The 57,450-nt window shown below is 57.2% G+C and carries 55 protein-coding genes (1 of these 55 only partly in view); 40 read left to right on the forward strand and 15 right to left on the reverse strand.

Annotation, left to right across the window (positions count from 1 at the left end):
• Positions 1–119 precede the first annotated feature (119 nt).
• The 3 genes from AAC076_RS03330 to AAC076_RS03340 are packed head-to-tail and all read left to right on the forward strand — an operon-like array spanning position 120 to position 4,053.
• Positions 120–659, forward strand: coding sequence for a YaeQ family protein (locus tag AAC076_RS03330; protein WP_339842965.1), 540 nt, complete (start codon positions 120–122; stop codon positions 657–659).
• Positions 660–666: 7 nt separating this feature from the next.
• Positions 667–2,385 (forward strand): single-stranded-DNA-specific exonuclease RecJ, encoded by a 1,719-nt coding sequence (gene recJ, locus AAC076_RS03335; RefSeq protein ID WP_339842966.1) that lies wholly within the window; start codon positions 667–669, stop codon positions 2,383–2,385.
• A gap of 60 nt (positions 2,386–2,445) precedes the next feature.
• Positions 2,446–4,053 carry a GMC family oxidoreductase N-terminal domain-containing protein gene (locus AAC076_RS03340; protein WP_339842968.1) on the forward strand — a complete coding sequence of 536 codons (1,608 nt, stop codon included), beginning with the start codon at positions 2,446–2,448 and terminating at the stop codon, positions 4,051–4,053.
• 31 nt (positions 4,054–4,084) lie between these two features.
• Here the strand turns inward: AAC076_RS03340 and AAC076_RS03345 are convergent, their stop codons facing one another.
• Positions 4,085–6,496, reverse strand: a complete 2,412-nt coding sequence (locus AAC076_RS03345) for a xylulose 5-phosphate 3-epimerase (protein WP_339842969.1) — start codon at positions 6,494–6,496, stop codon at positions 4,085–4,087.
• Between the two features lie 179 nt (positions 6,497–6,675).
• Here AAC076_RS03345 and AAC076_RS03350 point away from each other — a divergent pair, with 179 nt between their 5' ends.
• From AAC076_RS03350 to AAC076_RS03380, 7 genes are all read left to right on the forward strand, one after another.
• Positions 6,676–7,086: a hypothetical protein gene (locus AAC076_RS03350; protein ID WP_339842970.1), complete on the forward strand. Its 411-nt coding sequence runs from the start codon at positions 6,676–6,678 to the stop codon at positions 7,084–7,086.
• 124 nt (positions 7,087–7,210) lie between these two features.
• Positions 7,211–8,306, forward strand: a protein-coding gene (gene prfB, locus AAC076_RS03355; RefSeq protein ID WP_339842972.1) for a peptide chain release factor 2 whose coding sequence is annotated in 2 segments (ribosomal slippage) — positions 7,211–7,282 and positions 7,284–8,306 — 1,095 coding nt in all. Because the reading frame shifts where the segments join, the coding sequence is not laid out codon by codon here.
• Positions 8,307–8,381: 75 nt separating this feature from the next.
• Complete coding sequence (gene lysS, locus AAC076_RS03360) at positions 8,382–9,884, forward strand: lysine--tRNA ligase (protein ID WP_339842973.1); 1,503 nt, start codon at positions 8,382–8,384, stop codon at positions 9,882–9,884.
• 471 nt (positions 9,885–10,355) lie between these two features.
• Positions 10,356–11,642 carry a flavohemoglobin expression-modulating QEGLA motif protein gene (locus tag AAC076_RS03365; RefSeq protein ID WP_339842974.1) on the forward strand — a complete coding sequence of 429 codons (1,287 nt, stop codon included), beginning with the start codon at positions 10,356–10,358 and terminating at the stop codon, positions 11,640–11,642.
• A 20-nt stretch (positions 11,643–11,662) separates the two neighbouring features.
• Positions 11,663–11,992: a hypothetical protein gene (locus tag AAC076_RS03370; RefSeq protein WP_339842975.1), complete on the forward strand. Its 330-nt coding sequence runs from the start codon at positions 11,663–11,665 to the stop codon at positions 11,990–11,992.
• Between the two features lie 3 nt (positions 11,993–11,995).
• On the forward strand, positions 11,996–12,691 hold the full coding sequence (gene ung / locus AAC076_RS03375) for a uracil-DNA glycosylase (protein WP_339842977.1): 696 nt from the start codon (positions 11,996–11,998) through the stop codon (positions 12,689–12,691).
• A 31-nt stretch (positions 12,692–12,722) separates the two neighbouring features.
• Entirely contained in the window at positions 12,723–13,538 is an 816-nt protein-coding gene (locus AAC076_RS03380) for an enoyl-CoA hydratase (protein ID WP_339842978.1), read from the forward strand.
• Positions 13,539–13,576: 38 nt separating this feature from the next.
• Here AAC076_RS03380 and AAC076_RS03385 read toward each other — a convergent pair whose 3' ends face one another.
• Complete coding sequence (locus AAC076_RS03385; RefSeq protein WP_339842979.1) at positions 13,577–14,404, reverse strand: HDOD domain-containing protein; 828 nt, start codon at positions 14,402–14,404, stop codon at positions 13,577–13,579.
• 12 nt (positions 14,405–14,416) lie between these two features.
• Positions 14,417–15,439, reverse strand: coding sequence for a folate-binding protein (locus tag AAC076_RS03390; RefSeq protein ID WP_339842981.1), 1,023 nt, complete (start codon positions 15,437–15,439; stop codon positions 14,417–14,419).
• Between the two features lie 129 nt (positions 15,440–15,568).
• Between AAC076_RS03390 and AAC076_RS03395 the strand changes: the two genes are divergently transcribed.
• Both AAC076_RS03395 and AAC076_RS03400 read left to right on the forward strand, forming a co-directional pair.
• Positions 15,569–15,823: a succinate dehydrogenase assembly factor 2 gene (locus AAC076_RS03395; RefSeq protein ID WP_150277788.1), complete on the forward strand. Its 255-nt coding sequence runs from the start codon at positions 15,569–15,571 to the stop codon at positions 15,821–15,823.
• Between the two features lie 7 nt (positions 15,824–15,830).
• The gene (locus AAC076_RS03400; RefSeq protein WP_339842983.1) at positions 15,831–16,259 is read left to right on the forward strand and encodes a hypothetical protein; all 429 of its coding nucleotides are present in this window, start codon (positions 15,831–15,833) and stop codon (positions 16,257–16,259) included.
• Here the strand turns inward: AAC076_RS03400 and nadB are convergent.
• Complete coding sequence (gene nadB / locus AAC076_RS03405) at positions 16,228–17,841, reverse strand: L-aspartate oxidase (RefSeq protein WP_339842984.1); 1,614 nt, start codon at positions 17,839–17,841, stop codon at positions 16,228–16,230. The two genes, AAC076_RS03400 and nadB, sit on opposite strands and share 32 nt — an antisense overlap.
• Positions 17,842–17,917: 76 nt before the next feature.
• On the opposite strand from nadB, the gene AAC076_RS03410 reads away from it, so the two are divergent.
• The 14 genes from AAC076_RS03410 (at position 17,918) to acpS (ending at position 29,127) form a co-directional block, all read left to right on the forward strand.
• Entirely contained in the window at positions 17,918–18,082 is a 165-nt protein-coding gene (locus tag AAC076_RS03410; RefSeq protein WP_339842985.1) for a hypothetical protein, read from the forward strand.
• A gap of 38 nt (positions 18,083–18,120) precedes the next feature.
• Positions 18,121–18,696: an RNA polymerase sigma factor RpoE gene (rpoE, locus tag AAC076_RS03415; protein ID WP_150277785.1), complete on the forward strand. Its 576-nt coding sequence runs from the start codon at positions 18,121–18,123 to the stop codon at positions 18,694–18,696.
• Positions 18,697–18,753: 57 nt separating this feature from the next.
• Positions 18,754–19,356, forward strand: coding sequence for a sigma-E factor negative regulatory protein (locus tag AAC076_RS03420; protein ID WP_339842986.1), 603 nt, complete (start codon positions 18,754–18,756; stop codon positions 19,354–19,356).
• Positions 19,357–20,352, forward strand: a complete 996-nt coding sequence (locus AAC076_RS03425; RefSeq protein WP_339842987.1) for a MucB/RseB C-terminal domain-containing protein — start codon at positions 19,357–19,359, stop codon at positions 20,350–20,352.
• Between the two features lie 62 nt (positions 20,353–20,414).
• Complete coding sequence (locus AAC076_RS03430; protein ID WP_339842988.1) at positions 20,415–20,888, forward strand: SoxR reducing system RseC family protein; 474 nt, start codon at positions 20,415–20,417, stop codon at positions 20,886–20,888.
• 37 nt (positions 20,889–20,925) lie between these two features.
• Positions 20,926–22,338, forward strand: coding sequence for a DegQ family serine endoprotease (locus AAC076_RS03435; protein WP_339843120.1), 1,413 nt, complete (start codon positions 20,926–20,928; stop codon positions 22,336–22,338).
• Between the two features lie 187 nt (positions 22,339–22,525).
• The gene (gene lepA, locus AAC076_RS03440; RefSeq protein ID WP_339842989.1) at positions 22,526–24,328 is read left to right on the forward strand and encodes a translation elongation factor 4; all 1,803 of its coding nucleotides are present in this window, start codon (positions 22,526–22,528) and stop codon (positions 24,326–24,328) included.
• Between the two features lie 22 nt (positions 24,329–24,350).
• Positions 24,351–25,229, forward strand: coding sequence for a signal peptidase I (gene lepB / locus AAC076_RS03445; protein WP_339842990.1), 879 nt, complete (start codon positions 24,351–24,353; stop codon positions 25,227–25,229).
• 45 nt (positions 25,230–25,274) lie between these two features.
• A complete protein-coding gene (locus AAC076_RS03450; RefSeq protein WP_339842991.1) occupies positions 25,275–25,652 on the forward strand; it encodes a DUF4845 domain-containing protein in 378 nt (125 codons plus the stop codon).
• Positions 25,649–26,338 (forward strand): ribonuclease III, encoded by a 690-nt coding sequence (gene rnc, locus AAC076_RS03455; RefSeq protein WP_339842992.1) that lies wholly within the window; start codon positions 25,649–25,651, stop codon positions 26,336–26,338. Before AAC076_RS03450 ends, rnc begins: the two co-directional genes overlap by 4 nt.
• Complete coding sequence (gene era, locus AAC076_RS03460) at positions 26,331–27,233, forward strand: GTPase Era (protein WP_339842993.1); 903 nt, start codon at positions 26,331–26,333, stop codon at positions 27,231–27,233. Before rnc ends, era begins: the two co-directional genes overlap by 8 nt.
• A 24-nt stretch (positions 27,234–27,257) precedes the next feature.
• The gene (gene recO / locus AAC076_RS03465) at positions 27,258–27,983 is read left to right on the forward strand and encodes a DNA repair protein RecO (protein ID WP_339842994.1); all 726 of its coding nucleotides are present in this window, start codon (positions 27,258–27,260) and stop codon (positions 27,981–27,983) included.
• Positions 27,980–28,723, forward strand: a complete 744-nt coding sequence (pdxJ, locus tag AAC076_RS03470) for a pyridoxine 5'-phosphate synthase (RefSeq protein ID WP_339842995.1) — start codon at positions 27,980–27,982, stop codon at positions 28,721–28,723. The genes recO and pdxJ overlap by 4 nt, the downstream gene beginning before the upstream one ends.
• Positions 28,720–29,127, forward strand: a complete 408-nt coding sequence (gene acpS / locus AAC076_RS03475; RefSeq protein ID WP_339842996.1) for a holo-ACP synthase — start codon at positions 28,720–28,722, stop codon at positions 29,125–29,127. The genes pdxJ and acpS overlap by 4 nt, the downstream gene beginning before the upstream one ends.
• Here the strand turns inward: acpS and AAC076_RS03480 are convergent.
• Positions 29,106–31,895, reverse strand: a complete 2,790-nt coding sequence (locus tag AAC076_RS03480; protein WP_339842997.1) for a response regulator — start codon at positions 31,893–31,895, stop codon at positions 29,106–29,108. The genes acpS and AAC076_RS03480 overlap by 22 nt on opposite strands.
• Before the next feature lie 96 nt (positions 31,896–31,991).
• Here AAC076_RS03480 and cysM point away from each other — a divergent pair, with 96 nt between their 5' ends.
• The 4 genes from cysM to mazG are packed head-to-tail and all read left to right on the forward strand — an operon-like array spanning position 31,992 to position 37,378.
• A complete protein-coding gene (cysM, locus tag AAC076_RS03485) occupies positions 31,992–32,894 on the forward strand; it encodes a cysteine synthase CysM (protein WP_339842998.1) in 903 nt (300 codons plus the stop codon).
• Positions 32,891–34,264, forward strand: coding sequence for a 23S rRNA (uracil(1939)-C(5))-methyltransferase RlmD (gene rlmD / locus AAC076_RS03490; RefSeq protein ID WP_339842999.1), 1,374 nt, complete (start codon positions 32,891–32,893; stop codon positions 34,262–34,264). The genes cysM and rlmD overlap by 4 nt, the downstream gene beginning before the upstream one ends.
• 49 nt (positions 34,265–34,313) lie before the next feature.
• On the forward strand, positions 34,314–36,563 hold the full coding sequence (gene relA / locus AAC076_RS03495) for a GTP diphosphokinase (protein WP_339843001.1): 2,250 nt from the start codon (positions 34,314–34,316) through the stop codon (positions 36,561–36,563).
• Positions 36,560–37,378, forward strand: coding sequence for a nucleoside triphosphate pyrophosphohydrolase (gene mazG, locus AAC076_RS03500; RefSeq protein WP_339843002.1), 819 nt, complete (start codon positions 36,560–36,562; stop codon positions 37,376–37,378). The genes relA and mazG overlap by 4 nt, the downstream gene beginning before the upstream one ends.
• A gap of 6 nt (positions 37,379–37,384) precedes the next feature.
• Here the strand turns inward: mazG and AAC076_RS03505 are convergent, their stop codons facing one another.
• On the reverse strand, positions 37,385–37,726 hold the full coding sequence (locus tag AAC076_RS03505) for a pilin assembly protein (protein ID WP_339843121.1): 342 nt from the start codon (positions 37,724–37,726) through the stop codon (positions 37,385–37,387).
• Positions 37,727–37,927: 201 nt separating this feature from the next.
• Here AAC076_RS03505 and ppc point away from each other — a divergent pair, with 201 nt between their 5' ends.
• The 5 genes from ppc to AAC076_RS03530 all read left to right on the forward strand — a co-directional run bounded on the left by ppc (position 37,928) and on the right by AAC076_RS03530 (position 43,388).
• A complete protein-coding gene (ppc, locus tag AAC076_RS03510) occupies positions 37,928–40,567 on the forward strand; it encodes a phosphoenolpyruvate carboxylase (protein WP_339843003.1) in 2,640 nt (879 codons plus the stop codon).
• 197 nt (positions 40,568–40,764) lie between these two features.
• Positions 40,765–41,412: an adenylate kinase gene (gene adk / locus AAC076_RS03515; RefSeq protein ID WP_339843004.1), complete on the forward strand. Its 648-nt coding sequence runs from the start codon at positions 40,765–40,767 to the stop codon at positions 41,410–41,412.
• Positions 41,413–41,515: 103 nt separating this feature from the next.
• The gene (gene tsaB / locus AAC076_RS03520) at positions 41,516–42,190 is read left to right on the forward strand and encodes a tRNA (adenosine(37)-N6)-threonylcarbamoyltransferase complex dimerization subunit type 1 TsaB (RefSeq protein ID WP_339843005.1); all 675 of its coding nucleotides are present in this window, start codon (positions 41,516–41,518) and stop codon (positions 42,188–42,190) included.
• 58 nt (positions 42,191–42,248) lie between these two features.
• Positions 42,249–42,563, forward strand: coding sequence for a hypothetical protein (locus AAC076_RS03525; protein ID WP_339843007.1), 315 nt, complete (start codon positions 42,249–42,251; stop codon positions 42,561–42,563).
• A 30-nt stretch (positions 42,564–42,593) separates the two neighbouring features.
• Positions 42,594–43,388, forward strand: a complete 795-nt coding sequence (locus AAC076_RS03530) for a class I SAM-dependent methyltransferase (RefSeq protein WP_339843008.1) — start codon at positions 42,594–42,596, stop codon at positions 43,386–43,388.
• On the opposite strand, the gene plsB is transcribed toward AAC076_RS03530, so the two are convergent.
• Positions 43,385–45,886: a glycerol-3-phosphate 1-O-acyltransferase PlsB gene (plsB, locus tag AAC076_RS03535; protein WP_339843009.1), complete on the reverse strand. Its 2,502-nt coding sequence runs from the start codon at positions 45,884–45,886 to the stop codon at positions 43,385–43,387. The two genes, AAC076_RS03530 and plsB, sit on opposite strands and share 4 nt — an antisense overlap.
• Before the next feature lie 357 nt (positions 45,887–46,243).
• Here plsB and AAC076_RS03540 point away from each other — a divergent pair, with 357 nt between their 5' ends.
• From AAC076_RS03540 to AAC076_RS03555, 4 genes are read left to right on the forward strand one after another with little or no spacing between them, the layout of a single operon-like run.
• Complete coding sequence (locus AAC076_RS03540) at positions 46,244–47,173, forward strand: ABC transporter ATP-binding protein (protein WP_339843010.1); 930 nt, start codon at positions 46,244–46,246, stop codon at positions 47,171–47,173.
• On the forward strand, positions 47,170–47,904 hold the full coding sequence (locus tag AAC076_RS03545; RefSeq protein ID WP_150277762.1) for an ABC transporter permease: 735 nt from the start codon (positions 47,170–47,172) through the stop codon (positions 47,902–47,904). Before AAC076_RS03540 ends, AAC076_RS03545 begins: the two co-directional genes overlap by 4 nt.
• Before the next feature lie 18 nt (positions 47,905–47,922).
• Positions 47,923–49,767, forward strand: a complete 1,845-nt coding sequence (locus AAC076_RS03550; protein ID WP_339843011.1) for a Gldg family protein — start codon at positions 47,923–47,925, stop codon at positions 49,765–49,767.
• Positions 49,768–49,779: 12 nt separating this feature from the next.
• Complete coding sequence (locus AAC076_RS03555; RefSeq protein WP_339843012.1) at positions 49,780–50,763, forward strand: DUF4340 domain-containing protein; 984 nt, start codon at positions 49,780–49,782, stop codon at positions 50,761–50,763.
• Between the two features lie 90 nt (positions 50,764–50,853).
• On the opposite strand, the gene trxC is transcribed toward AAC076_RS03555, so the two are convergent.
• From trxC to AAC076_RS03590, 7 genes are all read right to left on the reverse strand, one after another.
• Positions 50,854–51,288 carry a thioredoxin TrxC gene (gene trxC, locus AAC076_RS03560; RefSeq protein ID WP_339843013.1) on the reverse strand — a complete coding sequence of 145 codons (435 nt, stop codon included), beginning with the start codon at positions 51,286–51,288 and terminating at the stop codon, positions 50,854–50,856.
• Between the two features lie 54 nt (positions 51,289–51,342).
• Positions 51,343–51,804, reverse strand: coding sequence for an ion channel (locus AAC076_RS03565; RefSeq protein WP_339843015.1), 462 nt, complete (start codon positions 51,802–51,804; stop codon positions 51,343–51,345).
• 4 nt (positions 51,805–51,808) lie between these two features.
• Complete coding sequence (locus AAC076_RS03570; protein WP_339843016.1) at positions 51,809–52,195, reverse strand: hypothetical protein; 387 nt, start codon at positions 52,193–52,195, stop codon at positions 51,809–51,811.
• Positions 52,196–52,206: 11 nt separating this feature from the next.
• Positions 52,207–53,010 carry a putative RNA methyltransferase gene (locus AAC076_RS03575; RefSeq protein WP_339843017.1) on the reverse strand — a complete coding sequence of 268 codons (804 nt, stop codon included), beginning with the start codon at positions 53,008–53,010 and terminating at the stop codon, positions 52,207–52,209.
• Positions 53,010–54,146, reverse strand: a complete 1,137-nt coding sequence (dapE, locus tag AAC076_RS03580) for a succinyl-diaminopimelate desuccinylase (RefSeq protein ID WP_339843018.1) — start codon at positions 54,144–54,146, stop codon at positions 53,010–53,012. Before dapE ends, AAC076_RS03575 begins: the two co-directional genes overlap by 1 nt.
• A 97-nt stretch (positions 54,147–54,243) precedes the next feature.
• On the reverse strand, positions 54,244–55,194 hold the full coding sequence (gene rlmF, locus AAC076_RS03585) for a 23S rRNA (adenine(1618)-N(6))-methyltransferase RlmF (protein WP_339843019.1): 951 nt from the start codon (positions 55,192–55,194) through the stop codon (positions 54,244–54,246).
• Positions 55,194–55,916, reverse strand: a complete 723-nt coding sequence (locus tag AAC076_RS03590) for a spermidine synthase (RefSeq protein ID WP_339843020.1) — start codon at positions 55,914–55,916, stop codon at positions 55,194–55,196. The genes rlmF and AAC076_RS03590 overlap by 1 nt, the downstream gene beginning before the upstream one ends.
• 114 nt (positions 55,917–56,030) lie before the next feature.
• Between AAC076_RS03590 and tcdA the strand changes: the two genes are divergently transcribed.
• Positions 56,031–56,843 carry a tRNA cyclic N6-threonylcarbamoyladenosine(37) synthase TcdA gene (gene tcdA / locus AAC076_RS03595; protein ID WP_339843022.1) on the forward strand — a complete coding sequence of 271 codons (813 nt, stop codon included), beginning with the start codon at positions 56,031–56,033 and terminating at the stop codon, positions 56,841–56,843.
• Between the two features lie 116 nt (positions 56,844–56,959).
• On the opposite strand, the gene dapD is transcribed toward tcdA, so the two are convergent.
• On the reverse strand, positions 56,960–57,450 hold the 3' portion of the coding sequence (gene dapD, locus AAC076_RS03600) for a 2,3,4,5-tetrahydropyridine-2,6-dicarboxylate N-succinyltransferase (RefSeq protein WP_339843023.1). Its footprint extends 544 nt past the window's final position; the window shows 491 of its 1,035 coding nt (coding positions 545–1,035); the start codon falls outside the window, past its right edge — the gene reads right to left on this strand; the stop codon is at positions 56,960–56,962.

Here is a 57,450-nt window from a genome sequence, read left to right on the forward strand (position 1 = left end):
AAAAGCGTCACTACCAGAGTCTGGCAAGTGTCTAGAATACTGGGGGCGATTCATACTGCAATTTTTCGGGAAGCTTTTTAAGGTACACTGCGCGCTTCTTTTAGCCGATCTGGACGCCCATGGCTCAGCAAGCAACGCCCTATAAAGTCCACCTCAACCTGACCGACACCGACCGAGGCATCTACGAGTCGATGCGCATGAAGGTCGCCCGTCATCCCTCCGAGACAGCTCAAAGGATGATTGCCCGCGTGCTCGCATATGGGATCTGGTATCAGGAACGTCTGGCATTTGGCAGGGGGCTGTCCGAGGTAGACGAGCCAGCACTCTGGCATAAAAGTCTGGATGATCGCATTGAGCACTGGATAGAAGTCGGCCAGCCTGATGCCGAGCGCCTGATCTGGTGTTCACGCCGTGCGGAGAAGGTGTCCCTTCTGGTGTATGGCAACGCTCGTGCCTGGTCGGCCAAGGTCCTGCCCGCAGTTGCCGGCTTGAAAAACCTGCATATCGTTGCGCTGCCACAGGAGCCGCTGGATCAGTTGGCAGACAGTCTGGCGCGTACTGTCGATTGGGGTTTGATGATTACAGACGGTGTGCTGTATGTCAGTGATGCCACTGTCCAGGTTGAATTGCCGCTCGAATGGCTGATGGCGGAGCAGTGAGTCTCTGATGCGAATCGAATCCCGTCCCGTTCCTGCAGAACTGCCCGCGCTTGGCGATCTTCCCACGCTTCTGACTCGTCTTTATGCGGCCCGTGGGGTTAATAGTCTTGCCGATCTGGATAAACGTCTAAAGGCGCTGCTGCCATACACCCTCTTCAAGGGCATGCCGGAGGCTGTTGCGGTGCTGGTTGAGGCTTTGCACGACCAGAAACCGATTCTGGTGGTGGGTGACTTTGATGCCGATGGTGCAACCGCAAGCAGCGTCGCCGTGCTCGGGTTACGGGCCCTTGGTGCAGGTGCGGTGGACTATCTGGTACCCAATCGGTTCGAGTTCGGTTATGGCCTGACCCCTGAGATAGTTGAGGTCGCGCTGACGCGCAAACCAGCAGTGTTGGTGACTGTTGATAACGGTATATCCAGTATCGAGGGCGTGGCTGCAGCAAAGGCTGCCGGATTGAAGGTCGTGGTGACCGACCACCATCTGCCCGCCGAGCAGCTGCCTGCGGCGGATGCGATAGTCAACCCGAGCCAGCCAGGCTGCACCTTTCCCAGCAAGGCCATTGCCGGTGTGGGAGTTATCTTTTATGTGATGCTGGCGCTTCGTGCGGCGCTTCGCGAACAGGGCTGGTTCAATGCAACTCGTCCTGAGCCCAATCTGGGCGAACTGCTGGATCTGGTTGCCCTTGGCACCGTTGCTGATGTGGTACCACTGGATGCGAATAACCGCATTCTGGTTCATCAGGGGCTGGCGCGCATTCGGGCCGGACGGTGCAGGCCTGGTATTAGAGCCTTGCTGGAAGTCGCTGGGCGGCCGGCTCAGCGTCTGGTCTCCACTGATCTGGGTTTTATTGTTGGGCCTCGTCTGAATGCAGCTGGACGCCTGGACGATATGAGCCTGGGGATTGAGTGTTTGCTCACTGACAGCGAGCAGCTAGCCCAGGATATCGCACGGGAACTCGACGCTCTGAATCGAGACCGTAAATCCATTGAGCGTGACATGCAGCAGCAGGCGTTGACCACTCTGGCTGCCATGGACCTGCAGGACAGCGCGCTGCCCTATGGACTCTGTCTGTTCGATCCTGATTGGCATCAGGGGGTTATTGGTATTCTGGCCTCGCGTCTGAAGGATAAATATCATCGTCCGGTCATAGCTTTTGCCGATGCCGGAAAGGGCGATCTGAAGGGATCTGCCCGGTCAGTCCCCGGATTGCATATACGCGATGCTCTGGACGCGGTTGCAGCACACCATCCAGGTCTGATCAGCAAATTTGGCGGTCATGCGATGGCGGCAGGGTTGTCCCTGTCCCAGGATAATCTCCAGGCTTTCCAGGCAGCCTTTGATGCTGAGGTCAGGCGGCAACTGACAGCAGATGACCTGACGGGCAGGTTGCTGTCCGATGGTGAGCTGGACCAAGGCGAGTTCAATCTTGATATGGCGTCACAGCTGCGTGAGGCGGGCCCCTGGGGTCAACATTTTCCCGAGCCGGGTTTTCATGGTGAATTCCTGCTGATTCAGCAGCGGCTGGTAGGCGAGCGACATCTGAAGATGGTGGTGCAGCTTCCTGGAGCCAGCGATGTACTGGATGCCATTGCCTTCAATATCGACCCCAAGGCCTGGCCCAATCCGGGAGTTCAGCGGGTGCTGCTGGCTTACACCCTGGACATCAACGAATTCCGCGGGCGTCAGAGTCTGCAGCTTATGGTCAGGCATTTGCAGGCTGTGTGAAGCCTTTGCGGGTTGTCTCCGGTGTGCCACCATCGGTGCAAACAACAATATGGGTGACCAATGCGCGCTCCTGACTCCCACTACGATTACATTATTGTCGGCGCCGGCCCTGCCGGATGCCTGCTGGCCAATCGACTATCGGCAGATCCTGCTACCCGTGTTTTGCTGGTTGAGGCTGGCGGGAAGGACAATCTTCCCTGGATTCACATTCCGGTCGGCTATCTGTTCTGTATAGGCAACCCGCGCACTGACTGGTGTTACAAGACGCAACCTGAAGAAGGTCTGGGTGGACGCAGCCTGGGCTATCCCAGGGGCAGGGTGCTGGGTGGTTGTTCATCAATCAATGGCATGATCTACATGCGCGGTCAGGCTGCAGATTACGATGGTTGGGCTGCCGCGGGTAATCCTGGCTGGAGCTGGAAGGACGTTCTGCCGTTGTTTATCAAGTCTGAAAACCATTATGCAGGTGGCAGTGAGCATCATGGCGGTACAGGCGAGTGGCGGGTCGAGACCCAGCGATTGCACTGGACCCTGCTGGATCATTTCCGCAAGGCCGCGGAGGAAAATGGTATTGCGCCTATTGATGACTTCAACACCGGTGATAACGAGGGCAGCAGTTATTTCCAGGTAAATCAGCGTCGTGGTGTCCGCTGGAATTCGGCCAGTGCTTATCTCAAACCGGTGCGCGAACGTCAAAACCTGACTGTGCTTACCAAAGCCGAGGCGAGAACGCTGATGTTTGAAGGCAAGCGTGCCTGCGGTGTCCGTATTGGCTGGCAGGGGCGTGAGCTTGAGATCCGCGCCGAACGTGAAGTCATACTCTGCGCTGGAGCCATCGGCTCGCCGACGCTTTTGCAGCGTTCCGGAATTGGTCCGCGCCCGCTGCTTGAGTCACACGGGATCGAGGTGAGACATGAGCTGCCGGGTGTGGGGGAAAATCTGCAGGATCATCTGCAGCTACGCCTGATCTTCAAGGTCGAAGGGGTGCCCACCCTGAACCGGATGGCGGCTAGCTGGTGGGGCAAGGCGGGCATGGGGTTGCGTTATGCATGGAACCGCAGCGGTCCCTTGGCCATGGCGCCTAGTCAGTTGGGCGCCTTCGCCCGCTCGGATCCAGAGCAGGCCCGAGCCAACCTGCAATACCACGTGCAGCCCTTGTCCCTTGAGCGCTTTGGCGAGCCCCTGCATCCGTTTGCGGCTTTCACTGCGTCAGTTTGCAATCTGCGGCCAAAAAGTCGAGGGAGGGTGCAGATTGCCAGTGCTGACCCCGCAACTCATCCGCTAATCCAACCCCATTATCTGACTCACCCTGATGACCTGAAAGTTGCGGCGGATGCCATACGGCTTACCCGGCGCATTGCAGCAGCACCCGCACTGGCACGTTATCAGCCGGAGGAGTATTTGCCGGGGGTCGCGCTGCAGAGCGATGAGGAGCTGGCTCAGGCAGCTGCGGCCATAGGTACCACGATCTTTCATCCGGCAGGCACCTGTGCGATGGGTCAGGGGCCGGAAGCGGTGGTGGATCACCAGTTGCGCGTCCATGGCATCCAGGGGCTGCGTGTTGCAGATACGTCGATTATGCCGACCATCACCTCCGGCAACACCTGCTCGCCTACCCTGATGATTGCGGAAAAGCTCGCCAGGATGCTGGCGTCTGAAAAACGCTAGCATTCGGTATTCGGGTACCGCTCAACGCTGCTCAGCGTAGTATTGCGGGATTGCCGCGACCACCTATGGCGGCCCACTCCTGCTCGTCCATCCAGTGTTGCGAGTTGGTTTCGGGCGCCGTGAGTGCGGCGGCCGTCAGTACGTGGGCCCAGGTACAACGGTTGGCGAACAGCATTCCCGCCTGGTCGAATGTACCGCCCTGGTTGATATAGCCTAGTACCTGACTACGGGCCGGCATTGGGAAAAGGTTGTGCAGATGGCCCCGCATGACCTCGGGACGCATATGCGTGAGCATCACACGCCGGGTCATGCTGGCGGGAAACAATGCTTCCATCTCATGGTTACTGGCACTGCAAGCCGCCTCATGGGGGTCGCGGGGGGAGGTGAATCGTCCTGGCTCCTGCAGATATACCAGTCGCCATGACTGGTCATGCTCGGTCAGACGATGAGCGGCGCGGAGCATTTCACCCAGCTGGTAAGCGCCATTGGCGATCAAGAGTACCGGCTCACCTTTGCCGTGGTGCTCATTGAGCACGATGGCGCCCTGATCTGCCAGTTGGTGGGCTTGCTGCGGGCTCATCCAGACCGGACACTCGCCCTTGGCTATGACCATGCAGCTGAGTTGCCCGCGTGCTTGCCAGACGCCAGGCAGCAGTGCCAGCGTGCTGTTGTAGTCCGCGGGAAATAGAACGCGGATCACGTCATGCATCTCGGCAAGGAGGCTTTCACAAAAGGTGGTGTCCTGGTGCGATTGCTCGTTCTTGCCGTTCTCCCAGGTGTGTGAGGTGGCAATCAGCGGAAATCCCAGCCATTGGGCGGGCCGGCCGACCTCTTTCTGATGGCGGGCGAAGATCAGCTCCTGGCGCACGGCTCCGAGCATTTTCACGCAGAAGGCTTCGTAACTGGCGACCAGATTCAATCCTCCTTTGTTGGCCAGACAGGCGGATACCACAGCCTCTTCATTCAACGCGGTAATGACTCTGCCATCAATTGCTTCCAGTTCGCTTTCCGGCTCCAGCACGCGGTGTTTGAGCGCTTTGAGAACGCCACTCAGGCGGTTGCTGGCCAGCTCGTCGGGGTTGCCTACGCGGGCGCGCAGCTCTGGATTGGCTTCGACCAGTGAAGTGAAAAAGCGATCGACCGCGCGCATCGGTGAAACGTCATCCTGGCTCCATTCCAGGGGCGGAATGATCGGCTCGGCCGGGTTGCGCTTCGCCAGGGCGTGATCTCGCTCGCGCGGACGATTATCAGCAGCATGCTGATTGAGTTGCTCGCTTGCCTGCTGCAAATCCTGGGGGCTGACCCAGAGCAATCCGGCATGCTGATTGAACAGGTCCCGCGAGGCTTGATCATGGCGTGGATTGCCCGGTAGCGGCAGGTTATGTGCAGCGTTCTTGCCAGCGCCATAAAAGCCGAACCCCTTGATCGTCTCGGCTATGGCGTAGGGAATAGGCAGCGGGTACTGCAGCAGACCGCCCCGATACTCCTCCACACGCCGCTCCATGCGCTGCTCCATCTCGTAGAGGGCGCAGACAAAGGCCGCGGGGTCGCGACCATCGATGCGCATCGGATCGAAACCGCAGGCGCGAAGATGCTTGGCAAAGGCATCCAGGCCTTTTTCGGTACCCAGCTCGGTGCGCTGCTCGATGCGTCGACCATTGGCAATCATTACCGGTAGGGCCAGGCCGCAGTCCTCCGCTCGCCACCAGCGTGGGATCCAGTCGCTGCCGCGTTGCTCTTCTGCCGCGCCGTCAGATAAAAAGGCCACCAGCGACTCGCCCGGAAGTGGCATATGCGCGTATTGCAGTTCAGCGAAGCCCAGATAGCCGCCCTCAATTGCTCCGCCTGCGGTAAAGGCGTTTACGTGACTGCCCAGTGGCGCAGCAGGACGCCCACTGGGCATTTGTGCATAGCCGTAAAAATCGCGCAGGAGCTGGTTCAGTCCGGCGTCGCCGGCATAGCGCGCGGATTGCTCAGGATGCAGGTTGCCGACCAGTACGTTGATAGCGTCAATCGCCGCCACGCAATGTCCCTGGCCCATGATCCAGCTGCGCGTACGTCCAGTCAGACTATCCAGTGCCAGGTAGGCTGCGTAGGCGGGCACCATGTTCAGAGCGCCACCGGTATGACCCTCTGGCCTGGACTTGAAATCCTCTGGTGCCAGCGGTGCACCATCGGTTTGGCAACGTTTGGCATAGGTCATGTGAACCACCAGCCACATGCCGGCACTGGTCAGGTGGTCGAGGGCGATAAGCTGGTTGTATACACTCTCGGGGTCAGGATGTTGGTTTTTTTGCTGTAACAGGTGAGCCAGGCGATACACCGCGGCCTGGGTTTGCGCCGTATGCATGATGACGCCATGACCGGCACGCCAGCGTGCGAAGGCAGGATACTGTTGAGCATGATCGTCGAGGGTTTGCTGGTCGGGTAATAGCTGGCTCACGGTATGAACTCCGGTGCAGATGGATGACCTGTTGTGTACAGTCTAGGCAGTCGTCCGCGTTAGCCAACTGATCTGAGTCAACCCTTCAGGCATCCCTTTGGTTTCACCGGATTACCGACAGCTGGCGCAAGGCCCGGGCCCTGCTATAGTCGTGTTTCAAACAATAATGGGGTTACGTCATGCAACGTTGGATATTCGTTTTTATTGCTGGATTCCTGGCGGTTCTGTGCTTTCATCAGGCTGCATTGGGACTTCTACACTCTGCCGGTGTTGTGCCGTTCGCACCTTATTCGCTACAGCCCACGGTTCCGCTGGGTATTCCCTCGGTCATCTCTGCCAGTTTCTGGGGCGGACTCTGGGCGCTGGTCATGATTGCGGTGCTGGACAAGATCGGTCATGGCTTGATCTGGCTGAAAGCGGCACTTTTCGGCGGCATAGCGTTGACTCTGGTCGCCCTGATCGTCGTCTTTCCGCTAAAGGGATATGGCTTTGACATGGCTCAGTTGCCCGGACGTTTCATTATCGGTTTCATCCTCAATGCGTTCTGGGGTATCGGGACCATCGTATTCGTTCGCGTATTGCCCCGCTGAAAGATGGCAGGGTCGGTGGCTCCCCCGCGGCGCCACCGCAGGCTGCTCTGCAAACCCTTGACTACTGCACGTGGAGCCCGAAATCCGCTATAGTGGCGGCTTTTGCCTGACGGGATTTGTCACCATGGAAATCAATCCAATTCTTAATACCATCAAAGATCTGCGTAGTCGCTCCGAGACTATCAGGGGGTATCTTTGACTACGATCAAAAGCATGACCGTCTAACCGAAGTCGAACGTGAGATGGAAGACCCCAGCGTCTGGAACGACCCCGAGCGGGCCCAGAGTCTGGGACGCGAGCGCGCTCAGCTGGCGCAGATCGTAGAAACGCTGGACGAAATGCACGGCGGCCTGGCCGATGCGTCCGAGCTGTTGGAAATGGCAGCGGAGGAAGAGGATGAAGGTGCGGTTGCCGACGTAGTCACCGAGCTGGAGCGCCTGCAGAAGAGTCTGGAAAAGCTCGAGTTTCGTCGTATGTTCAGTGGCGAGATGGATCCGACCAACTGCTATCTGGATATCCAGGCCGGCTCCGGCGGCACCGAGGCCCAGGATTGGGCCAACATGCTGCTGCGCATGTACCTGCGCTGGGCTGATCAACGCGGATTCGAAACCGAGATTGTCGAAGTCTCCGGTGGCGAAGTTGCCGGTATCAAGAGCGCCACTGTCTACATCAAAGGTGAATACGCCTTTGGCTGGTTGCGAACCGAAATTGGCGTCCATCGCCTGGTGCGCAAAAGTCCCTATGATTCAGGTAATCGCCGGCATACTTCCTTCTCCGCAGTGTTCGTTTCCCCTGAGATTGATGACGATATTGAAATCGATATCAATCCGGCCGATCTGCGAGTGGATACCTATCGGTCCCAGGGTGCTGGTGGTCAGCACGTCAACACCACCGACTCTGCAGTGCGTATTACGCACGTACCGACCAATACCGTGGTCAGCTGCCAGAGCCAGCGCTCCCAGCATGGTAACCGTGATACGGCGATGAAAATGCTGCGCGCGAAGCTCTACGAGCAGGAAATGATGAAACGCAACGCTGCGGCGCAAGCGCTGGAAGACAGCAAGTCCGATATTGGTTGGGGGCATCAGATCCGTTCTTATGTTCTCGATCAGTCGCGCATCAAGGACTTGCGCACAAATATCGAAAACAGCAACTGCAATGCGGTACTTGATGGGGATCTCGACGAGTTCATCGAGGCCAGCCTGAAGCAGGGGCTTTAACGCTCTGCATCGGGCCCGATGCCCAATACCGCCTGACTTACGCAATACAACTGTTACGCCCAGGAATACGCAAACATGACCGACCAGCCGCAAGACCCGCAAGCCCATCACGAGGAAGAAAACAGCCTGATCGCGATGCGCAAGGAGAAGCTCGCGCACGAGCGATCCAAGGGCCGAGTTTTCCCCAACGACTTTCGCCGTGACAGTTACTGTGCCGATCTGCAGAAAACCTATGCAGACAAGACCAAGCCAGAACTCGAGGAGGCTGCGATCCCGGTCAAGGTAGCCGGGCGCGTCATGCTTAATCGTGGCGCATTCCTGGTACTGCAGGACGTCAGCGGCCGTATTCAGTTGTATGTCGATCGCAAGGGCCTGCCAGCCGAAACCCTGGATGCAATCAAGCACTGGGATCTGGGCGACATCGTCTGCGCTGAAGGCATCTTGCAGCGCTCGGGCAAGGGCGATCTTTATGTGCAGATGCAAAAGGCGACCTTGCTGACAAAGTCACTGCGGCCGCTACCGGACAAGCACCATGGGTTGACCGACACAGAACAGCGTTATCGCCAGCGTTATGTTGATCTGATCGTCAATGAAGAGACGCGCAAGACGTTCCTTATTCGCTCGCGCGTGGTCGCACACATACGCAAGTTTCTGGCTGACCGTAACTTCCTCGAAGTCGAAACGCCGATGCTGCAGACCATCCCCGGCGGCGCGGCGGCCAAGCCCTTCGAGACTCACCACAACGCGCTGGACCTGCCGATGTTCCTGCGGATTGCCCCGGAGCTGTATCTGAAGCGACTGGTAGTGGGTGGTTTCGAGAAGGTGTTCGAGATCAACCGCAACTTCCGCAACGAAGGTGTTTCGACCCGGCACAACCCGGAATTCACCATGCTCGAGTTTTACCAGGCCTATGCGGACTATGAAGACAACATGGACCTGACCGAAGAGCTCTTCAGTGAACTGGCCATGGAAGTGCTGGGCACCACGGATGTGACCTACCAGGGCAAGGTCTTTCACTTCGGTGAGCCCTTTGCACGCCTGTCAGTTTTCGACTCGATTCTGAAATTCAATCCCGATATCAATGCCGACGACCTGCGTGACCTGGAAAAGGCGCGTGCGATTGCGAAGAAGGCAGGTGCGGATGTGAAAGGTTTCGAGGGCCTGGGCAAATTGCAGACCATGATTTTCGAAGAACTGGTCGAGCACCGCCTGGAGCAGCCAACCTTCATTACCCGCTATCCGTTCGAAGTGTCGCCTTTGGCGCGGCGCAGCGATGACGATCCGAGCGTGACTGATCGTTTCGAGCTATTCATCGGTGGACGCGAGATTGCCAATGCCTATTCGGAGCTTAACGATGCCGAGGACCAGGCCGAGCGTTTCCTGGCCCAGGTGGCAGACATGGATGCTGGCGATGACGAGGCCATGCACTACGACGCTGATTTTGTGCGTGCGCTGGAATACGGCATGCCGCCGACGGCGGGTGAGGGCATTGGTATTGATCGTCTGGTTATGCTGCTCACAGATGCGCCGTCCATTCGTGATGTGATCCTGTTTCCGCATATGCGGCCTGAGGTTTGAAGTTCTGGCATTTTTTGCTCGGTATGTGCAGGGAAACCTGATCATGCGGTGAATGAGCGTGGCGTGTCTGGATGCGGCCTTTGGCGGACACGCTACGAGCACACCCATGTGGGCTCGTCGCTGGCCGTCCCTGACCAGCGACGGTCCGCCAAAGGCCGCACCCAGACACTCGTGTAGGATTGGAAGTTTGATCAGGTTTCCGTCGTGCTTGAAGTCAGGTGCAAAATAAGACTGGCTTTGGATTTTGTTTTAGGTGCTCTGGGTAACGCGCGCCTTTCAGTCGCGATGCCAACAAACCCTCATGCTGGACCGTCGATGGCCAGGGACGGCCATCGACGAGCCTACAGGGATGTACTTGCGGCGTGTCCAGCATGAGGGTTTGTTGGCGTCGCGTGACACCGCGTCCAAAATCACCATGGGGTTCATGCTGATGATGCACGGATTAAACGACACCACTAAAGCAGGAACACCATGACGGTAAAACAGAGCGAGCAGTACCAGTTGGTGATCCGCAGCCTGTCCGACCGTATTGTCGAAGCGCAGGCGCCGATCCGGATTCTCGATGCAATCAAGTGGGATGACAGCCTGCGTGAAGAATTTTTCCGCAAGCGCTGCAAAAGCATTCCCGATGTGGGTCCTGATTACTACACCAAGCGTCCGCTAGGCTTCGATCCGGCGGAGCGCCGTCAGGTGCTCCAGGACATCGAGCGGGATATTACCCGTCAGCTCGGCACTTTCAATCCGGTCGGCCAGATCATGCGGCGCATGTGCAAGGAATACCGGATGGTCATCCGCATGCTCGAAGCACGAGGCACGCCTGACATGGGGCTGATCTCCCAGGAGCTTTACGGCTCGGCCTCTGATGCCTTTCATGCCGGAGACCCGACCCTCACTGACCTGGGCATCATGCTAAGTGAGTCCCTGGCCAATATCGGCAAGGCCGAGCTACTCAGCGAGCCCAAGACCATCGCCGCGCCTGAAGCCGTGGAAATCCTGCAGGCCCGGATGAATGTGGCTTTTCCGGATGATCAGGCAGTGCGGGTATTTGAATCTGACGGTATTGTCGCCGATGCTGCTGCTGGCGCGGACTACATCAAGATCCGTAGTGACGCCAAGTTCAATCAGCGGGATCTGAAGATTCTCGCCGTGCACGAAGGCATGGTGCATGTAGCCACAAGCCTGAATGGTCAGCACCAGCCGATCTGCACCTTTCTGGCCAAGGGACCACCGTCCTCAACGGTAACCCAGGAGGGATTGGCGATTCTGATGGAGGTGATCACGTTTGCTTCCTATCCAGCACGCCTGCGCAAACTGACTGACCGTACCCGGGCGATCCAGTTGGCGGAAAGTGGTGGCGATTTCATGGACGTATTCCAGTTCTATCGTGAACATGAATACAGCCGTGAGGACAGTTATACCAATGCCAGCCGGGTGTTTCGCGGATCAAGCAGCAATGGTTTGCCGTTTACCAAGGACCTGGCCTACCTGAAGGGCTTTATCCTGACTTACAACTATATCCAGCTAGCGGTACGCAAGGGCAAGCTGCAGCAAATACCGTTGCTGTTTTGCGGCAAGACCACTCTGGAGGACATGCGCACTCTTGGGCAATTGGTAGACGAGGGGCTGGTAGTGCCGCCGCGTTACCTGCCTGAGCCCTTTGCCGATCTGAACGCGTTGAGCGCATGGATGTGTTTTTCAGGCTTTCTGAATAACCTCAGTCTCGACAGGATCGAGGCCGATTACGCCAATATTCTTTAACAAAGGTTCGATGAATCTGTATGACTGATAGCAAGGAAATGAGCAAGTTACCGATGATCCTGACTGCCTTCGTGACGGTCTTTGCCACGGTGATGGTGTTGTACTTTTACGGCTATCTGAACTTCTCCCGTGAGGAGCAGGGCATGGTTGTGGCCGAGTTCAGTCTGATCAAGGTGGGGTCTGCAGAGGCGGGCCAGATGCGCAGTCGCGCTGCAGACCAGGTTGCCGAGTGTGTTGACGGCGTCCTGATTCTCCACGATAGCCGGCATAACGGTTTGTCTGGATTGCTGGTTGATGACCGTCAGCGTGTGGTGCGCTGTAACGACCAGTCGGTACCAGCAGCGGAGTAGCTAATGGCGCAGGGGGAAATCAGGCTGGAGGCGGGCTGGAAAGCTGCTCTTGAGGATGAGTTCGACAAGGAATACATGCGCACGTTGCGTGAATTCTTGCGTACGCAGAAGGTGAGCGGCAAGGTCATTTATCCTCCGGGGGCGCAAATCTTCAATGCTCTGGATAGCACCCCACTGGACCGGGTCAAGGTGGTCATTATCGGCCAGGATCCTTACCACGGTCCGGGGCAGGCCCACGGGCTGGCTTTTTCAGTTCCACCGGGGGTAAAACCGCCGCCCTCCTTGCAGAACATCTTCAAGGAGCTGGAGAGAGATCTCGACATCCCCAGGCCGCATCATGGATGCCTCACCCATTGGGCCGAGCAGGGCGTACTGCTCCTGAATGCGGTTCTGACGGTGGAGGCAAGCGACGCAGGCTCCCATGCCAAGCGGGGCTGGGAAACATTCACCACCCGCATTATCGAGGTCGCTGCGCAGCAGCATGAGCATCTGGTCTTCATGCTGTGGGGCAGTTATGCGCGGAAGAAGGCCGAGCAGCTTGATCTGTCGAGTCATTGCGTTCTTACCTCGGCACACCCGTCCCCTCTCTCGGCGCACCGGGGGTTTATCGGTAACGGCCATTTTTCAGACGCAAACAACTATCTTCAACTACACGGGTGCAAGCCGATTGACTGGGCCCTCCCTGGTAGCGCAGTCTGAAATTTACATATTCACTGCTTCAGGAGGCCCTATGGATCACGCACTGCAACCCTACACAGCTTTGGTACCGCGCACCGATAAGCTGGTTGTGCAGAAAGTCGGCCATACTGCACTGGTTACCATCGACAATCCGCCAGCCAATACGTGGGATAGCGACACATTGCACGGACTGATCGAGCTGGTGGGACACCTTGGCGCTGACCCCGAGATTTTTGCCCTGGTCATAACCGGGCGAGGTGATCGCTTCTTTTCAGCGGGTGCTGACCTGAAATTATTTGCAGATGGTGACAAGGCCAGGGCACGGCAGATGGCTAGTCTTTTCGGCAAGGCTTTCGAGACGTTGCGGGATTTTTCCGGGGTAACCATTGCTGCGCTTAATGGCTATGCAATGGGTGGAGGGCTGGAATGTGCTCTTGCTTGCGATATCCGGATTGCCGAGCGGCAGGTGCAACTGGCGTTGCCGGAGGCCGGGGTGGGATTGTTGCCCTGCGCTGGAGGCACACAGGCACTGGCCTGGCTGGTTGGCGAGGGTTGGGCCAAGCGGATGATTCTCTGTGGAGAGCGGATCGATGGGGTCAAAGCCGAGCGTATCGGGCTGGTAGAGGAGGTAGTTGAGCAGGATCAGGCTCTGACGACCGCGTTACGCCTGGCTGCTCAGGTGGGAAGGCAGAGCCCTATGGCGGTCAAGGCCTGTAAGGACCTTATTCAAGGTGCTCGGCGCCAACCGCTCAACAGCTTGCTGTCTGAAGAGCGTGAGCGTTTCGTTGATCTGTTCGATCATGAGGACACTCTGGAGGGAGTTAACGCCTTCTTCGAGAAACGTCCGCCACAATGGCGTAACCGCTAACAAGGCAGCCGTTTTACATCCACGGCTGCCGCGGACTATCAGCCCAACATCTGCATGGCAGCTTCCATCTCGGCTGACAGATCCTCGTCGCCGTCCTCCCCCTGGGCCAGCCCGAGTTTGTTGAAGGACGCGATCGTGCTCCAGTCCATCTGTGCGAGGGGATGCTCGCTGCCAAGACTCTGGAGCATTGCCACCTGGACAATATCTGAGTAGTCGACGTTAGGGGTATTGCGATTGAAGTCCAGATGCTCGGTCGGTACGTGACGTAGGGGTACCGGAAAGTCCCACGCTGCCAGGATACGGTCACCGAGAATCGGGTGAATACTTTCAATGACCAGATTAAGGCTGATCGAGTCGGTCAGTAACTGACTGTTTTCCTCTGCGTAGCTCAGAATGGGCAGCACACCAATCTGATGCACCAGGCCTGCAAGAGTGGCCTGGTCCGGTTTGAGGCGGGTGTAGTGCCGGCAGAGCACATGACTGATGCCAGCCACTTCGGTACTGCGAGCCCATACTTCGCGCATCTTGCGATCAATTACATCGGACGTCGCCTGGAACATCTGTGACATTGCCAGGCCTGTTGCGAGGTTGGCGGTGTAATTGATACCCATACGGTTCACAGCCATGCCCAGATCAGTGATCTCCTGACGCGTGCGCAGTAGCGGGCTGTTCACCACTTTGATCAGGCGTGCGCTCAATGCCGCATCATTGCTGATTTCGCGTACCAGATCCGGGATGCTGACGTCAGGGTTTTCTGCAGCTTCGCGTATACGCAATGCGACTTCTGGAAGCGTAGGCAGCACGAGCTGATCCTTGTCGATTGCCTGGATCAATTCTTCCTGTACGCGCTGGGCCAGATCGGTCATGGGTATTCCTTGTCAATTAGCCTGGCCGGCTTCGTCGGCCAATTCGGACTGGTAGGGTAGGGCAGCAAGGGTCAGTGCTGGCCCTTGGCCATCAAGTGCGTTTAATGGTACCAATTGTGCCGCATCTTTTTGTAGTACCGCCAGCATTTCCATTCCTTGCGGCCCCATCGCTGTCATTACGACTTCACCCAGGGCTTGTCCGGTGTTCCGATTAATGACCGCTGCACCTGGCGGCAGATACCGTGTGTCGTCACTGACCAGCCGGAACATGCGTTTTTTCAGTTTTCCCAGATACTTCATGCGGGCGACAATTTCCTGGCCCGTATAGCAACCTTTCTTGAAGCTCACCGCATCGAATATCTGCAAGTTGAGCATCTGGGGAATAAAGGCCTCACGTGTCTCGGCAAACACCTGACCAATGCCCGCACGAATCTGCGAGAGCTGCCAGTCGTTCAATGGGACCGCTGTGGCATCTGCTAACAGGCGCTTGATGGTTGGGATGGCCGTTTCGGCGGGAAGCCAGAGCTCAAAGGTATTGTTTCCGGGTAGACGCACTATCTTTGCGGTCTCTAGCTGCTGCGCTGCATCTGGTGATTCAGGAACGGGCAGGCCAAGATCAGCGAGCAGCGAAGCAGCTTTTTCGCCGTAGAGCCCAAGTCTCACCCAGCTATCGCTGACATCGGTTATCTGTGCCTTGAAGAATGCGGCGTACTTGGCAAGGTCTGTAATCTGCGGCGCAATCAACGCTTCGGCCATTGCCAGAAAGTAGGTGAATTCGTCATGGCGCAGTAGTCTGAAGCTGGATTGCATGCGGCCTTTTGGGTTACACCGGGCGCCGAGGGTACTGCCTGGCTGGGGCAGCCGGATGACGTCACAGGTCAGTTGTCCCTGCAGAAACTTTGCCGAGTCAGGGCCGCTGACCTCCATGATGCGTTCATGGCCAAGCAAGGCCAGGGCTGCTTGGGGAGTGTTTTTTGGGGATTCGACTGAAAAGTGTTCAGCGAGTTGGGTATGTAATGGAGTACTTTGGGTCATAAGCTCAGATTGCCTAGTGAATTCAGCTGTTACATCATAGGTTGGCACTGGCAGCTTGTCAGTGTCGCCTTGCGCTTATAATGTTACCTATGCATTGTGTCGCGGTTTTACCTTATTGCGGAGAGAGAGATGTCGGCTGAAATAGAGAAAAAACGGCTGTACTGGCATAGCCGAAGGGGCATGCTCGAGCTGGATGTACTGCTGGGGCCTTTTCTCGAGGAAGCCTACAGTGATCTGGATGCAGAGGACAAACTGCGTTATCGCAAACTGCTCGAGAGTGAAGACCAGGATATGTTTGGCTGGTTCATGCAGCGCAGCGAACCGGACGATCCGGATCTAAAACGTATGGTAAGGATGATACTCGATCGTGTTCAGCCAGCCTGATTACCTAATGCTACACAGACAGCCTTCTCGATTCCTTGGGGGGCTGGTGGTTGTGTTCAGTATCCTCGCTTGCGCAGCTCTTTTACGTAGCGGCCTTTCCCCGCTGCTGGCTACGGCCAGCATGCTTGCCATAGTGGGTTACGCTATCTGGATATGGCCGCGGCAGGTGAGTCTGCAGCACGCCCAGTCGGTCACCGGATTGCGCTTCGACAGTCAGGGGTGGCACGTCATGCGCCGCGATGGTTCAGAAAGTTCCGCACGTTTGCTTGCCGATACGTTCGTAAGCGCTTTCCTGACAGTTGTGCGTCTGCGCGAGCCGGGGCGTTGGCTTGCAGTTTCTGTGATCCTGCCAGCTGATGCAGCTGCCGAGGATGCATTGCGGCGTCTCAGGTTGCGGCTGCGCTTCAGTCGTCAGCGGTGGGCGGCTGCAGAATAGTATCGGTCGCTTCAGGCAGTAATCCGGGGTAGTCGAGGGTGTAATGCAGCCCCCGGCTTTCACGGCGTTGCATGGCAGAGGTGATGATCAGGTCGGCAACCAAGGCAAGATTGCGAAGTTCCAGCAGATCCCGGGTTACTCTGTAGTTACTGTAAAACTCGTGTATTTCCGCAAGCAGCATGTCAACGCGATGCTTTGCCCTTTGCAGACGTTTTGTAGTGCGAACGATCCCCACATAATCCCACATGAATCGGCGTAACTCTTCCCAGTTGTGGGAGATAATCACGTCTTCATCCGAGTCGGTAACCTTGCTTTCGTCCCAGTGCGGGAGGTCATCGGGCATTTCGGTATGCGCAAGCTCGTTGAGTATGTCCTGAGCTGCTGCCCTGCCGAAAACGACGCACTCAAGCAGTGAGTTGCTGGCCATCCGATTGGCGCCGTGCAAGCCTGTATAACTGGTCTCCCCTATGGCATAGAGGTTGTTCGCGTCGGTACGGCCACAGGCGTCCACTACGACTCCGCCACAGGTATAATGCGCTGCCGGCACGACAGGTATCGGTTCGCGGGTTATGTCGATGCCGAACGCCAGGCAGCGTTCATGGACAGTCGGGAAGTGACTGCGAATGAAATCAGCAGGTTTATGACTTATATCCAGAAAGACACAGTCCAGACCCAGACGTTTCATTTCATGATCGATGGCCCGGGCAACGATATCGCGAGGCGCCAGTTCGGCACGCTTATCAAAACGTGGCATGAAGCGCGAACCGTCAGGCAACTTGAGCAGCGCCCCTTCGCCACGCAGCGCTTCAGTAACCAGAAAGCTTTTCGCCTTGGGGTGGTAAAGACATGTGGGATGAAATTGGTTGAATTCCATGTTGGCCACCCGACAGCCCGCCCGCCAGGCCATAGCAATACCGTCCCCGGAAGCACTGTCCGGATTACTGGTATATAGATACACCTTGCTTGCGCCGCCTGTTGCCAGAACGGTGAAGCGTGCGCCATAAGTTTCAACGTGGCCGTTGTTGCGGTTCAGAATGTAAGCGCCGAGACATTGCTTGCCTGGCAATCCCAGTTTGCTGGTGGTGATCAGGTCGACTGCAACCCTGTTCTCCAATAATTCGATGTTGCCGTGTTCTTGCGCCTTGAGTAGCAGCGTATTGAAAATGGCTGCGCCCGTTGCGTCTGCAGCATGAATAATTCTTCTATGGCTATGGCCGCCCTCTCGAGTCAGGTGAAAGTCGTCACTTTCGCTTCCGTCAGCCCGTCGCTCACGGGTAAAAGGCACGCCCTGATCTATCAGCCAGCCGATTGCCTCGCGACTGCTGCCGACAATCTGTCGAACGGCGTCTTCGCGACACAAGCCCCCACCTGCATCCAGCGTATCCTGAACATGAGCATCAACGGTGTCGGTGTCGTCAAGGACCGCAGCTACGCCACCCTGGGCCCAGAAGGTCGAACCCTCGGACAGTTGTCCCTTGCTGATCACACCTACACGCAAACTATCTGCCAGATGCAGTGCCAGCGTCAGGCCTGCGGCACCGCTACCAATTACCAGTACGTCGTAATTATTTGCTTGTTCCATGGTGTCTCAATCAGCGTCTGATGAACCAGATCGTTACCCAGTCAGAATACATTGGCAGCTAGTATATAGAAGGCGCGTGCGCCACAATACAGGCTTGCTTAGATGGCTTTACGGCATCATGTTGCCGAACGGTGATAATTATTTTCTGGGCGTGGCGGAACTTTTGGTGTTTGCCGGTGTTAATACAGCTGAGCATGATGAGGGGAGAACTTTTGCTTACATTGCTGGTCTATCACAGTGAGGCAGGGCTACAAGGCCTGTGCCATGGGGAGCTACCGCATGGCTGAGCAAACTGACCAAGAGTTGGTAGTTCGGGTTCAAGGCGGCGACAAGCGAGCGTTTGATCTGCTGGTACTAAAATACCAGCACAAGATCCTGGCACTGGTTATGCGCTTTGTGCATGACAGCCACGAGGCTCAGGATGTCTCGCAGGAAGCATTCGTCAAGGCTTACCGTGCCTTGGCCAATTTTCGCGGAGACAGCGCGTTTTATACATGGCTGTACCGCATAGCGATCAACACGGCGAAGAATTATCTGGTCGCACGTGGACGCAGGCCGCCCGATTCGGATATTGCGGCTGATGAGGCTGAGTATTACGAAGGAGATAGCGCTCTCAAGGATATTCATTCGCCGGAACGCGATTTGCTGCGTGATGAGGTTGAGCAGATGGTCAACAGGACCCTGCAGCAGCTACCTGACGATTTGCGTACAGCCTTGACGCTGCGTGAGTTCGAAGGCTTGAGTTACGAAGATATTGCTGCGGTAATGAGTTGCCCGGTCGGTACGGTACGGTCACGTATTTTTCGGGCCCGCGAGGCGATTGACAAAGCTCTCAAGCCCCTGCTCGAAGACTGAGCCGGGCAGGGAGTTAAATGCAGCTAGCCCAAATGGGCCAACAGCAGAGGTATAGCAATGAGCAGTGAATCCTTGAAGGAGTCTCTCTCCGCGCTGATGGACAACGAAGCGGATGAGCTTGAAGTGCGCCGTGTTCTGAAGGCCTGCGGGGATGAATCATCCTTGCGCAGCGACTGGGCACGCTATCAGGCAGCGCGTGCGGTGATGCACAAGGAACCCTGGCAGAACAAGATTGATCTGACCGCGGGTATCGCTGCGGCGATTGCCAATGATCCGGTCCCGACCCCTGCGACTGCGCCCGCGAAAGCATCGCGTGTATGGCAGAGTGTCGGGCGGCTCGCAGTGGCTGCATCCGTGACTGTTGCGGTACTGGTTGGATTTAACATGTTCCAGAAGGATGGTGGAGCTGCCAGTCCGGCGATGGTAGCTGATCAGGCGCCTCCAGTTGCGTTGCCCAGTGCACCAGCTGCGCAGGCAGGCGCTGTGCTTGCGGGGTACTCGCAGTCAACTACCGAAGAGTTGGACGCACCTCAGGCACCCTCTGCCTGGCAAGAGGAGAAAATCAGCACCTACCTGCGTGAGCACGCCGGTCAGGGAGATGCTGAGGTTACTCCGCAGTTGCTGCCTAACGCCCGAGCAGCCAGTCTGGAAGGTCAGTAAATGCAGCCGGTGAAGGCTGCCGGCTATGTAATACGCAACCTGATTTTGGCTGGAATTGCCTCTGCCAGCCTTCTGACTGCAGTTTCTTCCCTGGCCGGTGAGCCTGGTGCACTGCTGAGTAGTATGAAAGGCGCTGCGGAAGAAAAAAGCTATCACGGTGATTTCGTATACGAGCGTGCCGGAAGCTTCAGCACACACCGGGTCTGGCGACAGGCAAGCGGCGATGATGTAGTAGAGCGTTTGTTACGCACGGACGGCGCCCCGCAGGAGTGGGTGCGCCGAAACCACAAGCTGGTGTGTACAAGTACCGTGGCTGGCGCTACAGCTTTGCTTGACAATACCTTGCTGTCGGACAATCCGGCCGCAATCGAGCAGTGGTATGAACTTGAGATTCTCGGCGCGAGCCGTGTTGCCAACCGATCTGCCACGGTGCTGTCTGTTCGGCCCAGGGACCACTTTCGGTACGCATATGAGTTCTATCTCGATGTAGACAGTGGACTGCTGTTGCAGTCGTTGATGATCAACGAGAAGGGCGCTCTGCTCGAGCGGTTTCAGTTTACCAATTTGCAGGTTGGACCTGTTGCGCCAGCCAGTCTGGAAGCGGCCAGTAGCTGTATGCCTGCCCGCGAAGCATCGTTTTCTGCATTGCCCGCGGATCACCGCTGGCTACCTGCTTGGCTTCCTCCCGGTTTTACCTCCATTGCCAGTAACAAACGCCAGGCGAACGGCAATGATGTGACAAGATCTACCCAGGTGTTCTCCGACGGGCTCGCGCGGTTTACTATATTCGTTGAACCTTTGACTGAAAACCGTGTGGCGGAGGATCTACTTGCTCAGCTTGGACCGACAGTGGCTATTAGTCGCGGACTGAATACGTCGGAGGGGAATTTCATGGCCACCGTAGTTGGCGAGATACCTCCAGTGACGGCCAGACGCGTTGCGGCGTCGATATCATTGAATTTTGATTCCGAAGCCCACATTGAAGCCCTGCCTTGACAGATTGTTCCCCTATTGAGAGTGTCCATGGACGCAATTGTAATGATCTCAGGTGACAAAGCGTGATTGAAGAGCATGGCAAAGTTCTGAGTCTGGAGCCCGGTGCTGTCTGGGTCGAAACGATTCGGCGTAGTACCTGCAATAGTTGTCAGGCGCGCGCGGGATGTGGACAGGCTCTATTGGAGCGTCTGGGTTCGGGTGCGCGCCGCGGTTTTATCCGGGTTCTATGCGACAAGCCTCTCGCTGTTGGCGATGAGGTTGTCATAGGTATTCCAGAGGACGCCGTATTGAAAGCGTCAACGCTAATGTATGTTCTGCCCCTTCTGGCGATGATCACCTTTGCTGCCCTGACGGATCTGGCTGGTATGTCCGAGCCGTGGACCATTCTGGCGGCCGCGTGCGGGCTTGCCTGCGGATTTGTCACAACAGGTTGGTGGACGCAGCGCGAAAGCGGCAATCCGGCCTATCATGCTCGCGTATTACGACATCTGCCTAATGGATCAGCGTCATCAATGTTGGTTCGAGATTTATCCTAGAAAGAGGCTCAATCATATGTACTCGATGAAGCGCTTGATGGCTGCGACAGCCGCCACGGCACTGCTTGGATGGCAATCGCTGGGGCTTGCACAGGGGCTCCCTGACTTCACCGATCTGGTGGAGGAGGTATCTCCCGCTGTAGTGAATATCAGTACCAGTCGGGCGGCTACTCGCTCGCCTGTGGCTGGAGCGCCTGGCATGCCTGATCTTGAGGGGTTGCCGCCGATCTTCCGTGAATTCTTTGAGCATGGCTTGCCTCAAGCTCCCCAGCAGCCAGGGAGGCAACAGCCCTCTCCACAATCGCTGGGTTCAGGTTTCATTCTCTCCGAGGATGGTTATGTTCTCACCAACAACCACGTAATTGATGGTGCCGACGAGATATTCGTGCGCCTGTCCGATCGTCGCGAAATGGTCGCTAAGCTGGTGGGTGCTGATCCTCGCTCGGACCTCGCGCTGTTAAAGATCGAGGCTGATGAGGATCTGCCCGCGGTTCGAATTGGCAAGTCCTCTGACCTCAAACCAGGGGAATGGGTACTGGCCATCGGCTCGCCGTTTGGCTTTGATTACTCGGTGACTGCGGGAATTGTAAGTGCGAAGGGGCGAAGCCTGCCGACTGAGAACTACGTGCCCTTTATTCAGACTGACGTGGCCATCAATCCGGGTAATTCCGGCGGTCCGCTGTTGAATCTTGATGGGGAAGTAATCGGTATCAATTCGCAGATTTTTACGCGGTCCGGCGGTTTCATGGGGCTGTCCTTTGCGATCCCTGCTGACGTTGCCATGGATGTAGTGGAACAGTTGAAGAAAACTGGCACCGTCCAGCGTGGATGGTTGGGGGTTGTGGTTCAGGAAATCAACAAGGATCTGGCCGAGTCCTTTGGCCTTTCCAAGCCCGCAGGCGCACTGGTCGCCCAGATCATGCCGGGCGGTCCTGCCGATGAGGGTGGCTTGCAGGTCGGTGATGTAATCCTCCAGTTCAATGGCCAGGAGATCAACATGTCCTCCGATCTACCCCATGCCGTTGGCCGTGTGCGCCCAGGCGAAGAGGCCTCCGTCGTCGTCATGCGCGACAGGAAGCGACGCACCCTGGATATGAAAGTAGGCGCTCTGCCCGAGGATGATACCGTTGCAGCCGCTACCGCGCCTGGGCAGCAGACACCATCTACCACTACCAACCGATTGGGCGTCGTGGTTGCCGAGCTGACGGACAAGCAGCGTGAGGCCATGGATGTGGATGCAGGTATTGTTGTGCGCGAGGTCCGACAGGGCCCGGCGGCAATGGTTGGTCTGCGGGCCGGTGATGTTATCACCAGCCTGGATAACAAGCAGATCAAGTCCGTCGAGCAGTTCGAAGATATGACCGAGGCGTTACCGACAGATCGTTCGGTTTCCATGCGTGTTGTCCGCCAGGGCCGCGCCAGTTATATCACCTTCCGATTGGCTGACTAGAGCGGCTTATTGATCAGCTAACCCTGCGTGCTCCTGGTGTTCCAGGGGCTCGCTGGTTAGCCTTTACTCGATAGCGTCTGACTGCTTATTCGGGTACACTCGCGAGCTGATTTGGGGGGAGTCCCCCGTCAACTGCTTGGAGCTCCCTGGCTCCCAGTCTTGCAATCATGTCTGGATGATCCCCGTTGTGAGTGACCTTAGTTTAATTCGTAATTTCTCGATCATTGCCCATATTGATCACGGTAAATCGACCCTAGCGGACAGGTTTATTCAAATCTGTGGTGGTCTGGCCGACCGGGAAATGGCCGCGCAAGTGCTCGATTCCATGGATCTTGAGCGTGAGCGGGGCATCACCATCAAGGCTCACAGCGTCACGCTGTATTACACCTCCGAAAAAGACGGCAAGACCTATCAGTTGAATTTTATTGATACGCCCGGTCACGTCGACTTCCATTACGAAGTCAGCCGCTCGCTGGCCGCCTGCGAAGGGGCTCTGCTGGTTGTTGATGCGGCCCAGGGTGTTGAGGCCCAGTCGGTCGCCAACTGTTATACCGCCATTGAGCAGGGTCTTGAGGTCATGCCCGTGCTGAACAAGATCGACTTGCCCCAGGCTGAGCCTGAGCGGGTTATGGCCGAGATTGAAAGTGTCATCGGGATAGATGCCACAGACGCGGTCACCTGCAGCGCGAAAAGCGGGTTGGGGGTGATAGACGTACTGGAACGCTTGATTCAGGTGATTCCGCCGCCAGTAGGCGAATTGGATTCTCCGCTTCAGGCGCTGATCATCGACTCCTGGTTCGACAATTACCTGGGTGTTGTTTCGTTGGTACGGGTCAAGCACGGTCGCATTCGCAAGGGTGACAAGGTGCTAGTCAAGTCGACGGGCAAGATTCACCAAGTGGATAGTGTTGGCGTCTTCAATCCCAAGCATAGTGAAACGGCTGACCTGAAAGCGGGCGAGGTCGGCTTCATCATTGCTGGCATCAAGGACATCCATGGTGCCCCTGTGGGTGATACCCTGACCCTTTCCAGTACCCCGGATGTCGATATGCTCCCGGGTTTCAAAAAGGTCAAGCCGCAGGTTTATGCTGGGCTTTTCCCAGTGAGTTCGGAGGATTTCGAAGATTTTCGCGATGCGTTGTCCAAGCTGACGCTGAACGATGCTTCCCTGCATTTCGAGCCCGAAAGTTCCGAGGCCCTGGGTTTCGGCTTTCGTTGCGGTTTTCTCGGCATGTTGCACATGGAGATTATCCAGGAACGGCTTGAGCGCGAATACGATCTGGATCTGATCACCACTGCCCCTACGGTGGTATTCGAAGTGGTCAAGAAGGATGGCAGCGTTATCTACGTTGACAATCCTTCGCGCCTGCCCGATCCATCCATGATCGAGGAGATGCGCGAGCCGATTGTGCGAGCCAATATCCTGGTACCCCAGGACCATCTGGGTAGCGTGATTACTTTATGTTCAGAGAAGCGCGGCATACAGCACGACATGTTGTTTCTCGGCACCCAGGTACAGGTAATCTATGATCTGCCGATGAACGAAGTGGTTTTGGACTTTTTTGATCGCTTGAAATCGGTCAGTAGTGGGTATGCATCGCTGGACTATGCCTTTGAGCGATTCCAGGTTGCTCGTCTGGTGCGTCTGGACGTAATGATCAATTCAGAGAAAGTTGATGCATTGGCGCTGATCGTGCATCGGGACAACGCGGCCTACAAGGGACGCCAGCTGGTTGAAAAAATGCGTGAGCTGATACCGCGTCAGATGTTTGATGTGGCAATCCAGGCGGCAGTGGGCGGCCAGATTGTTGCTCGCTCGACGGTCAAGGCATTGCGCAAGAACGTCATTGCCAAGTGCTATGGTGGCGACGCTAGCCGGAAAAAGAAGTTGCTCGAGAAGCAGAAGGCCGGTAAGAAGCGGATGAAGCAAGTCGGAAATGTGGAAATACCCCAGGAAGCCTTCCTTGCGGTATTGAAAGTAGACAGCTAGCAATAGCTAAACGGAATCGAATATGCATATCAATTTTCCGCTGCTTCTGGTGCTCGCCGTAGCCATCACCGGGTTTTTAGCGCTGATCGATCTTGTCTGGCTCGGCCCGAAGAGACGCCGGGCACGTGCCAACTATCAAGCGAAGGTTGATGTTGCAGATCCGATGGTGATCGAGCGGATGGGCAAGGAGCCGCTGCTGGTCGAATACGGGAAGTCCTTCTTTCCGGTATTGCTTGTGGTGCTGGTGTTACGTTCCTTCCTGGTTGAGCCTTTTCAGATTCCTTCGGGGTCCATGAAGCCCACTCTTGAAGTGGGTGACTTTATTCTGGTTAACAAGTTTGCCTACGGCATCCGCCTGCCGGTAATTGACACCAAGGTCATACCCGTGGGCGATCCGGAGCGTGGCGATGTAATGGTTTTTCGTTACCCCAATGACCCTCGCATCAATTACATCAAGCGTGTGGTTGGACTGCCGGGTGATCGTGTGAGCTACGTGGACAAGGAGCTCTTCGTCAATGGCGACAGAGTGCCCACCAGTCTGGTTGAGGTGAAGCTTGATGACGAGCTTCCAGCGGGTCATCCGATGCAGCATATTGCCGAGGTTCGCGTTCTTGAGGAGCAGCTTGGTGAGGTCGAACACCTCATCAGGGTCGAGCGCCTTGCCCGTAAACAGCCTTCTCAGGAGTGGCTCGTACCGCCTGGGCACTACTTCATGATGGGCGATAACCGGGACAATTCCAATGACAGCCGCTACTGGAATGCGCCCGATATGCCCAGGGAGTTGTGGGGAATGGTCCCGGACAACTATATTGTAGGTAAGGCATTTGCCATCTGGATGCATTGGCCAGAGCCGAAATTGCGTAACCTGCCAAGTTTTTCAAGGGTTGCCCTGATACATTGATGGGCTGGAACTACAACACCAACAACGGACGTCACGAGGTTATTCATGCGCCACTCCCAGAAAGGCATGTCATTTTTTGGCTGGTTGGCCGTCATTGCACTGATCGTATTCGGTCTGGTTCTTGCGATGAAGCTGATCCCTATTTACCTTGATCATTTTGCCCTGCGCAGCATGGTGACTAAGATCAATGAAGATCCCACGATCGAGATCAATTCGATCAGGCAGTTCAACCGCTACATAGAAGATGGCATGCAGATAAACAGCATCCGCGATATCAATGCGCGTGAAGCGATCAAGATAACTGCCAGCGGTGCCAACGCCTATACCGTGCAGATCGCCTATGAGGTGCGTACGCCCGCACTGCAGAACGTGGACCTGCTGGTCCATTTTGATGAAACCCATATAGTCAGACCTATTAAGTGACAAACAAGTTAGACCGCCTTGAACGCAAGATTGGCTACAGCTTCAGCGACCCTGAGCTGCTGAACCTGGCTCTTAGCCACCGAAGCCTGGGGGGCCGCAATAACGAGCGGCTGGAATTTCTTGGCGACTCGGTACTTAACTTTGTCGCAGCTGAGGCGCTGTATCAACGTTTCCCGCAGGCCCGGGAGGGGCAGTTGTCGCGGTTGCGAGCCAGACTGGTCAAAGGTGTTACCCTCGCCGAACTGGCCAAGGGGTTCGAGCTTGGCGAATATCTGCGGCTTGGGTCCGGGGAGTTGAAAAGCGGCGGCTTCCGCCGCGAATCAATTCTCGCTGACGCGACCGAAGCGATTATCGGAGCCATATACCTCGAAAGTGGTCTTGAGGTCGCCCGCGAACGGATACTGCACTGGCTGCAGGATCATATCGCCAGTCTGACATTGGTCGACAATAACAAGGATCCCAAAACCCGATTGCAGGAATACCTGCAGTCCCGGCATTGTGATCTGCCTCGCTACGAAGTCACCGAAAGCGGTGGTGAGGCGCACTGCAGAACTTTCCGGGTCGAATGCCTCGTCAGTCCTCTGGAGCAAACCACCTTCGGTGTTGGCAACAGCCGTCGTTTAGCCGAGCAGGTTGCCGCCCAAAAAGCCCTTATCGCCCTGGGCGTGGAGAAAGCAGATGAGTGATAGTACTTCCCGTTGTGGCTATGTGGCCATTGTAGGCCGGCCCAATGTGGGCAAGTCGACGCTGCTCAATCACATTCTCGGACAGAAACTCGCGATCACCTCGCGCAAGCCGCAGACTACCCGGCATACGCTGTTGGGCATCAAGACCGAAGGTGAGACGCAGGCGATCTATGTTGATACGCCCGGTTTGCACAAGGAAAACGAGAAGGCGCTGAATCGCTTCATGAACAAGAGCGCTACCCAGGCTCTACGTGATGTTGATGTGGTACTTTTCGTGGTTGATCGTACCCGCTGGACCGATGAGGACCAGATGGTGCTGGAAAAGGTGCGCTACGTGACGTGCCCGGTACTGCTGGTGGTCAACAAGGTCGACCGCATGGACGATAAGCAGGAGCTACTACCCCACCTGGAATGGCTTGCTCAGCAACTGCCCGATGCGGAAGTGGTTCCTGTTTCTGCACTCCAGGGTCGCAATATCGAAGAGCTGGAGAAATTGGTTGCCGCACGTCTACCCGAGGGCGAGCATTTTTATCCAGAAGACCAACTGACTGATCGTAGTTCACGCTTTTTGGCCGCTGAACTGGTACGCGAGAAAGTCATGCGTCAGCTCGGCGCAGAAATTCCCTACCAGGTGGCTGTGGAAATCGAACAGTTCAAGCAGGAAGGCAAGGTTCTGCATATTCATGCGCTGATCCTGGTAGAGCGTGATGGTCAGAAAAAGATCATTATCGGTGACGGTGGTGACCGCATGAAAAAGATTGGTCAGGAAGCGCGTCTTGACATGCAGAAGCTCTTTGGCAGCAAGATCATGCTCAACTTGTGGGTCAAGGTACGCCGCGGCTGGTCTGACGACGAACGCGCGCTTACTTCCCTGGGTTATTACTTCGACAAGTAGCCACTTGTCGCCCTCGAGGTCGCAGTGCAATCAACCCTGACTCCGGCCTACGTCCTGCACAGTCGACCCTATCGCGACACCAGTGCGCTGGTAGACGTCCTGACGTTGCATCAGGGGCTACAGCGGGTAGTCTGGCGTGGAGCAAGGAAACCCCGCGGCGGAGTTTCCCCGCAACCCTTTGTGCCTCTTCTGGTGGGTCTGGCTGGTCGCAGTGAACTGAAAACCCTGACTCAGGCTGAGACTGCGGGCACCTATATGCCGCTTCAAGGAGATTCGCTATTCAGTGGTTTGTATCTGAATGAGTTGCTGGTGCGAGTTCTGGCTGTCGGCGACCCGCAGACGTTGGTGTTTTCTGCCTACCAATCAGCCCTGCAAGCATTGGCGGGCACTACATCGGTTGAACCAGTACTGCGACAGTTTGAATGGCAACTGTTAGACGTTATGGGCTATGGTTTCAGCCTGACAGAAGACGCGAGTGGGGCTGCCATTGAAGCGGATGCCATTTACGTCTGGCAGGCAGAAGAAGGCTTGTTGCGCCTCATTGATGCCCATCCGGGAGATGGGCGTCCAGGATTGCCCGGTATTGGCTTGCTTGCAATGGCGCGAGCTGACTGGACGACGCCACTTGCTCTCAGAACGGCAAAAAATCTTATGCGGCAGGCCCTGGCAATACATTTGGGAGGCCGGCCGCTGGTCAGCCGTCAGCTGTTTTCATTACCTAGCAGCACTCCCAGAGGAGACAGATCTTGAGCCACCCACAACGTGTACTCTTAGGCGTGAATATCGATCACGTGGCGACCTTGCGTCAGGCGCGAGGAACACGCTATCCCGACCCCGTCCAGGCTGCGATAGAGGCTGAACAGGCGGGGGCAGACGGTATCACACTGCATCTGCGCGAAGACCTCCGTCATATTCAGGAGCGAGACGTGCGCATGCTCAAGGATATTCTGCAGACCAGAATGAATCTGGAAATGGCCGTGACCAATCAGATGATACGTTTTGCCGAGGAGATTCGGCCGGCCAACATCTGTCTGGTACCTGAGCGTCGCGAGGAGCTGACTACCGAAGGTGGACTCGATGTGGCGGGCAACAGTGCCAAGATCCATGAGGCAGTAGAGCGTTTGTCGGCCATGGGTAGTGAAGTATCCTTGTTCATCGATCCGGATCCCCAGCAGATCGAGGCTTCGAAACGCGCTGGAGCACCGGCTATCGAGCTGCACACAGGGCATTATGCAGACACTCAGGGTCAGGAGCAGCAGGATGCCCTGGCCCGTTTACGTGAGAGCTGCATGTACGCGCGCAAGCTGGGTCTGGTAGTCAATGCCGGGCACGGTCTGCATTATCATAATGTCGAACCGATTGCGGCGTTGCCGGGAATCAATGAGCTCAATATCGGGCATGCGATTATTGCCCGTGCTCTGTTTACCGGGCTGTCGAGCGCAGTGGCGGATATGCGTACCTTGATTCTTGGCGCTTCGGGCAACAGATGATCCTGGGAATTGGAACCGATATGGTACTGGTTAGTCGTATCGAGGCTGTTCTCGGGCGCCAGGGAGACCGGTTTGCGCGCCGCATTCTGACCGATTCAGAGTGGCAGCGTTACGCTGATCATGGGCAGCCGGCACGTTTTCTGGCCAAGCGCTTTGCGGCCAAGGAGGCTATTCTCAAGGCCTTGGGTACAGGGCTGGGTCAAGGCATGTCCTGGCATTGCATACAGATTGATCGCAATTCGCTGGGCGCACCAGTCGTTGTACTCAGCGGTGCGGCCCTGTCCCGGCTCAATGTTGGCGGCGGCGGCACCATGCTGCTCAGCTTGAGCGATGAGCGTGAGCAGGCGCTGGCATTTGCCGTGTGGTCTGCAGGCCCTTCGCCCTATACCGACTCAGTGGCGTAGGCGGCCTGTAACCGGGTAATGGATTCAATCAATTGGCTGACTGCCACCTGGGTGGGTTGGCCCCGCTTGAGCAGCTCCTCTGCCTGCTGACAGCAAGCGCGCAACTGGGGGACCCCGCAGTAGCGACAGGCGCCATGTAGTTTGTGGATGACCTCCAGCAACTCCTCAGTTGCGTTGGCGGTGATGTACTGCTCAATCCTCAGGCGCTCGTCTGGCAGGCTTTCGATCAACATGCGAAGCATGTCCTCCTCAAGGTCTTCTTTGCCGGCGGCCAGTCGCAGACCTACCTCGCGATCCAGAACCGCGAGCCGTTCGCGATCTTCCAGCCGTCGGTTAGGTGTGCTTTCGAGGTAGTCCTCAGGAGCGGGCATATCCAAGGTGACCCCAGTCCAGCGCTGCACGCAATGGGCAAGCTGTTCGGGGCTGATCGGCTTGCTCATATAATCGTTCATGCCACATTGCAGCAGCTTGCGTCGCTCCTCTGCCAGGGCGTGGGCAGTCAAGGCGATCACCGGTAGTGGTTTGCTCCCGGCCATTTTTTCGCGCAAGCGTAGCTCGCTGGTGGCAGCACGACCATCCATCCCCGGCATCTGCACATCCATAAAGATCAGATCGACTGTTTCTTCGGTGAGTAGGTCCAGGGCTTGCTCTCCGCTCTTTGCGGAAAGTACATGGGCACCCATCTGGCTCAGAAAGGTAGCGACCAGCTTCAGGTTGGCTTCGTTATCGTCAACGCAGAGAATTGTGACCTGTTGGCTCAGAACTGCTGGCCGCATTATCACGCTGGCTGGTTCGGACTTGAATAACCGATTGATGGCGCGCAATACTTTACGTGTACATAGCGGCCGGGAAAGAACCTGACATTCGCTGGCGGGCAACTGGTCAAGGGCGGGGTAGTGTTCAGTGGTATCAATCAGCAGTATGGTCTTGCAGCCGCTCTCTGCGGAGCGGCGTTTGAACAGATCCAGCAAAATTTCGGGCTGATTTACAGAGGCGGCACTGCTGAGCAGCATCAGGTCAATCGCTTGCTCGCTGTGTTTGCGCGCGATGACGTCCTCTTCTAGAAGAGCGGGAGAGTCATAGACGCTTACCCCCAGACCAAGGTCTTCCAGGCAGTGCAGCAAAGCCTGCCTGCTCAAGAGCAGCGGCTCGACCAACCCTGCGCGCACTCCTTCGAGCGGCCTGTAGGGAAGGTCATCGCTGGCCTGGCTGGACTTTTCCAGGCGTACCGTGAACCAGAACTCAGAGCCCTCTGCAGGTTGACTGTTGAGTCCAATCTCCCCCTGCATCTGCTCCACCAGGCGCTTGGCGATGGTCAACCCCAGCCCGGTGCCACCAGCCTGACGGGAAATCGAATTGTCCGCCTGGCTGAACGCCTGGAACAGCCGTTTTTGCTGGCTCGCGGTGAGACCCGCTCCGGTATCGGTGACACTGATGCGCAGCAGCACATGGGTTTCGTCCTCGTGCTCGAGCATTGTGCGAATGCTCACCGAGCCGGTATGCGTGAACTTGATTGCGTTGCTGATCAGGTTGGCCAGAATCTGCTTCAGGCGCAGGGCATCACCTGACAGGCCCAGTGGCGTATCACGATAGATAATACTGACCAGCTCCAGGTTCTTGTGATGCGCTGCTGGCGCAAGCATGGTCAGGGTGTCCTGAATCAGATCGCGCAGATTGAAGGGCAGGTTGTCGAGTATCAGCTTGCCTGCCTCGATCTTGGAAAAGTCGAGGATCTCGTTGATTATTGCCAGAAGATTGTCTGCCGACGATCCGATCGTGCCCAGGTATTCCTGCTGACGGTTGCTCAGCTCGGTACGCTGCAGCAGGTGGCTGAAGCCGATGATGCCGTTGAGCGGCGTGCGCAGTTCATGGCTCATGTTTGCAAGAAATTCGGACTTGATGCGGCTGGCTTCAAGGGCGGTCTTGCGTGCCATGTCGAGTTCGATATTCTGTACCTCGATGGTTTCAAGGGTCTGGCGGAGGTCTTCAGTGGCCTGGTCGATGTTCTGCTGCAGCTCGCCCTGAGCGCTTTGTAGCGTTTCTGCCATGGCGTTGATGCCGTTGGCCAGGTCGTCAAGCTCTCGACTATCCTGGCCCTCCAGACGGACATCCAGTTGGCCACGACTGATCCGGCTGACCGCATGGTTCGCCTTGGCAATTGGATCGCTGATACGCCGTCCAAGGCTACTCACCACCAGACCAGTAAAGGTCAGTCCGACAAGAATAATTACCAAGGTGTGTAACAGAACCTGGTGCTGGCGCAGGCGGATATTGCCGTGACTGAGTTCGACTTCAAGCCAGCCCAGCAGGGCATCAGGTTCAACGCTGGATTCTTCCTGGCGATCAATCAGATCACTGGAAGCAAGAAGCGGCAGAAGGAAACGGCTGCTTCCATCGCTGCGGCGCACCTGCAGGCCAGTCCCTGCCCCCAGGTTTTCAACAGCCAGGGTGCGCTCGGGCTGATGCATCAGGGGCCCGCTGTGTTCCAGTACGTTACGCTCGCTGTCATACAGGCTGACCGCCCGCACATCCTGACGGTTGAGGGCGGCTGAAAGGCGCTTTCTGATCTGTTCAGGCTCGCCGCGCAATAGTGCTGCGGCCGCTGGGTCCTGCAGGTGTTCCACGGTCATGAATCCGCGCTCGAGCAACTGCTGGTTCAATTCACTGATCGCCTGCCAGCTGAAATAGCTCCCCAGGGCAAGGATCATTGCGCCCGTGGGTATCAGGGTCATCAGCAGGATGCGCGCCTTGAGGCCTATATCATTCATTGTGTATCCCTCACTCCGTTGCCGGTATCATAGGCCGCCTGAATGAAAAGCACAGCACCGGGCGCAATCCCGGTCCCTGGCAATGAAAGGTGCGAGATGACCACTGACTATCCTACAGTCGCCGACTTTGTCGGTAACACGCCGCTGGTGCGTCTGCAGCGCATTCCCGGTGATACCAGCAACACCATACTGGCCAAGCTCGAAGGCAACAATCCCGCCGGCTCAGTCAAGGATCGGCCGGCGCTCTCGATGATCGAGCAGGCCGAGTTGCGGGGTGAGATCAGCCCTGGCGACACGCTGATCGAGGCCACATCGGGCAACACCGGTATTGCCCTGGCAATGGTAGCTGCCATCAAGGGATACCGGATGATACTTATCATGCCGGACAACATGAGCTCGGAACGCAAGGCAGCCATGAGCGCCTATGGCGCCGAGCTGATTCTGGTCAGCCGGGAGGCAAGCATGGAGGGCGCCCGCGACCTGGCCATGCAGATGCAGGCCGAGGGCAAGGGCCGGGTGCTGGATCAGTTTGGTAATTTCGATAATGCGCAGGCGCATTACCGCAGTACAGGCCCGGAGATCTGGCGTGATACCCGCGGCACTGTTACTCACTTCATCAGTTCCATGGGCACCACAGGTACCATTATGGGCACTTCGCGTTACCTCAAGGAGCAGAATCCGGCCATTCAGATAGTCGGTCTTCAGCCCGTTGAAGGTGCCTCCATACCTGGTATTCGTCGTTGGCCCGAGGCTTATATGCCAGGCATCTTTGATGCGCAGCGGGTAGACCGGATTGTCGACATGGGCCAGCAGGAGGCTGAGACCATGATGCGCCGACTGGCCCGCGAGGAGGGTATTTTCTGCGGTGTATCCTCTGGAGGTTCGGTGGCCGCTGCCATGCAGTTGTCGCGAGAGGTAGAGAATGCAGTCATTGTCGCCATCATCTGCGATCGCGGCGATCGCTATCTGTCCACCGGGGTGTATGACCCAAAATCATGAAAGCCTTCCGCGGTAAATCGCGCAAGACCGCCGATGCGCCAGCAGCCCTGGGTCAGCGCATCGAAGTAGACCTCGAGCGCCTCAGTCATGACGGCCGGGCTATTGGACGCTGGCAGGGTAGAACCGTATTTGTCGACGGCGGGCTACCTGGAGAGCGCGTTGTGGGGCGGGTATTAAAGGCGCGAAGCAAACTGATCGAGACACGCATCGATAGCGTTTTGCAAGCCAGTCCCGAGCGGGTTGCTCCGGCTTGTCGGCACGCTGAACTCTGCGGCGGTTGCAGTTTGCAGCATATGCCCCACGCAATGCAGTTGCAGGTCAAGCAGCAGGCGCTGGCCCAGCAATTGCAGCACTTTGCAGGCTTGGAGCCTGAGCAATGGATGCCGCCCCTGTTGGGTCCGGCGTACGGCTATCGTCAGCGCTCGCGGTTGGCCGTGCGCTGGGATCGCAAGCAGGCGCGCCTGGAGGTCGGCTACCGTCAGCGTTTCAGCAGTGATCTGGTAGAGGTAAAGGAGTGCCCGATTCTGGTGCCGGAGCTCGAAGGGCTGGTGCAGGCATTAGGTCCTCTACTCCGCGAGCTGGAGGGTGCTGCAGCCCTCGGACATGTGGAGCTGATCGCGGCGCAGGTACCGCTTATCGTTGTCCGTCATATGCAGCCCTTGCCCCCTGGTGATCTTGAGCGTCTGCGCACGCTTGCACTGGACCATAATGCCGAATGCTGGTTGCAGCCCGGTGATCCCGATTCGCTGCACTGCATCAGCGGCGCTGGGACTGAGGCAGCCTATGTGCTGGCCGATCAGGACCTGCGTTTGGCGTTTGCGCCGGGTGATTTCATTCAGGTGAATGGTACGGTCAATCAAGGGATGATCAACCAGGCATTGCAGTGGCTTGCACCTCAGGCTGACGAGCGTATTCTTGATCTTTTTTGCGGGGTAGGCAATTTCAGTTTGCCGCTGGCATCAGCAGGGGCAAGGGTAACCGGAATTGAAGGCGACAAGCAGATGGTGGCCCAGGCAAAAATCAATGCCTTGAATAATGGGCTGGAATCACCGCACTTTTTGGTGGCTGATCTGTCCAAACAACTCGATACCAAGTTGTTTGCTGAGGGCTGCGACGCGGCGCTGCTGGATCCGCCCCGCGATGGTGCCGAGCTGCTGGTACAGGGCCTTGCCGATATGAAGGTTGGCAGGATTCTCTACGTATCCTGCAACCCGGCTACCCTGGCGCGTGATGCGGGTATCCTGGCAGGTCAGGGGTATCGACTCACCAAGGTCGCGGTGATGGACATGTTTGCTCAGACCTCGCATGTCGAGGCAATGGCATTGTTTCTGCGCGGCACGGCGTCAGGTTCTGCTCGAAAAGCTCAATAGAGTGAAGAAAATTGTCAAACAATCCGCATGAAATCAGGGATCTGCCTTAATGGTACAGGTCAGGGCTCAATACCCAACCAATGGCGACGGTAGCGTCGATATTGCCGCCTGGATCGAGCGCATTGATCAGCGCGTTTCATTATCTTCCCCGCAGGTCCTGCGTGAGGCTTGTGAGTGGGCCTTGCAGCTTGAGCAGGAGGCTATTGCCGAGGAGAACATATGGGCTGAAGGTGCCAGCAGTTATACCACTGGCCTGGAGATGGCTGAAATTCTGGCCGAGCTCAAGCTGGATCAGGATTCACTTGTAGCAGCGGTTATCTATCGTGCAGTGCGTGAGCGCAAGACAGATCTGCCCTCCGTGGAGCGCCGGTTTGGTGCCGCGGTGGCGGGGCTGGTTGACGGTGTGCAACGCATGGCGGCCATCAGTGTGTCGCAGAATCCCGCCAAGGTAGCTGCCTTCAGCTCCCAGTCCCAGGTAGAAAATCTGCGCAAGATGCTGGTGACCATGGTCGACGATGTGCGGGTTGCTCTCATCAAGCTGGCTGAGCGCACCTGTGCCATCCGTGCGGTCAAGGATGCGCCCGATGAGAAGCGTTATCGCGTTGCCCGTGAGGTGTTCGATATCTACGCGCCACTGGCTCATCGTCTTGGGATCGGGCATATCAAATGGGAGCTCGAAGATCTCTCGTTTCGGTACATAGAGCCGCTACAGTACAAGCAGATCGCGGCTCTGCTTGATGAGAGGCGGCTTGACCGGCAGGAATATATCGATGAGGTCATGGGGCAGTTGCGCCAGCAGCTGGAGGAGGCCGGCATTCAGGCGGAGATAACCGGCCGCGCGAAACATATTTACTCCATCTGGCGCAAGATGCGCCGCAAGAATATCGACTTCAGTCAGGTTTACGACGTGCGCGCGGTGCGGGTGCTGGTGCCTCTGGTACGTGACTGTTATACGTCCCTGGGGATCGTGCACAGCCTGTGGCGGCATATTCCCAATGAATTTGACGACTACATAGCCAACCCCAAGGAAAACGGCTATCGCTCGTTGCATACTGCTGTAGTCGGCCCCGGCGGAAAGGTTCTCGAAGTTCAGATCCGAACCCAGGGCATGCACGAGGAAGCCGAACTGGGTGTCTGTGCCCACTGGCGCTACAAGGGCACCGACACGGCCAGCTCGTCTTCCAATGCGTATGAGGACAAGATTGCCTGGCTGCGGCAGGTGCTCGAATGGCACGAGGAAATGGGCGACATCGGTGGCCTGGCTGAACAGCTGCGTGTCGATTTCGAGCCTGACCGTATTTACCTGTTCACACCGGACGGACACGTTCTCGACGTGCCCAAGGGCGCCACGCCCCTGGATTTTGCCTACCGTGTGCATACCGAGATAGGCCATAGTTGTCGCGGCGCCAAGGTCAATGGCCGGATCGTGCCTCTGAGCTACATACTGCAGACCGGTGAACAGGTGGAAATTATCACCGGTAAGCAGAGTGGTCCGAGTCGCGACTGGTTGAATCCGAACCTGGGTTACGTCAACACCCCCAGGGCTCGGGCCAAGGTGCAGCACTGGTTCAAGCAGCAGGCGCGGGAGCAGAACGTACAGGCTGGCAAGCTGATGCTCGATCGCGAGTTGACCCGTCTGGCACTCAATGGGGCCGATTATGCTCATCTGATCGACAAACTGGGTATCCGTAGCCAGGAGGATCTCTTTGCTGCGGTAGGTTCTGGTGATATCCGGTTAATGCATGTGGTCAATGTTGCCCAGCAACTGATCGAACCTGACACGCACAGCGAACAACTGGAGTTGATCCCCAAGCGCCCAAGCAAGCCGGGTCGGAGGGGGGATATTTTCATCCAGGGGGTAGGAAACCTGCTGACCCAACTGGCTGGCTGCTGTCAGCCGGTGCCGGGTGATCCGATAACCGGATATATAACGCTCGGGCGCGGGGTGACGGTGCACCGCGCAGACTGCGCTACCGCCATGCAGTTACAGGATCGTGACTCCGACCGCCTCATTGAGGTCAGTTGGGGTAGCGAGCGCGTGCAGACCTATCCGGTCGAAATCTATATCAAGGCCTATGACCGATCCGGTCTGTTGCGCGACGTCTCGCAGATGCTTGCTAACGACAAGATCAACGTGCTCGAAGTCAGTACCCGCACGAACAAGGATGACAACTACGCAGCCATGTTGCTGACAGTGGAAGTACCCAATATCAACATGTTGGGCCGTTTATTGGCGCGGATAAGTCAGTTGCCCAACATTATCGAGGCGCGGCGTAATCGCAAGGAAAACTCGGCGTGAGCTACCAGATAGACGATCTGCTATATCTGATGCAGCGTCTGAGGGATCCGCAGCACGGCTGCCCCTGGGATCTGGAGCAGAGCTTCGAGACGATCGTTGCGCATACCTTGGAAGAGGCCTATGAAGTAGCTGACGCCATTGCCGAGCAAGATTACCCGCAACTTACCGGTGAGCTCGGTGATCTGTTGTTTCAGGTAGTTTATTACGCGCAGTTGGGTCAGGAGAAAAGTCTCTTCGACTGGAGTCAGGTAGTAGATGGCATCACCCGTAAGCTGATCAGACGCCACCCCCATGTCTTTCCCGATGGCAATCTGCGCACCCCGGCGGGCACGATGCAACTGGAGCCGGAGCAGGTCAAGCAACGCTGGGAAGAGATCAAGGCTCAGGAGCGAGCCGAGCGTGCAACGCATCCTCAACAGCTCTCATTACTGGATGATGTGCCAAAAGCATTGCCCGCGTTGAGCCGAGCTCAGAAACTGCAAAAACGTGCTTCTGGAGCGGGATTTGACTGGGCGGAGCCTGGCCCGGTACTGGAGAAAATGGCTGAAGAGCTAGACGAGGTGCGCGATGCTCTCGCCCAAGGCGATCTTCAGGCAGTTGCCAGTGAAATGGGCGATCTGTTGTTCGCCGTGGTCAACCTGGCCCGGCACCTGAAGGTAGATGCTGAAACCGCGCTACGTCAGGGCAACGAGAAGTTTGAACGGCGGTTCCGGTTTATCGAGAATCGTTTGGTCAGCCAGGGTTTGAACCTGGCCAACACATCTCTGGAACATATGGATCAGCTATGGGACGAGGCCAAGCAACAAGGGCTTTAAGTCATTTCAGGCCGGCTGATTCTGCTTGCCCTGCAGATTGTGCAGGTGCTTCTTGCTGAGCTCGAGAAATCGTGGCGTCATACCTGCATCGGCATAAATCGGATCACCCATCTCATCAGTGGCCACCACCTCATCACCGGCTTGATAGGGCAAGCTGGCTTCCAGTTCTTCCAGGGCGCAGGAGAGCAGGTCAGTAATCAGCTCCTCGACATGGCGTCTGGGATACATTTCCTGCAGGGCGGCGAGGCGCGCAGCATCTTCCAATGGCAGCTGCACCTGATAGGTAGTGTGTGTCATCGCGCCCTTGGCGCTGCGTTCCCACTCTTGGGTTAGTTCACGGATCTTCATGGTTTCTCCCAACTGTTTCTGCTTGTGTTCGCTTGTGGCGATAATGCCAGCATAGCTCAACGATTCATTCCTGCACGGATGCTGACGGACACTTTTCCGGACGAGTATCGCCTCAGTAGACACCCGAAAAACACGTCCCTCTTGTCAGACAGCCCCCTACGCCAGCATGCTGTGCTGTATTCAGACAACAGGAGACGGGATATGGCTGAGATTGATACGCGCTTGCGTGAGGATGTTCATGAGTTGGGCGAATTGCTCGGACAAACGATCAAGGCGCAACTGGGTGAATCTTTCCTGCAGCGTATCGAACGTATCCGTCTGGGCGCCAAGCAGGGTCGGAGCACCGACAAGGCTGCCCATGAAGCGCTATTGGCCGCGCTGCATGATCTTCCCGACGATCAGCTGTTGCCGGTATGTCGAGCCTTCAACCAGTTTCTCAATCTGGCCAACATTGCCGAGCAGTATCACCGCAACCGACGCCAGCGGCCCGATGAGCCGGTGCGTTTCGAGCAACGTTGTGTCAGTGAACTGCTGGAGCGCCTGCAGGCCACCGGTATGGATGGCGTAACCATACGTCAGCATGTCGAGTCACTGGATATCGAACTGGTTTTGACGGCGCATCCTACAGAGGTGACACGCCGCACCCTTATCCAGAAATACGACGCTATCGCCCTTGCCCTGGGCAGGCGCGATCACGATGATTTGAGTGACGCCGAGCAGGCTGGTGTGCGCGCCGATCTGGCCCGCCTGATCAGCGAGGCCTGGCATACTGATGAGATCCGACGCAACCGACCAACTCCTGTAGATGAGGCCAAATGGGGGTTCGCGGTGATAGAGCATTCCCTTTGGTCGGCGATTCCCACCTATCTGCGGCAATTGGATCAGGAGGTTGAGATTGCAACCGGGGGTCCCCTGGCGACACGCACGGCACCAGTACGCATGGCATCGTGGATGGGTGGTGATCGCGACGGTAATCCCAATGTTACGGCGCGGGTTACCCGAGAAGTGCTGTTGCTGGGCCGCTGGATGGCCGCCGACCTCTATCTGCGTGATGTCGAGATTCTGGGCAACCAGCTTTCCATGCAGGCGGCAAGCGAGCGAGTACTGGAGCAGACCGGGCCTGTTGATGAGCCCTACCGCGCCCTGCTCAAGCGGTTGCGTGAACGGTTGCAGGCCACCCGCGACTGGGCGGAGGCGGCGCTGGAAAGTGACTTGCCGCCCGATGAGGCTGTGCTTGGCAGTCTGGACGAGCTGCGTCAGCCTCTGGAGGATTGTCACACCTCATTGCTGGAACAGGGCATGGCGTTGATCGCCAATGGCCCGCTGCTCGATACCCTGCGGCGAGTTAACGCTTTTGGCCTGGGCTTGGTAAAGCTGGATATTCGTCAGGATGCCGGACGCCATGCGGATGTGCTGGCCGAGTTGACCGAATACCTGCAATTGGGCCGCTACAGCGACTGGAATGAGGAGCAACGTTGCGAATTCCTGATCCGGGAGTTGAACAATCCACGACCGCTGCTCCCTCCCGGCTGGAAATCATCCGATGAGGTCGCCGAGGTACTTGATACCTGCCGCATCGTTGCCACCCAGCCATCCGAATTGCTGGGCTCTTATGTGATATCCATGGCTTCCAGTCCCTCAGACGTACTGGCAGTCAAGTTACTTCTGAAGGAAACCGGTGTCAGTTGGCCAATGCGCGTTGTGCCCCTGTTTGAAACCCTGGCGGATCTGGACAATGCGGCGCCGGCTATAGACAGTTTGCTTTCCTTGCAGGGCTACCGGGATATAGCCGGGGACGAACAGGAAGTCATGATTGGCTATTCCGACTCTGCCAAGGATGCCGGGACTCTGGCTGCCGGGTGGGCGCAGTATCGTGCGCAGGAAGCTCTGGTGGCGGTCGCGGCGCAACACAAGGTACGCCTGCGTCTATTCCACGGACGTGGCGGAACCGTAGGTCGCGGGGGTGCGCCGGCTCACATGGCGATTCTTTCGCAGCCGCCTGGCTCGGTGAACGGACAATTCCGGGTGACTGAGCAAGGCGAAATGATCCGCTTCAAATTCGGCCTGCCAGCTATTGCTGTACAGAGTCTGCAGCTCTATACCAGCGCGGTGCTCGAGGCCAGTCTTCTGCCACCTCCAGCGCCCGAACCCCAATGGCGTGACATGATGCAGAGCCTGGCTGATCGATCTGTGACGGTTTACCGCGGCGTGGTCCGGGATGAGCCGCAGTTCGTGGAGTATTTCCGCCAGGCGACCCCCGAACAGGAATTGGCCAGATTGCCCCTGGGTAGCCGGCCAGCCAAGCGCAAGAGTCAGGGGGGGATCGAGAGCCTGCGGGCGATACCCTGGATTTTCGCCTGGACACAAACCCGTTTGATGCTGCCCGCATGGTTGGGTGCAGGTCAGGCGCTGATGGAAGCCATGGATGCGGGTGAGGCAGATCGGCTAAGGATTATGATGGATCGCTGGCCTTTTTTCCGGGCGCGAATCGAGATGCTGGAGATGGTCTTGTCCAAGGCTGATGCGAGTATTTCCCGGTTCTATGAAGAGCGGCTGGCGAGTCCAGAGCTCTGGCCACTGGGAGCGAAGCTGCGCGCAGCTTTACAGCAGGCAACCGAAGCGGTGCTGACGCTGCGCCAGACCGAGCAGTTGCTTGCACACAACCCGGCATTGCTGGAATCAGTCGCGGTGCGCAATCCTTACACCGATCCTCTGCATATATTGCAGGCAGAGCTGATGGGTCGCACCCGGTCCCAGGGCCAGAATATCGACCCGGATCTTGAGCGTGCCCTGCTGGTAACGGTTGCAGGGATCGCCGCAGGCATGCGCAATACCGGCTGAGGACCCCGTGGGCTGCGGCACTGACCGATACTATGGTCTGGCTTGTGCATGGGAGGTTGGAAGTGTATGTTTAACGCCCTTTTCGCATGCCGTTGGATGCGATGAATAAAATGCGTCGGCGCAATAGCGGGCGTTTGCCAGCAGTTGGCGTTGAGCCAGCTGCGGCCCGGTTTCAGTCAGATTAGGAGAGTTTGAATATGCGAGTCATCCTGTTGGGAGCGCCTGGCGCGGGCAAGGGCACCCAGGCCCAGTTCATCTGCAAGCAGTTTGATATACCCCAGATTTCCACGGGCGACATGCTGCGAGCGGCGGTTAAAGCCGGAACCGAGCTGGGCAAACAGGTGAAAGAGGTGATGGATAGCGGACGTCTGGTGTCCGATGATCTGATCATTGGGCTGATCCAGGAACGCATTGCCCAGGAAGACTGCCGCAACGGTTTTCTACTCGACGGTTTCCCTCGCACTATCCCGCAAGCTGAAGCCCTGGTTGAAGCCGGAGTCAAGATTGACCACGTGCTCGAGATTGCTGTCGACGATGAAGAAATCGTCGAGCGCCTGTCGGGTCGCCGCGTGCACCCGGCTTCGGGCCGTATCTATCACATTAAGCATCAGATGCCCAAGGTCGATGGCAAGGACGATGTTACCGGGGAAGATCTGGTCCAGCGCGAAGACGATGTCGAGTCCACGGTGCGTAATCGTTTGAACATCTACCACGAACAGACTCAGCCCCTGGTTGCGTTCTACCAGAAGGTATCGGACGCGCAAGGTACGCCCAAGTGCACTCGCGTTGTGGGTGTGGGCAGTGTCGATGTCATCACCCAGCAAGTCATGAACGCGTTGAATTGATGCCAAGGGTTCGCCTGCTGCGGGGCGATCTCTGATAGGTACTACCGGCTGCTCCCGGGCAGCCGCGGTTTTTCTTCGGCCTCCTACATTGAAATCGATCGCCATGACCACATTGCTCGCTCTGGATACTGCAACCGAGGCGTGCTCGGCAGCGTTGTTGCATCAAGGCCGTGTGCTGCACCGCTTCGAAGTGATACCGCGTATGCATGCCGTACGCCTGCTGCCGATGATCGGCGAGCTGCTGGACGAAGCCGGTATCAAGATGCGCGATATCGACGCACTGGTTTTTGGACGAGGCCCAGGGGCCTTTACCGGCGTGCGTATAGCAACCGGCATGGTTCAGGGTTTGGCTTTTGCATTGAACAAGCCGGTTATCGATATATCCAATCTGGCTGCGTTGGCCCAGCGAGCGGCCCGCGAGCATCAGGCGGAGAATGTGTGCGCGGCCATTGATGCGCGCATGGATGAGGTTTATTGGGGCTGCTACCAACTGCGTGAGGGTCTGATGCGGTTAGTGGGGGAGGAATGCGTCAGTGCTCCGCAAAATGTGACCCTGGCAAGCACTATGGGTCAACCAGAGGGTGCTGGCACTGGCTGGCAATATGCCGACCGTCTTGCGGTCCAGGTGGAGCGGAGCTGGCCACAGATGCTTCCTGATGCACGTGACTTGCTGACGCTGGCTATTCCGCGCTGGGAGTCCGGTGATGTCCTGGATGCAGCCGATGCGCAGCCGGTTTACCTGCGCGACAAGGTAGCGACACCGCGTTCCGTCGGCTGATTTTGCCTTTTTTCTGCAGGCAGGATAATCTCTACAAAGTATCCCTTGGAGTAATTCCATGCGTCTGGATGGCTTCATCCCATTCACAGCGCTTCCCGAGCGCAGCTCTCGCCCTGTGGTCCCGCCGGCCAACAGTGAGCCTGCGCGTGCCGGCCAGACCGCTCAGGCGGCTCCAGTCGAACCTTCCAGGGCTCTATCAACCCGAGCGGTTAACCCGTCGTCTGCCAATGCCGAATATATTCCCGCCCGCCGCGAGAGTCTGGAGCCGGTTTACGGTCGTACCAATCAGGCCATGGCCAGCTATCAGTCGACTGCTAGCATGCCTGTCAGCGACGAGTCCGAGGGCATCTTCGGTATCGACCTGTTCGCCTGATCTATCGCACCCACATCCAGGTTTTCTGATTTGAGTTCTCCCATAGAAGAGCATCTCGTTGGGGTAACATTTCTTCGCCCCGAATTTGAGGGTAGGGCGGTTGATTTAGCCAAATCCCTGGCATTGCCACTGTTTGAGCCTGCTAGCGATGCGGTTGTCTTGTTGCTCCAGGTGGGAGAGGCCGGATTGAGTTTGCAGGCGACGGGTGCTAATGCACCTGGCGCAGTCCGGGTGGATTTCGTTGAAGGCGCACTGGCCCATCGCCGTCAGTTCGGCGGAGGGACAGGACAGATGGTGGCCAAGGCTGCAGGGCTTCGTGGGTCGCTCAGGCCCAGTGTGCTCGATGCCACCGCCGGCCTGGGACGGGACGCCTTTGTATTAGCGGCTCTGGGTTGCCAGGTGACCATGATTGAGCGGCAACCTATTATCGCTGCGCTTCTGGCTGATGGTCTCCTGCGCGCCAGGGCGGCCGGGGGCGAAGTTGCGGAAATTGCCTGTCGAATGGAATTGATAGAGGCCGACGCAATTACTGCGATGGGTTCCTGGGGGGCAGCATTGCCGCAGGTCATTCACCTCGATCCGATGTTTCCCCATCGGGATAAGTCCGCGTTGGTAAAAAAGGAGATGCGGGTTTTCCGCCCTTTGGCCGGCGATGATCTGGACGCGCCAGCACTGCTTGAGGCCGCCCTGGCGCTAGCCAGCCACCGGGTCGCGGTCAAACGACCGCGCAAAGCCCCGGCTATAACCGGCCGGGCGCCCAGTGCTGAACTGAGCGGTCAGTCCAGTCGTTATGATATCTACGGTATACAGAAGCTCGGAAATTAGGCAGCGCTCTCCGGGGACGGTGCTGGCGCTGGATTCGACGCGCGCGCCACCTGTCTGATCGATAACCTGATTTCCGCACTAAGCACGCGTTTTGCTGTGTTCTCTGCTATGTCTTCCATGTCCGGCGAATAGCTCAGTCGGCCTTCGGCATCCTGGCTCAGTACTTCGGTTTCATTAAGGCGCTGAATAAATTGGCGGAAAAGGGTCTTGTCGAAGAATTCGGGTGCATTCAGGCCATGGAGAATTGATAGTCGTTGCGCCATGACTGAACACAGGGCTTCGAGCTCTTCAGCTGTCAGGCTGCCGTTGGGATTGCTGAACAGCAGTGCCGAGGCCATGTAGAAGCGTTCAAGCGTCTGTAGAATGCTGCGCGCGAGCAGGGTCAGTAATACGAACTCGCCGGAGCTGGTTTCCGGCCGGGAAATCTGGCCTGCAGCATCATGCAGTAATCCTTCCGCAATCAACCCGTCTATCCATGTCTCGATCACCCCGGACAGTTCCTCCGTGCGCCACTGCAGAAATAGCTCACCCTGCAGGTAGGGGTAGATTGCCGTTACCAGCCGGGTGATCTGTTCGCGGCTCATTCGCGCATTATTCAGAAACAGACAGGCAATCAGGGCAGGCAGCGCGACCAGGTGCAGGACATTGTTGCGATAGTAGGTCATCAGGACTGCCTGGCTTTCGTCCAGGTAGAGAATCTCGCCCAGGGCATCGGATTGACGACCGATCATGCCCATGCTTTCCACGTAGCGGATCAACGTTGCTCCGTCCATATCCGGCAACGTGATGCTGCTACTGTATGGAACACGGTGAAGGAGTTCTTTATAGCTCTCCAGTACGCGTATTAGTGCAGGCTCATCGAGTGCCAGACGACTGGTGGAAAGCATTGAAAGAGCGATCAGGTTGACCGGATTAACATCGCACGCCGCATTGATAGCGCTGGCCAGGGTGCGTGCCAGACGGTCAGTGACATCCGGGAGCCATACCGGGCGAAAGTCCGGCCCGTAACTTTGCTGACGCCAGCCCGGCTGCTCTCTGCCCAGGAAGCTGTTGAGCGCTAGCGGCTCGCCGAAATTGACTGCAACTCTGCCGAAGCGCGATTTAAGCGCTGAGAGAACCCTGAACAGATCGAAAAAGGACTCCTTCTTTTTCTCCTGCCCCCGCAGTTCACCCAGGTAGGTCCGGCCCTCAAGTACTCGCTCGTAGCCTATGTAGACGGGCACGAAGACGATTGGACGGCGGGATGAGCGCAAATAACTGCGCAGGGTGATCGATAGCAGCCCGGCCTTTGGGTTGAGCGTGCGTCCGGTGCGTGAACGACCGCCCTCTATAAAATACTCGGTGGGGAAGCCGCGGCTGAACAGTGTGTGTAGGTATTCGTTGAAAACAGCGGTATACAACTGGTTGCCGCGGAAGCTGCGACGCATGAAAAAGGCGCCGCCACGTCTGAGAATATTACCGACCACTGGCATATCCAGATTGATGCCGGCAGCAATATGAGGTGGGGTCAGGTTGTTCTGGAAAAGAACATAAGACAGCAGCAGGTAGTCAATATGGCTGCGGTGGCAGGGCACATAAATGATCTCGTTACCGGGCGCTATATCTTGAACACGCTCCACATGATTTATGTGGATGCCATCGTAGAGCTTGTTCCAGAACCATGAGAGCACTACCTCGAGAAAACGGATAATACTGTAGGTAAAGTCCGAGGCAATCTCGTTGGCATAGCGCGCTGCCTCCCGGTGAGCTTTAGCCGGATCGATTTCCCGCTCCTGAGCTTCCCGTTGTATTGCCTGTCTCACCTGGGGAGATTGCAGCAGACCTTTTAGCAGTGTGCGTCTATTGGAGAGGTCGGGGCCGACTACCGCGCCACGCTGTTGACGAAAATGCACACGCAGTAACCGGTTGACGCGCCGTAAGTTGCGCTCGCGCCCCAGGTCCTGTTGCATCAACTCCTGCAGTGACAAAGTGCGGCCGAAATGCACACGAATCTTGCGCCCGTGCAATACGATTGCCAGCAGCTTGCGCAGCCTTCCGGCCATGGTCCAGTTGTAAGCAAACAACAATTTCAGTGGTGAGGACTCGACATCCGGCGACTGGCCCCAGAAAACGCTCACCGGCACCAGTTGAACTTCCTTGCAGTAGTGTGCCTGCACCGCATCCAGGGTCCTCAATAACCGTGGAGACTGCTTTCGCGGATCCGGACGGCCTACCCAGGCCTTGGCATCGCTGAGAAACACATGGGACTCGCGCTCCTCAAGATCACCATGGGGAGCACGAACCGGGCGCGGCAGGCCCGCCTTGACGCATTCGCGGTCCAGCACCATGAGGTCGGACAATGAACGATAGGGCAGTACGTAGATAATCGGCTGATCCTGATCCAGGTTCAGATTGAAACCGCCGTTGCCAATGCTGTCGGAGCGAGCCCAGAGATAGAGTAGCCTTCGCAGCAAACCGAAGCGTAAACGACCGAAAAAGGAAGAGTAGACAGCTGGCATGGAGTTTCCTGAATGGGGGAGTATTCGCAGTCCCTGCGCACAAGGTCTTTGGCGCGGATTCTAGCCTGTTTGCGGACAGGTTTCAGCCGTGGCAGCAGCGGGTCTGGGCCAATAGCGTTGCAGGCCTTGAAATAAACCCGGCGGATTCATATAGTCCATGCCTTGAGCGCTGATTCATTCCTTGCTGATAGCTGGTAGAGCAAGGACGCTGCCTCGGCGTATCGACTCCTCTGGTGTCTGATCGTCCTTGCCCGTCCAATGCCTGCCCCGCTTTGACACTAATCAATGTATCCTTGCGCACTGCACTGTCCGCCCGTTTGCGGCGCATCTGTTTTTTTGGGGGTAACGGAAGAGGCCATGATAAAGATAAACAGCCTGACCAAACGCTTTGGCGACCATGTTGCCGTGGATAACTTGTCCTTTGACGTCAGTCCGGGGGAGGTGCTGGGTTTTCTGGGGCCCAATGGCGCCGGAAAATCCACCACAATGAAAATGCTTACCGGGTTCCTTACCCCTGACGGTGGCTCAGCCTCCGTGGGCGGGTTCGATATCCAGACCCAGACGCTACAGGCGCAGCAACAGATGGGCTACTTGCCCGAGGGTGCACCCTGCTATGGCGACATGCGGGTCAAGCGCTTCCTTGAGTTCATTGCCGAAGTCCGTGGCTTCAGCGGTGCAGAAAAGCACAGGAGAGTAGCCTGGGCCGCTCAGCAACTGGAACTTGACGCAGTGATGAGCCAGAGCATCGAGACCCTGTCCAAGGGCTTCAAACGTCGTGTTGGGCTCGCCCAGGCGATTCTGCATGACCCCAGTATTCTGATTCTCGATGAGCCCACTGACGGCCTGGACCCGAACCAGAAGTATCAGGTCCGCAAGTTAATCAAACAGTTGGCCGAGGGAAGCAACAAGATCGTCGTGATTTCCACGCACATTCTCGAGGAGGTCAGCGCGGTCTGCACCCGGGCTGTGGTCATCGCCCACGGCCGCCTGTTGGCCGATGGCACGCCCGAACAGCTCGAGGCACGCTCGCGCTATCACCAGGCGGTAACAGTTGCCCTTGAGCAGCCGGTGGACAGTCAGCCGTTACTGGCGTTACCTGGCGTACAGGAAGTTGAAGTAAGGCCTGACGGCCATACGCTCACCGTCATAGCCAAGCCCGGTGAGGTGATATTTCCAGCCGTGGGCCAATATGCGCAGGACCATGCCTGGCCAGTACGTGAGCTCTCGGTCGAGCGCGGCAGACTGGATGAAGTCTTCCGCCGTCTGACAGCGGAGGAGGCAGCATGAAAAATCTCGGCGTCATATTCAAACGTGAGTTGGGCAGTTATTTTGCGACGCCCCTGGCGTATATCTTTATCGTTATCTTTCTGGTGCTGGCAGCGGTATTCACCTTTTATCTTGGCGGCTTCTACGAAAGTGGCCAGGCAGACCTGAATGCCTTCTTCAACTTCCACCCCTGGTTGTACCTGTTCCTGGTACCGGCTGTGGCAATGCGGTTGTGGGCCGAGGAGCGCAAGTCAGGCACGATAGAGCTGCTGATGACGCTGCCTGTCTCGCGGACCGACATGGTGTTGGGCAAGTTTCTCGCTGCCTGGGTGTTTATTGGTCTTGCGCTGCTACTGACCTTCCCGATCATCATCACAGTCAACTATCTGGGGTCACCTGACAACGGTGCCATCTTTACCGGCTATCTGGGCAGTTGGCTGCTCGCCGGTGGCTATCTGGCCATTGGCTCGTGCATGTCGGCTTTGACCAAGAATCAGGTGATCGCGTTTATTGTCAGTGTCGTTGCCTGTTTCATCTTCATAGTCAGCGGATTCTCCCTGTGGCTCGATCTGTTCAGCGGATGGGCCCCCCAGTGGTTGCTCGACGCTATTGCCTCACTCAGTTTCCTGATTCGTTTTGACGCCATCAGCAAGGGTGTCCTGGATCTGCGTGACCTGCTGTATTTTATTTCGCTCATGGCTGTGTGGTTGCTGGCTACCGCGATTGTCATCGACCTGAAAAAGGCCGATTGAGGCGAAGGAGACATAATAATGAAACGTTTGATGTATTCAGGCACCGGCCTGCTGGTCCTGCTGCTGGCCTTCGTCGCCTTCAACATGGCCTCCAATACCCTGCTCCCCGGGGCCCGTATCGACCTGACCGAGCAGAAGCTCTACACCATTTCTGACGGTACCCGTGAAATCCTGACCGGTCTGGAAGAGCCGGTAACCCTGTATTTCTTCTTTTCTGACAGCGTCAGCAAGGACATGGTAGTCCTGCGTAACTATGCACGCCGAGTAGAGGAGCTGCTGCAGGAATATGATCGTGTGGCCGGGGACAAGATCGATCTGCAGATCATCGATCCACAGCCCTTCTCCGAAGCTGAAGACCGAGCGGCCGAGTTCGGGCTTCAGGCCATTCCATTGCCGCAGAGCGGTGAGAAGCTTTACTTCGGCCTGGCAGGTAGCAATACCCTGGGCGAGCGGGAGGTCATTCCATTCTTCGCATTGGAGCAGGAAGGTCTGCTGGAGTACGAGCTGAGTCGCCTGATTAACAGTCTGGCGCAGCCCGAAAAGGCCCAGGTCGGTCTGATCAGTGGCCTACCCCTGGGTGGCGGCATGAACCCGATGACCGGACAGCCCGCTGCACCCTGGGTGGTATTCGAGCAGATTCGCCAGCTATTTGAGGTCAACAATCTCAAGCACGATATCACCGAGGTTCCTGCTGATATCGACGTTCTCATGCTGGTGCATCCCAAGGCGCTGACAGAACAGGCGCTGAATGCAGTTGACCAGTTTGTACTGCGTGGTGGCAAGTTGTTGGCTTTCATTGACCCGCTGGCTGAGGCCGACCAAAGCCAGGAAGCGATGATGGACGCAATGGCGGATGGTAAATCGTCAGATCTTTCGCCATTGCTGAGCAATTGGGGCGTATCCTTTGATGCTGAGAAGGTCTTGCTGGATGCGCGTCTGGGCATGTCTGTGGGTCGTGGACAGGGCCAGTTGCCTGCCCGGCACATAGGTTGGCTCGAAATCGAGCAGGCCCAGATCAATCAGGACGATACGGTCACCGCGCCGTTGAGCCTGCTGACCGTCGCCACGGCTGGCGCGCTAGCGCCGATCGAGGGCGCCCAGACGCAGTTTACGCCTCTGTTTTCGAGCACCGGCAACAGCGCTTTGATTGCCAGCAGCGCCTTTACCGGCATGCAGGATCCGGAAGTTCTGCTTGATGGTTTTCAGCCTGATTCGAATACCTACCACGTTGCAGCCCGACTGCAAGGCCCCGCGGTAAGTGCCTATCCCGAGGGCTTTGAGGGTAACAAGCCAGCGATCCAGTCAGCGGACAACATCAACGTGATTGTCATTGCCGACACCGATCTGCTGACAGATCGCATGTGGGTGCAGGTGCAGGATTTCTTTGGTGAGCGGATCCCTCAGCCGTGGGCAGACAATGGTGGGCTTGCGATTAACGCACTCGACAACCTGTCAGGCTCTGAGGCGCTGATCAGCGTGCGCTCGCGTGGCGATTCCACACGTCCGTTTACGGTTGTAGAGAACCTGCAAAGGGCTGCAGAGCGTCGGTATCGCGCCAGCGAGCAACGATTGCAGCAGCAGCTGGCCGAGACCGAGCAGCGACTGGCTGAATTGCAGCAAGGCCAGGATCCTTCTCAAATAGTGGAAATGAGCGCCGAGCAACAGGAAGCTGTGCAGCGATTCCTGGACGAGAAGCTGGCGATTCGCAAGCAATTGCGTGACGTGCGCTTCCAGCTCAATGCCGATATCGAGGAGCTGGGTACCTGGCTGAAGGTGATCAATATTGCGCTGGTGCCAGCCCTGCTTACGCTTGGCATCCTGCTGTGGTGGCTTATTCGCCGCATGCGGCGCAAGTCGGCATAAGGAGTCTCAGGCATGAAGGTCAAGTTTATTGCGATTCTGGCTGTGATCAGCGTGCTGCTGGTCATTGTTGCCCTGCAGCGCCAGGGCGATGATCGTGTTGAAGATCTGCAGAGCCACTCTTTGCTGTCAGACGAACAGCTGGACCTGCTTGGCGAGCTGGACAGGATCAGTCTGAGCCGCGGCACAGATCAGGTCGTGCTGGAACGCGAGGCGGGCCGTTGGGGTGTGGTCAGTCGCAACGGATTCCCCGCTCAGCCGGAGCGTGTCGCTGCGCTCTTGCACGCTGTTAGGGGTGCGAGGGTGACCGAGAAGCAAACAGACGATGCACAGTATCACGCTCGTCTGGGGCTGGCGCCGGGACAGCCTGAATCTGCTCCACTGGAGTTGCAGTTGCGCTCCAGTGAAAAACAGGTCGAGGTATTGTTCGGCAATCCTGTAGGTAGTGGTCAACTGGTCCGCTTTGCAGATGAGGATCAGGTATGGCTGATCAATCGGCCCTTTGGCATGACTCTGAATCCGCAGGAATGGCTCGATCTCAAGGTCGTGCGCATTCCGATGGAATCGGCAGCTACCGCTAGCTGGGAGCATGCAGATGGCGAGACTCTGGAGCTGGAGAAAGACCAGGAGGGCGATTACAACTTCCGTCTGGTGGGCGTGGACCCGGCTGAACAGCAAGGGAGCGAGCGCTGGATCAATAGCATGGTTCTTGCCCTGACGGGCCTCAATGCCCAGGATGTGGCGCTGCGCGATGGGCTGGAGCTCGAAGCGCCGGTCCTGCAGATGCAGGTAACCACGTGGCAGGGAGCCGAGCTTGCTGCCAGTCTCTACGATCTTTCCGGACGCTATTGGCTGACCATTGATAGCTTCGAGCAGCCTGAAGATAGCAGTTATGCTGTGTACGCCGATGAGCGCTGGGCTTTCCAGCTCGGGGTCGCTCAGGTCGAGGACATGCTCAAGCGTCGTTCCGATATCATTCGCGGCGAGGCAGCGCAGTAGCTGCGACGTGAAATCAGGAATAGTGATTGAGGTACCAGATAAGCCCGCCGTGATAGGAATCCGGCGGGCTTTTTTGTTTCAAGCTTCGGGTCAGCCCAGTTGCTGGTTAACCCACTGCATGAATTGCCCAGGCGGCATTGCACCGGCAACCCGGGCTATCTCTTTTCCGCCGCGCATGATCAATAACGTAGGAATACTGCGGATTCCAAAGCGTGACGCCAGTGCCTGCTGCTCCTCGGTGTTGACCTTGCCCAGGCGCACCCGTGGCTCCAGTTCACTTGCTGCCTTGGCGAAGGTGGGCGCAAATTGACGGCAAGGTCCACACCACGGAGCCCAGAAATCCACCACCAGCGGCAGCTCAGAGCTCGCGTGTGTGTTGAAGTTGCCGGTATCCAGAACAACGGGTTCACCGGCGAACAGAGCGGCTTTGCAAACCCCGCAGCGCGGTGACTCGGCGAGCCGATCAGAGTCTATTCGGTTCTTGCGGTGGCAGTGGGGGCAGGCAATGATAATCGGCTGCGACATGGCAGGTTCCTCAGAAAAATATCTACTGCAGATATGGGGCCTTGGCAAAGGGATTCAACGGGTGTCGCTATTTTCCAGATCCTGCCAGTGCGTGCGAATTTCGACGAAGGTCAGGGACGCCGACCAGGTCAGAAGCATGAATCCGACCAGTGATTCGGTGCCAAACAGAAATCGGATATGCCCAAGGGGAAAGATATCGCCGTAACCAACGGTAGTGTAACTGGCAGCCGAAAGGTAGATGAAATCCAGAAACTGGATATGCTGGATGCCGCCGAGGGTACCCGTGTAATCGAACAGCTCGAGCAACAACCAGGCTCCGGTACCGAATAGCCATATCTGCGCTATGTGAGAGCAGAACAGGCCGCTGGTCATGGTCATAATGCGTGCGCGTCGTGAGAAGGACTTGCGGCTGTCGAGGAGCAATCTCAGGTAAAAGGATGCCTCATAGTGGATGAGCATCGCCAGCATGGCCAGTATCAGCGTACCGCCAACGACAATTACATGTTCAAGGGTCACTATCCTAGGCCTTGATTTGCCAGGTGAATTCCACTTCACCACTGGCATTCACCTTTATCCAGCGATCGGCATCTGGATCATCCTCTTCCTCTGACCAGCCACCCACCGAGCAGCGAACCTCCTCTTGCAGCCCTTGATAAATGGCACGGGCGCAATCCAGATCGGTTTCCCAGGGTGTATGTGTGCTATCAAACCAGACGCTGGCCCATTTACCGGCGGCCTTGCGCACTATCATTAGCGGAATTCGGTGCTCGCCGCAGGTCAGGGTGCCGCGACGCACAAGTTCGTGCCAGGCTTTAAGCTCAAGACTACCAATATCCTGCCCAAGCCAGGCTGTCAGTGCATCCAGATGCTCTTCGCGTAAGTAGATTTCAATATCCGGTTGGCGCACTCAGTGTCTCCTCAGGAGCGTTGCAGCAAGACCAATCGCATGGCCACTTCCAGGCCGTCAAGGCCCTTTTCGATCACTGCCCGCTGCCGCTCCGGGCTGCTGCGAAAACCATGTGGTGTCATGCCAATCAGGTTGGCCAGGTCGGCCGGGGTCAGATCCAGAGCATAGCGCAGGGTCTGGTCGTTGACGATTTTCAGTCCGTCGGGCAAGGCCTTTATCAGCTCCGGCGTGGGATGCACGCTGTCATACAGTTCTGCACGCAGACTCAGTAGATGATCGGCATGGGGACCGACCAGCAGTATCTGGCCTCCTGGCTTGAGACAGCGCAGGCATTCATCCCAGGACCAGGGGCTGAAGACACACAGTGCCGCATCGAGACTGGCATCGGGTACTGGCAGTCTGGCGGTAGAACCAACCAGCCACTGAATGTCCCGTGAGCGGCGACAAGCCTTGATAATCGCATCTTTGCTTATATCCAGGCCGGCCATCGCGGAGTCCGGAATGGCCTGCTTCATGCGTGCAGTGTAGAAGCCCTCGCCGCAGCCCATATCCAACAGGGCGGCAGGATTTGCGGGGCCCAGTAACGCATTGATACGATCGCTCACCGGCCGATAATGACCAGCATCCAGAAACGCCTGGCGGTAGGCGAGCATGGTTGGCGTATCACCAGGCTGACGGCTGTTCTTGTACTGCACCAGCAGCAGGTTGAGATACCCCTGGCGAGCCTGGTCGTAGCTGTGATTGTTTGCGCATAGCCAGCTCTTGTTGGCTGGCTGCAGGGTTTCTTGGCACAGGGGGCAGATAAGCTGGAGCATCAGGTGAGCAGCTTCTCCATGGTGGCCTGGTATATCTCGGTGAGGGTATCCAGATCGCTGGCGCTGATATGTTCGTTCAGCTGGTGGATGGTCGCATTGATCGGTCCGAGTTCGACTACCTGGGTGCCCATGGTCGCGATGAAGCGTCCATCGGATGTGCCGCCGGTGGTCGAGGGCTGCGTCTCACGGCCGGTAACCTGACGTATCGCTGCGCTAACACCATCGAGCAACGCACCGGGCTCCGTCAGAAAGGGTAGGCCGGACAGCGTCCAGTCCAGTTCGTAATCCAGTCCGTGCTGATCGAGCAGGTCGCGCACGCGTTGTTGCAGGCCTTCAGCGGTGGACTCGGTGGAAAAGCGGAAGTTGATCAGTGCGACGAGCTCGCCGGGAACGACGTTTGTCGCGCCAGTCCCGGAGTTGATATTGGATATCTGGAAGCTGGTCGGTGGGAAGAAGGCGTTGCCAGCATCCCAGTTCTCTGCCGTCAGTGCAGCCAGTGCCGGGGCTGCCAGATGGATTGGATTGCGCGCCAGGTGCGGGTAGGCCACGTGCCCCTGCTTGCCCTTGATTGTCAGCCGCGCATTGAGCGAGCCGCGGCGGCCATTCTTGACCACATCACCGACGTGTTCGGTGCTGGAGGGTTCGCCCACGATGCACCAGTCGACTTTCTCGTCGCGCTCAACCAGTGCTTCCACGACCTTGACCGTGCCTTCGGTGGCCGGACCTTCCTCATCGCTGGTGATAAGGAAAGCGATGGAACCCTTATGATCCGGCGTTTTAGCAATAAAACGCTCCACGGCGACGATCATTGCCGCGAGGCTGCCTTTCATGTCGGCTGCGCCGCGGCCGTGCAAGATACCATCGCGCACCACGGGCTCAAAAGGCGGGTTGTCCCAACGCTCGAGAGGGCCGGTCGGCACTACATCGGTATGGCCCGCAAAGCATAGTACCGGGCCTTCAGTGCCGCGCCGGGCCCAGAGGTTGTCTACCTCACCAAAACGCATGGACTCGAGTTTGAAGCCGCAGGCAGACAGCCGTTCGCCCATCAGCTGCTGGCAGCCAGCGTCTTCGGGTGTAGTCGAGTTGCGGCCGATCAGATCGCAGGCCAGCGCCAGGGTAGGGGAGAGTTCGGTCATGGTGATTTCGCAGTGGCTGAATTACCGCGACATGATAGCAGACTGGCGCCGGAATCCTTATCTCCAGACGCCCTCTGTCCTTCTTGCTGGCTGACGTTCAGGCTTTTTGAGGTTGCGGCCAGCGCGCCTTGCGCCAGGCGCGGCGCTGCTTCTTGTCCAGGAAAGTCCAGGCCAGTAGTCGACTGTGTTTTTCCCCCTGAGCCATGTTCAGGGCACGCACATCGGTTGCGCCCAATTCGCGCAACTGCTTTTCCAGCGCAGGAACGTTGGCTGCTTTGGATACAAGGCTGCTGAACCAGAAGACCTGCTGCGCCAGTCCCGCACTTTCGGCGATCATGCGAGCCAGGAATCCGCTTTCTCCGCCATTGCAGATCAATTCTGTGCTCTGTCCGCCGAAGTTCAATCCCGGATCCTCGTCCAGTGACTTGCCCTTGTTCAATTTCTGCCACTTCTGTCGATTGGCATCTTTGGCTGCGCCTGCGCTGGGATGGAACGGGGGGTTGCAGAGAGTGAAATCAAACTGCTCACCCGGCTCGACCACGCCTGCGAAAATGCTGTCGGAGTTTGGCTGGTGGCGCACACTGATTGAAGATTGCAGCCTGGGATTGGCAGCGAGAATGCGGGTAGCGCTGGCCAGGGCATTGGGGTCTATGTCGCTACCGACAAAGCGCCATTGGTACTCATGCTGGCCAATGAGTGGATAGACCAGGTTCGCACCGGTGCCAATGTCCAGACCGACCAGCTTGATACCGGTGGGGATATGACTGTCATGGCTGTCGCCAAGCAGGTCAGCGAGTGTATGCAGGTAATCAGCCCGTCCAGGGATCGGTGGGCACAGATAGCCGGCAGGAATGTCCCAGCCCTGGATACCGTATTGTGTGGACAGAAGCGCTCTATTTAGCTCCAGAACAGCTGCCGGTTTGCTGAAGTCCAGTGTCCGCTCGCCGGTCTTGCCGGGAATAATCAGTGGCTTGAGCGCCGGATTGGCTGCGGCCAGGGCGCCAAGGTTGTAATGCCCCTTGTGCTTGTTGCGGGGGTGGAAGGGCATCAGGCTTTGACTCCAACATAAATGGTATTGGTGGCTTCACCGTTCTGGAACGGATTGAAGAAAGGGACAACATGGGCAGTGTTGTTGCTGAATACCGCGTCCATTACCTGCATGAACTCAGCGTCCGGCGGGTCCTGTGACCAGAGCGCAAAACAGCCTCCGGTTCTTAATTGCCGACTCATTAACCTGAGATTGTCGACGGTGTAGAAACTGGCATTGGATTGATTTAGCAAAGCACGGGGTGAGTGATCGATATCCAGCAGTATCGCATCGAAAATTCTTCCTGGCTGCTGTGGATCGAATCCACCGCTTTGTTCGACAGCTAGATCGAAAAAGCTGCCGTGTATGTAGCGGCTACGCGGGTCGGCGTTCAGCTCCTTGCCCAGTGGGACTTTCTCCTGCTGATGCCAGCGGATAACCGTTTCCAGATAATCGACGATCAGTAGTTCGCTGACACGCTTGTCCTTCAGAGCAGCTACAGCGGTATACCCCAGACCCAGGCCCCCGACGACAACAGCCAGATTATCGCCTGATACTGCTGCCAGACCCAGATCCGCCAGTGCTATTTCGGCATCATAGAACATGCTCGACATCAGGAATTCTTCTCCGAGCTTGACCTCGTAGATATCCCGGTCGCCCAGCGCCGGTATGCGGCGCCTTCGCAGAGAAATCTCACCGATGGCCGAAGGTTGGATATCGATTTCTTCAAACAACAGGCCCATGGGAGCTCCTGATAAATAATTGCGGTTCGCATGTTAACACCTGAAGACCTTAGTGGTCTGAGCCTGCTGGTGTCAGGTGGGCTATAATCGGCCGGTATTTTTTCAGAGGTGCCCATGGCCAAAGATATCGCAATAGCTGACCCGACTACCGACGACCCGCGCTTTGGCGGTATAGCGCGGCTATATGGGCGCGAGGCGTTTGAGCAACTGCGTCGCAGTCATATTGCCGTCGTAGGGATTGGCGGGGTCGGTTCATGGGCCGCCGAGGCGCTCGGGCGCACGGGTATCGGCCGGATAACCCTGATCGACCTTGACGAGGTCTGCCAGACCAATACCAATCGCCAGTTACCAGCAATGACCGGCCAGATCGGACGGCCCAAGGTCGAGGTCATGGCCGAGCGGCTCAGGGCGATCAATCCCGACTGCGAGGTACGGGCGGTGCTGGATTTTGTCACGGACCGCACGCTGCCTGATTACATTACCGAGGACCTGGACGGGGTTGCCGACTGTATTGATAGCGTTAAGTCAAAAGTTGAACTGATTGCCTGGTGTCGGCGCAGGCGCATTCCCATTGTGACGGCCGGCGGTGCTGCGGGTCAGATCGACCCGACCCAGATCACCGTGTCCGACCTGTCCAAGACCACCAATGATCCGCTGGCCGCCAAGGCGCGCTCGCAATTGCGGCGCAATCATAACTTCCCCAAGGCGGGCAGCAAGCGCAGCTTCGGCGTGCCGTGCGTCTACTCCACAGAACAGCTCCGCTATCCGGCACCGGATGGCAGTGTGTGCCGTGAAAAGAGTTTTGCTGGAGACTCGGTCAAGCTGGACTGTGAAGGTGGGCTGGGTGCCGTCTCGATGGTAACCGGCACCTTTGGTCTGGTGGTGGCAGCCAGGCTGGTTGATCGGATTCTGAGTCGCAAAAAATAAGGTTTAAGCGGTAAACAGTATGCTGGATGCAAACTCAAGAGCCAAAAAAGCCCGCCCGAAAAATCGGTGCGGGCTTTTTTACAGCGGGTGTAGCGTCCAAGCCTGAAGCTTTCTGCCTAGTTATGCGCGTGCAGCATCTCGTTGAGCTGGATCGAGCTCTTGTTGGTCTTGCATTCAATCGAACCGGTCTGCGAGTTGCGACGGAAAAGCAGGTCCGGCTGGCTGGCCAGGTCACGAGCCTTGACGATCTCTACCAGGTTGTCGGCGTCGTCGAGCAGGGCAACCTTGATGCCGGCAGTGATATACAGACCGGCTTCGATAGTGCAGCGATCGCCCAGCGGTATACCAATACCGGCGTTAGCGCCGATCAGGCATCCTTCACCAATCGAGATCACAATGTTGCCACCGCCCGACAGGGTACCCATGGTCGAGCAGCCACCGCCCAGGTCTGAACCCTTGCCGACGAACACGCCGGCCGAGATCCGCCCTTCGACCATGCTGGTACCAGCGGTTCCAGCGTTGAAGTTGATAAAGCCCTCGTGCATCACGGTGGTGCCTTCGCCGACGTATGCACCCAGACGGACCCGAGCCGTGTTGGCAATGCGCA

The organism is uncultured Halopseudomonas sp. (genome assembly GCF_963977355.1).
Taxonomy (GTDB): Bacteria; Pseudomonadota; Gammaproteobacteria; order Pseudomonadales; family Pseudomonadaceae; genus Halopseudomonas.

Bases quoted from the DNA above. Each gene is read 5' to 3' on its own strand.
- adk (WP_339843004.1), top strand. From the start codon at position 40,765: ATGCGAGTCATCCTGTTGGGAGCGCCTGGCGCGGGCAAGGGCACCCAG.
- rlmD (WP_339842999.1), top strand. From the start codon at position 32,891: ATGAAAGCCTTCCGCGGTAAATCGCGCAAGACCGCCGATGCGCCAGCA.
- AAC076_RS03545 (WP_150277762.1), top strand. From the start codon at position 47,170: ATGAAAAATCTCGGCGTCATATTCAAACGTGAGTTGGGCAGTTATTTT.
- AAC076_RS03525 (WP_339843007.1), top strand. From the start codon at position 42,249: ATGCGTCTGGATGGCTTCATCCCATTCACAGCGCTTCCCGAGCGCAGC.
- AAC076_RS03425 (WP_339842987.1), top strand. From the start codon at position 19,357: ATGCAGCCGGTGAAGGCTGCCGGCTATGTAATACGCAACCTGATTTTG.
- AAC076_RS03350 (WP_339842970.1), top strand. From the start codon at position 6,676: ATGCAACGTTGGATATTCGTTTTTATTGCTGGATTCCTGGCGGTTCTG.
- AAC076_RS03370 (WP_339842975.1), top strand. From the start codon at position 11,663: ATGACTGATAGCAAGGAAATGAGCAAGTTACCGATGATCCTGACTGCC.
- AAC076_RS03435 (WP_339843120.1), top strand. From the start codon at position 20,926: ATGGCTGCGACAGCCGCCACGGCACTGCTTGGATGGCAATCGCTGGGG.
- relA (WP_339843001.1), top strand. From the start codon at position 34,314: ATGGTACAGGTCAGGGCTCAATACCCAACCAATGGCGACGGTAGCGTC.
- rpoE (WP_150277785.1), top strand. From the start codon at position 18,121: ATGGCTGAGCAAACTGACCAAGAGTTGGTAGTTCGGGTTCAAGGCGGC.
- AAC076_RS03340 (WP_339842968.1), top strand. From the start codon at position 2,446: ATGCGCGCTCCTGACTCCCACTACGATTACATTATTGTCGGCGCCGGC.
- AAC076_RS03555 (WP_339843012.1), top strand. From the start codon at position 49,780: ATGAAGGTCAAGTTTATTGCGATTCTGGCTGTGATCAGCGTGCTGCTG.
- era (WP_339842993.1), top strand. From the start codon at position 26,331: ATGAGTGATAGTACTTCCCGTTGTGGCTATGTGGCCATTGTAGGCCGG.
- AAC076_RS03450 (WP_339842991.1), top strand. From the start codon at position 25,275: ATGCGCCACTCCCAGAAAGGCATGTCATTTTTTGGCTGGTTGGCCGTC.
- acpS (WP_339842996.1), top strand. From the start codon at position 28,720: ATGATCCTGGGAATTGGAACCGATATGGTACTGGTTAGTCGTATCGAG.
- AAC076_RS03420 (WP_339842986.1), top strand. From the start codon at position 18,754: ATGAGCAGTGAATCCTTGAAGGAGTCTCTCTCCGCGCTGATGGACAAC.
- dapE (WP_339843018.1), bottom strand. From the start codon at position 54,146: ATGACCGAACTCTCCCCTACCCTGGCGCTGGCCTGCGATCTGATCGGC.
- AAC076_RS03380 (WP_339842978.1), top strand. From the start codon at position 12,723: ATGGATCACGCACTGCAACCCTACACAGCTTTGGTACCGCGCACCGAT.
- tsaB (WP_339843005.1), top strand. From the start codon at position 41,516: ATGACCACATTGCTCGCTCTGGATACTGCAACCGAGGCGTGCTCGGCA.
- AAC076_RS03395 (WP_150277788.1), top strand. From the start codon at position 15,569: ATGTCGGCTGAAATAGAGAAAAAACGGCTGTACTGGCATAGCCGAAGG.
- AAC076_RS03550 (WP_339843011.1), top strand. From the start codon at position 47,923: ATGAAACGTTTGATGTATTCAGGCACCGGCCTGCTGGTCCTGCTGCTG.
- AAC076_RS03330 (WP_339842965.1), top strand. From the start codon at position 120: ATGGCTCAGCAAGCAACGCCCTATAAAGTCCACCTCAACCTGACCGAC.
- AAC076_RS03400 (WP_339842983.1), top strand. From the start codon at position 15,831: ATGCTACACAGACAGCCTTCTCGATTCCTTGGGGGGCTGGTGGTTGTG.
- nadB (WP_339842984.1), bottom strand. From the start codon at position 17,841: ATGGAACAAGCAAATAATTACGACGTACTGGTAATTGGTAGCGGTGCC.
- AAC076_RS03590 (WP_339843020.1), bottom strand. From the start codon at position 55,916: ATGGGCCTGTTGTTTGAAGAAATCGATATCCAACCTTCGGCCATCGGT.
- AAC076_RS03540 (WP_339843010.1), top strand. From the start codon at position 46,244: ATGATAAAGATAAACAGCCTGACCAAACGCTTTGGCGACCATGTTGCC.
- plsB (WP_339843009.1), bottom strand. From the start codon at position 45,886: ATGCCAGCTGTCTACTCTTCCTTTTTCGGTCGTTTACGCTTCGGTTTG.
- lysS (WP_339842973.1), top strand. From the start codon at position 8,382: ATGACCGACCAGCCGCAAGACCCGCAAGCCCATCACGAGGAAGAAAAC.
- trxC (WP_339843013.1), bottom strand. From the start codon at position 51,288: ATGTCGCAGCCGATTATCATTGCCTGCCCCCACTGCCACCGCAAGAAC.
- AAC076_RS03385 (WP_339842979.1), bottom strand. From the start codon at position 14,404: ATGACCGATCTGGCCCAGCGCGTACAGGAAGAATTGATCCAGGCAATC.
- ung (WP_339842977.1), top strand. From the start codon at position 11,996: ATGGCGCAGGGGGAAATCAGGCTGGAGGCGGGCTGGAAAGCTGCTCTT.
- AAC076_RS03390 (WP_339842981.1), bottom strand. From the start codon at position 15,439: ATGACCCAAAGTACTCCATTACATACCCAACTCGCTGAACACTTTTCA.
- AAC076_RS03480 (WP_339842997.1), bottom strand. From the start codon at position 31,895: ATGAATGATATAGGCCTCAAGGCGCGCATCCTGCTGATGACCCTGATA.
- cysM (WP_339842998.1), top strand. From the start codon at position 31,992: ATGACCACTGACTATCCTACAGTCGCCGACTTTGTCGGTAACACGCCG.
- recJ (WP_339842966.1), top strand. From the start codon at position 667: ATGCGAATCGAATCCCGTCCCGTTCCTGCAGAACTGCCCGCGCTTGGC.
- tcdA (WP_339843022.1), top strand. From the start codon at position 56,031: ATGGCCAAAGATATCGCAATAGCTGACCCGACTACCGACGACCCGCGC.
- AAC076_RS03365 (WP_339842974.1), top strand. From the start codon at position 10,356: ATGACGGTAAAACAGAGCGAGCAGTACCAGTTGGTGATCCGCAGCCTG.
- lepB (WP_339842990.1), top strand. From the start codon at position 24,351: ATGCATATCAATTTTCCGCTGCTTCTGGTGCTCGCCGTAGCCATCACC.
- AAC076_RS03575 (WP_339843017.1), bottom strand. From the start codon at position 53,010: ATGCTCCAGCTTATCTGCCCCCTGTGCCAAGAAACCCTGCAGCCAGCC.
- AAC076_RS03505 (WP_339843121.1), bottom strand. From the start codon at position 37,726: ATGAAGATCCGTGAACTAACCCAAGAGTGGGAACGCAGCGCCAAGGGC.
- rlmF (WP_339843019.1), bottom strand. From the start codon at position 55,194: ATGCCCTTCCACCCCCGCAACAAGCACAAGGGGCATTACAACCTTGGC.
- ppc (WP_339843003.1), top strand. From the start codon at position 37,928: ATGGCTGAGATTGATACGCGCTTGCGTGAGGATGTTCATGAGTTGGGC.